Raw genomic sequence first — 57,671 nt, forward strand, 5'->3', positions numbered from 1 at the left:
TTCAAATATTTACGCTAGAGAAAATTTTCGTTCTCATTCATGGTTATCTGATATTTCTAAAGGTGTTATATGTGGACTAGGCATAGATGGTTATATTTGGGCATTAAAAACAATATCTAATAGAAAAATACAGATATAAAACAACGAATAAGTTTTATATTTTTTTAAAAAAATGAGATAAAAAAATATTTTGCACTCTCTTATTAAGAAATTAATTCTTAATAAAAATAGAAAGTGCAGCAAAAAAAATCATCTAAAAAAATGTTTAACAATCATTAATTCATACCATATTTTTTTAATTTTTTCCGTAACGTGCTACGATTAATTCCCATCATTAAAGCTGCACGTGTTTGATTTCCTCGAGTATATTGCATAACCATATCTAGCAAGGGTTGTTCTAATTCTGCTAATGCTAATTCATATAAATTATTTACATATTTACCATTTAAATTCAATAAATAATATTTTAAAGATTTTTTAACTGATTCGCGCAAAGGTTTTTTGACAATTTGATTTTGAGAGTTTGTAGTAGATACAACTAAAAATTCTTTTTTTATAGGTTCTTCTAACATAATATTGTCAACTCTTGATTTTTTAAATTGTATATATTTTTATAAAATTAAAAATAAACAAAAACTACATATCGAATAAATTAAAAAGAATGTCTTCGTAAATTTTTAATAAAAATAAATGATATGTTTTATTAAAAATAAATACAATAAGTAAAAAACAACTTTTTACATTTTTATAAATGTAAAAGAAGATTTTTTATATCTTGAGGAAGAGGTATAGTCCAAGACATTAAATTGCGACTAATAGGATGATAAAAAGAAATACGACTCGCATGTAACGCTTGACGAGAAAGTTTATATGTTTGATTCAGATTCTTATTGTTTTGATGGTTTATAAGACGATTAATACCACTATATATAGGATCTCCAACTAATGGATATCCAATGTGTAACATATGAACACGAATTTGATGTGTTCGTCCTGTCTCTAATTGTATTAATATATGTGTATGAAATTTAAAATGATTAATTATTTTATAGTGTGTTACTGATTTTTTTCCTAAATGATGAGTCATCATACAAGTTCTTTTTTTATGATGACGCATTATAGGTATATTTATCGTTCCACCTGAAATCATTTTTCCTCTAACAACTCCTTGATATTCCCTACAAATTTCTCGTTTTTTTAATTTTTTTAATAAATAATTATAAGAAAAAATAGTTTTTGCAATTACCATTAATCCAGTAGTATCCTTGTCTAAACGATGAACTATACCTGCTCGAGGTAAATATTTAGCGTTTTTATAATGATATAATAAAGCATTTAAAATAGTACCTTTATTATTACCTGGACCTGGATGAACAACTAAACCATCAGGCTTGTTAATAACTAATATTTCATTATCTTCATATATAATATTTAAATTTATTTTTTCAGGAAGATTAAATTGAACATCTTCTAAAAAAAAATAAATAGTAATTGTTTCCCCACCTAATATTTTTTTATCAGGTTGATTAACCACCTTATTATTAATAAATACTTGATTAATGAGAATTAATTGTTTTAAATAAGAACGAGAGTACTCTTTAAACAATTTAGATAACACTTGATCTAATCTTTTCCCAGACAAGGAAGAACAAGATACAACTGCACTTAATTCTATTTTTTTCAAAAATATTATCCTTGCTCTAATTAAATATTTTTATGTATTAAAATACGTAATCTTTAACATTTATAAAAAATAATATTCTATAATACTACTAAATATAAATATTTTTAATAAAAACATTATTAATTTAAATTGAATAGACTTTTATGAAAAAAAACTACAAAATGATATTTATTTTTATAATTATATGTGTAAATTTAACAGTACATTGTAAATCTTCAAATGATTATCTTTTTATAACAACAGATATACTTTATAAATACTCGAAAAAAAAACTAAAAGAAAAAAAATTTGATGAAGCGATAAATATATTAGAAAAAATTAAAAATGATAGTATTGTTAATTTTAATAATGATAAAATTCAAATAAACCTAATTTATGCTTATTATAAAAATTTCAATTTTAATATGGCACAAAAAACTGTACAAGAATTTATATATTTTCATCCCAACCATCCAAATATAGATTATGTTTTATATATGCAATCTTTAATTAGTTTAGCTATGGATAAAAATACATTTTTTAAAATTTTACCTATAGAGTATTATAAAAGTGACCCTATTCATGCAATCAATGCATTTTTTCAATTACAAAATCTAATTTATCATTATCCTAAAAGTCTATATATCATAAATGCTAAAAAAAATATAATATCAATAAAAAAGCGTTTATCAGAACATGATTTTAAAATTTTAAAATTTTATTTTTCACACAAAAAATACATATCTGTTATAAATAGAGGAACAGAAATAATTCAAAAATATCCAGAAACACAAGCTGCCCGCAAAACACTTATATATATGGAAAAATCTTTTTTTGCTCTAAATATTTTAGATACTGCTAAAAAAATATCAAAAATAATATCCTTAAACTCTCTTTAAAAAGCTAATTAACGTTTTTTAAAACATTTAATTATAATTCAATATTTATTTTTAAAGCAAAAAAGAATAATTATGAATAAAAAAACTAATGAAATACGTCAAGATTTTCTAAATTTTTTTGAAAAAAAAGGACACGTTATTCTTCCGAGTAGTTCTTTAATACCACATAATGATTCTACTTTACTATTTACTAATGCAGGTATGAATCAATTTAAAGAAGTTTTTTTAGGTCAAAAAAAAATCAACTATCCTCGTGTAGCTACAGTTCAACGTTGTTTAAGAACGGGTGGAAAACATAATGATTTAGAAAATGTAGGATATACTTCTAAACATCATACGTTTTTCGAAATGTTAGGTAATTTTAGTTTCGGTGATTACTTCAAAAAAGAAGCAATAAAATATGCTTGGGAATTATTAACATCAAAAAAATGGTTTAATATACCCAAAAATAAATTATGGATTTCAGTATATCAAGATGATAATGAAACATATGAAATATGGAAAAATATAATTCAAATACCTTCTGAACGTATTATAAAAATAGGTGATAAAGATAATTCTAAATATAATTCTGATAACTTTTGGCAAATGGGAGATACCGGACCATGTGGACCATCTACTGAAATATTTTATGACTATGGTAACAAAGTTATAGAAAATCAATTAGAATTTTTAGAAAATAAAAATAATCGTTTTATTGAAATTTGGAATATTGTTTTTATAGAATTTAATCGAATTTCAAAAACAAAAATCATTACTTTACCAAAAAAATGTATAGATACAGGAATGGGGCTCGAAAGAATATCTGCTGTTTTGCAAAACGTTCATTCTAATTATGATATTGATATATTTAAAGAATTAATTAAAGATATAACTATATTTAGTCCTATAAAAGATTTACATCATGTTTCTTTAAAAATTATAGCTGACCATATTAGATCATGTGCATATATTATTTCAGATGATATTATTCCATCAAATGAAAATAGAGGTTATGTTTTAAGAAGAATTATTAGAAGAGCATTAAGACATGGACATAAAATTGGAATCAAAGAAAATTTTTTTTATAAACTTGTTTCTAGTTTAATTAAAGTTATGGGTGTAGCTTCTAATATATTAAAACAAAAAAAAGAAAAAATAGAAAAAACATTAAAAACAGAAGAAATACAATTTTCTTATACTCTTGATAAAGGTTTAAAAATATTAGATCATGAAATAAAAAAAATTAAAAAAAATGTACTCTCCGGTGAAACTATCTTTTATCTTTATGATACATTTGGATTTCCAATTGATTTAATAGCTGATGTATGTCGTGAAAAAAACATAAAAATAGATTATATAGGCTATAAAATATTAAAAGAAAAACAAAAAACACAGTCTAATAGCAAAAAAAAATTTTATAAAGATTACAATGACGGTATTATCTTAAATGATACCTGTTTATTTCAAGGCTATAAAGAGTACAAGGTGAAATCTTTAGTAAAACATATTTTTGTGAACAATCAATCAGTTCAAGAAATTCGAATTAATGAAACTGGAATAATTTTTCTTGATACAACAACATTTTATGGAGAGTCAGGTGGACAAGTAGGTGATATAGGTGAATTATATCATAAAAATTCATGTTTTATAGTAGAAACTACAAAAAAATACGGAAATACAATAGGACATATCGGAAAAATCGTTTCAGGAAAAATTGAAATCAATGATTATGTATACAGTCAAATCAACAAAGATTATAGACATTCTATTCAACGAAATCATTCTGCCACACATTTATTACATGCGACATTACGAAAAATTTTTGGCGAAAATGTATATCAAAAAGGTTCTTTAGTCACTGATACATATTTAAGATTTGATTTTTCTTATTCTAAATCTATAAAACTATCTCAAATACAAAAAATTGAACATATTATTAATATGAAAATTCGTGATAATATTCCAATTGAAATTAAAACGTTAAATTTGGAAGAAGCGAAGAAACAGAAAGCAATGTGTTTATTTGAAAATGAATATAATTCTATCGTTCGTGTTGTATTCATAAATGATTTTTCTATAGAACTTTGTGGAGGAACTCATACGAAAAGAACTGGAGATATTGGATTTTTTAAAATTATTTCTCAATCAAGTATATCATCAGGAATCAAAAGAATCGAAGCTAAAACTGGACAAAAAGCAATAGATTATTTACATGAAAAAGATAATAATATACAAGATATATCTCTTATACTAAATTGTAATCGTTATTACATCAAAGAAAAAATACAACAAATAATAAAAAAAACAAAAATATTAGAAGAGAAAATAATTAATTTTCAAAAGAAAGAAAATACAAATCATATAAAAAAATTAATTAAAAATGCTAATGATATAAAAGGAATAAAATTTGTATCAAATGTTTTTTATAATTATGAGCATAAACTATTAAGAATAATAGTTGATCAATTAAAAAAAGAACTAAAAAAAACAATTATAATTTTAACAAATATTATAAAAAATCGTTTTACCATTGTTATCGGAGTTACAAAAAATTTAACTAATGATATAACAGCAATAAGTATTATGAACATAATTATGAAAGAAATAAATGGAAACGGTGGAGGAAAAAAAGAAATTGCTGAAGGAGGAGGTATCGACGTAAAAAAACTACTTATTGTTTTAAACAATATTCAATTATGGATTAATACTCAATTAAAAAATAAAAAAAACAACGATTATTTATAATATACGTTATACAATAAATTCGTTTAAGACTAAAGAATTTTTTAAATACATCATTTATGGATTCAAATATATTTATAAAAAAATATAATACATTACAAGATATTTTTTGGTCTACGTTTAACCCTATATTATTCATAAAACCAGGGATTGGAAAGGCCGAACTCTTTTAAAATCTTTTAAGGAGCAAAAAACAATGCTGATTCTAACTCGTCGAGTTGGCGAAACATTAATAATTGGAGATGAAATTACTGTAACAGTACTAGGAGTTAAAGGTAACCAAGTTCGCATTGGTGTAAATGCCCCTAAAGAAGTATCGGTACATCGTGAAGAAATATATCAACGTATTCAAACTGAAAAAAAACAACAAAAAAGTTGTTAATTAACATCTTATCTTGCTACTTTTAAAGTAAAACGTAGTATTTTTGTATTTTTTATCAATATTAAATTAATAAAATATGTTTGACTTATATTTAAAAAAAAGTACAATGATAATTGTAAAAATTAAAGTTAGGTGAGATGGCCGAGAGGTTGAAGGCGCTCCCCTGCTAAGGGAGTATGTAAAAAAATTTTGCATCGAGGGTTCGAATCCCTCTCTCACCGCCACTATTTAATTTATAAAATTATATTTTGCATCCGTAGCTCAGTTGGATAGAGTACTCGGCTACGAACCGAGCGGTCGGAGGTTCGAATCCTTCCGGATGCAAAAATAAAAAAAATCAAAAAATATCTTTCTTAAAAAGAAGTTAATAAATATTAATTTAAATTTTCAAAAAAAAGTAAATATTAAAATCAGGAGTAAAAATTGATACAAGATATCTCAGAAAAAATTTCCTGGTTAAAAAAACATCCATTAATATTAAAAGGTATTTTCCGAGGAATTGAACGTGAAACTTTAAGAATTCAAAAAAATGGAAAATTTTCTAAATCTTTGCATCCAAATGTTATCGGATCACCTTTAACTCATAAATGGATCACTACTGATTTTGCAGAAAATTTATTAGAATTTGTCACTCCAGCCAGTAATAATGTAGACTACCTATTATCCTTCTTAAAAGATCTTCATTCCTTTGTAGCATTAAAAATAAAAAATGAAAGAATGTGGCCATTCAGTATACCATACTGTTATGACGATAAAACAAATATTAAAATCGCTCAATATGGGACTTCTAATGTTGGAAGAAAAAAAACTACTTACCGAATAGGTCTTAAAACTCGTTATGGTGATCTCGTAAATACCATTTCAGGTGTACATTATAATTTTTCATTGCCTGTATCTTTTTGGGAAATCTGTAAAGAAAAAAATAATATAGAATCAATTTCATCAGGATACTTAAACTTAATAAGAAATTATTATAGATTCGGTTGGATTATTCCCTACTTATTTGGAACATCTCCAGCAATATCATCATATTTTTTAAAAAATGCAAAAAAAAAATACCAATTCAAAAAAAATAAAGAAAATATATTTTATTTACCATGGTCTACTTCTCTAAGACTTAGTGATATTGGATATACTAGTACAAAGATTACAGATTTAAATATTATGTTTAATGATTTAAGTTCGTATTTAGAATCATTAAAAAATACCTTAATAACACCATCAAAAAAATTTGCAAAAATAGGTGTAAAAGATATAAATGGAAATTTTCAACAATTAAATACTAATATTTTACAAATGGAAAATGAACTTTATACACAAATCAGACCTAAAAGAAAAACTCACAATGGCGAATTACTTATAGAGGCTCTACAAAATAAAGGTATTGAATACGTAGAAATACGATCCTTAGATATTAATCCATTTTCATCAATAGGTATAAACAAAAATCAAATATTATTATTAGATTTATTTCTAATTTGGTGTGCTTTAATGGATTCACCTAATATGGACAGAGAAGATTTTTTATTAACAACTAAAAATTGGGAAAAAATTATTTTTGAAGGAAGAAAACCTAATCAAAAAATTTATATTAACCAAAAAAATGAAACTAAAACACTAGTTGAAATAGGTGAAACTATATTTAAAGATTTAAATAAAATTGCATGCATACTTGATAGCAGTCAAAATAATGTATTATATCAAACAGTATGTAAAAAAATAATTTTATTTTTTAAAAATCCAGAATTAACTTATTCTGCTCAATTTTTAAAAAATTTTATCAAAAAAGGTGTTAAAAAGACCGGATTAGCTTTATCTAATAAATATCATGAACAATTTATACATAGATCTCATAAAAATTTTCATAAAAATTTTTTAGAACAAGAAGTAATACGTTCTCATCAAAAACAAAAAAATATAGAAAAAGAAGATATATTATCCTTCGAAGATTATATACAAACATAAAACTTCCCATGCTTAATAAACATGGGCAATATTACAAAATTAATATACTTTTATTCATATAATGAATTCTTTTTTATTTTGAAATAACAAATATATTTTTAAAATTTCGTACAAAAAATATTAAATAATACTATCTAGATAACTCATTTATTTTATCAATCTTTTCCCATGGAAACTCTTCTCTTCCAAAATGACCATAAACTGCTGTTTTAAGATAAATAGGTTGTAGAAGATTGAGCATTTTAATTAATCCATATGGACGTAAATCAAAAATATCACGAATCAAAGAAATTAAAGATTTATTGCTTATTTTACCGGTTCCAAAAGTATCTATCATAATAGAAATTGGCTCTGATATTCCAATAGCATATGACAATTGAATTTCACAACGATCAGCTAAACCAGACGCTACAATGTTTTTAGCTACATATCTAGCAGCATATGCTGCAGATCGATCTACTTTAGAAGGATCTTTTCCAGAAAAAGCACCTCCTCCGTGTCTAGACATACCACCGTAAGTGTCAACAATAATTTTTCGACCAGTTAAACCACAATCTGCTACTGGGCCTCCAATAACAAATCTACCTGTAGGATTAATAAAAAATTTAGTATTTTTTGTTAACCATTTTTTTGGTAGTACTGGTTTTATGATTTCTTCCATAATTGAATCTTTTAAAACATGTTGAGACACATTTTCTAAATGTTGTGTAGAAAAAACTACAGTATCTATTCCTACTATATTTCCATTGTTGTATTTAAATGTGACTTGACTTTTAGCATCAGGTTTAAGCCAAGGTAAGATCTTATTTTTTCTCAATTCAGATTGTTTTTTCATTAAAAGATGAGCATAAGTAATAGGAGCCGGCATTAACACTTCAGTCTCGTTAGTCGCATAACCAAATATAATTCCTTGATCTCCAGCTCCTTGTTCTAAGGGATTAATACGGTCAACACCTTGATTTATATCTAATGATTGTTTTCCAATTGTACTCAATATAGCACAAGAATCAGCGTTAAATCCTGTATCAGAATCAATATAACCTATATTTTTAATAGTATTACGAGTAATTTCCTCAACGTCAACCCATGCAGTTGTGGTAATTTCTCCTCCAATTAAAACCATTCCTGTTTTAACATATGTTTCACAGGCAACACGTGCTTTTTTATCTTGTTTAAGTATTTCATCAAGTAAAGCATCAGAAATCTGATCAGCAATTTTATCTGGATGGCCTTCTGAAACTGATTCAGATGTAAAAAGATATTCATTCATTTTTAGTTACCTTTTTATTTTTGTTTTTTAAACTTAAAATATATAAAAATATAGCATTATAATATTTATTATATATTTAATTTTTTATGATAAAAAATATTATTTTTTAATATTTTATTAAAGATAAAATCTCTTAATGTTTATTACTAAAAAAAAATATATTATATACTGAGATCAATTAAAAAATAATAAATATGTTTTTTCTTATTAATAAAATGTATTATATAAATTAATTTTTAAAAACTAACAAATATAAAAATGATAAAAAAAATAGTAGTTATAATCAGTATGTTTTTTTTTTATTTTCGATTAAAAAAAATAATTTTAAAAAAACCACAAAAAATTTTTATCAAACAAAAATTATAGCAATTAGAATTCATCAAAATGCACCAGGCTCATTTTACTGTGGATGTAAAATTATTTGGAAACAAAAAAAAGGTATTCCTATTTTAGGATCTTGTGGATATAAAATCCGTAAAAATAAAAATCGAGCAACAAGAATTGAATGGGAACATGTAGTACCAGCATGGCAATTTGGACATCAAAAAAAATGTTGGAAAAAAGGAGGTCGTAAAAAATGTACACAAGATCAAACATATAAAAATATTGAATCAGATCTTTATAATTTACAACCAGCAATCGGAGAAATAAATGCAGATCGTTCTAATTTTATGTATGACGAACTAAAAAAACAAACCCCCAAATATTATGGAAAATGTAAAATGAAAATAGATTTTAAAAGAAAACTTGTAGAACCACCTAAGAGATCTAGGGGAAGTATAGCTAGAACTTATTTTTATATGAGCGAACGATATAAAATTATTTTATCTCAAAAACAAAAAAAAATATTTAAAAAATGGGATAAAATTTTTCCTGTAACAAAATGGGAATGTACAAGAGAACGACTAATATTTCAAGTACAAGGTTATCATAATAATTATGTTTATAAAAAATGTCTTCTTAAAAAATAATAATATAAAAAATTATAAGAAAAACATTCCTCGTATTTATATGAAAGAAAAATTAAAAATTAATGAAACTTATTTCTTATCAAAAGATAATATGCATTACATTCAAAGTGTTTTAAGAATGAAAATGCAAGATATAATAGAAATATTTAATGATACTAATTATATTTTTTTTGGTAAAATAATATTTTTGTCTGTTCAAATCATTAAAATTAAAATTTTTAGAAATGAACTTAGAAACATCGAATCTCCAATCAACATTCATTTAGGACAAATAATTTCTAAAAATGAAAAAATAGATTTCATTATACAAAAATCAATTGAAATGGGTGTTAATATAATTACACCTTTATTTTCTGAATATTGTAATGTCCAAAAAAAATTTTTTAATGTATCTCATAAAATACAACGTTGGAATAAGATAATCATATCTGCATGTCAACAATGTAATCGTAATATTATTCCTAAAATTCAAAATCCTAAAGATATTTTAGCATGGTGTCAAGATGCTCAAGAAAATGATATGAAAATTGTTTTTCATCCAGAATCTCATTTAACAATTAATCAATTAAATAAATTCACAAAAAATATTAGAATAATCATTGGCCCCGAAGGTGGTTTATCAAAGCATGAAATTAAAAAAATTATTGAATATGGATTTACTTCAATAAAATTAGGACCTAGAATATTAAGAACAGAAACAGCTGCTATTGCAGCAATTACTGCATTACAAATAAAGTTTGGTGATTTTATAATATAAAATACTTACTTTAAAAAAAAATTATTAAGTTATCAACTTATAAAATAAGTTTTAAAAAACCCATATTTTATTAGGTGTTAAAACAAGAGGTAAAGAAACATCCCAGTGTTGTTTAGGTATGTTAGATACTAATTGAAAATTATAAGATAAACCTACTGGAAAAAAATTTTTTTTGTACCAATTTTTTAAAAAAACATCATAAAATCCTCCACCCATGCCTAGTCTTACACCTTTTTTATCAAAAGCTACTAAGGGCACTATTATTGTATCTAAATTATAAATTGAAATAATATCTTGAATATTAAAAATAGGTTCTAATATATTATATTTATTGTAATATAAAATAGAATTAGAAGTAAGACGAACAAATAACATTTTCTTGTTTTTAAAAGAAAATATTACAGGAACAAAAACGTTTTTTTTATTTAACCATAATTTTAAAATTAAAGGGTATGTGTTTATTTCACCTTCGAATGGTAAAAATAAAGCAATATTTCTGCTATTATAAATAAATTTGCAATTATATGCAATTTTAGAAATTTTAACTGATGCATCATATTGTTCTGTAATACTTAATGATTTACGGGCAATTTTTATATATGTACGAATACTGTCTCTATGTTTAAAAATTTTTGATAACATAATTAAATTATTTTGTTTTGTTTAATAGTTCTAATACCTTTTTTTGTGCCAATTAAAACAATATCTGCACGTCTTGAAGCAAATAAACCTACTGTTACAACACCCGGTAATGAATTAATTTTTTTTTCCATTAAAATAGGATCTTTGATACATAAATTATATGCATCTATAATAATATTACCATTATCTGTAATAATATTTTTTCGATGTTTGGGTTCTCCTCCAATTTTTATTATTTCTTTTGAAACATAAGAAAGTGCCATAGGAATAATCTCAATAGGTAAAGGAAATTTTCCAAGAGCATCTACTATTTTTGATTTATCAACAATACAAATAAATTGTTTTGCCATTGCAGCAATAATTTTTTCTCTAGTTAAAGCTGCACCTCCTCCCTTAATCATTTGCATTTGATGATTTATTTCATCAGCACTATCAATATAAATAGTAAGTGAACTAAAATTTTTTAAATTAAAAACTTGTATTCCTTGTTTTTTTAATAAAAATGTAGAAGTATTAGAGCTAGACACTGCACCATGTATTATGCTTTTAATTGTACTTAATGCTTGAATAAAATAAAAAATAGTTGTTCCGGTTCCAACTCCAATAATAGCACCAGGACGAATATAATCTAATGCAGCCCATGCTGCTTTTTTTTTTAATTTATCTAAATTCATGATATTAAAAACTTATTTTTAAAAAAAATTATAAAATAATAGATTATTCGTTTAATTTAATTAGAAATTAATAATTTTATAGAAATTAATAATTTTAAATTATAAATTGATATTTTTTAAAAAATATTGTTTATTTAAAAGAATGAGAAAAAGATAGTGTTTTAGAATGGCTGGGGTACCTGGATTCGAACCAGGGATGCCGGTATCAAAAACCGGTGCCTTAACCTCTTGGCTATACCCCAATTTAGTGTATATATACGGGAGGCGAGATTTGAACTCGCACACCTTTCGGCGCCAGAACCTAAATCTGGTGCGTCTACCAATTTCGCCACTCCCGCTAAAAAACATTGGCTACGACGGGATTTGAACCCATGACCCCAGCGTTATGAGTGCTGTGCTCTAACCGACTGAGCTACGTAGCCTATTAAATATTTAGTTATATAACAATTATTATACTTTATAATATATTAATTGAATAATCAACAAAAATATTTTTATCAATCTATTTAAAATAGATAAAAACATAATGAGAAAAAAATGAATAATAAAACAAAAAAATACACAAATAATTTTATCAGTCAAATTATTAATAAAGATGTTAATGACAATGAAAATTTATCACTTAAAACTCGATTTCCTCCTGAACCAAATGGATATCTTCACATTGGTCATGCAAAATCAATATGTTTAAATTTTGAACTAGCTCAATTATATAATGGAAAATGTAATCTTCGTTTCGATGATACAAATCCATTAAAAGAAAACATAAAATATATCAGTGCAATTAAAAATGATATTAATTGGTTGGGGTATAAATGGCATAATATTCATTATTCTTCTGAATATTTTCCAAAATTATATAAATATGCAAAGGAACTGATTAAAAAAGGTCTTGCATATGTAGATCAATTAACAAAAGAACAAATACGTGAGTATAGAGGCACTTTAAAACAACCAGGAATAAATAGTCCATATAGAAATAGAACTATTCAAGAAAACATAAAATTATTCAAAAAAATGAAAAGAGGAGATTTTTCTGAAGGAGAAGCATCTTTACGTGCAAAAATTGATATGAAATCTGCTTTTATTGTTATGCGTGATCCAGTTATATATAGAATTATTTTTTCTGAACACCATCAAACTAAGAAAAAATGGTGTATATATCCTATGTATGATTTTGCTCATTGTATTTCTGATGCTATTGAAGGAATTACTCATTCATTATGCACATTAGAATTTCAAGACAATAAATCTCTATATAACTGGATTTTAAAAAATACTAGTGTGAAAAAATATCCTCAGCAATATGAGTTTTCTCGATTAAATTTAGAATTTTGTATCTTATCTAAAAGAAAATTATCAATTTTAATCGATAAAAAGCTAATAACAGGATGGAATGATCCTCGTATACCAACATTATCTGGTTTAAGAAGAAAAGGATATACACCATCTTCTATTAAAAATTTTTGTGAAAAAATCGGTATAACTAAACAAGATAATTTAATAGAATTTTCTATGCTAGAACACTGTATTAGAAAAGAATTAAATAAAACATCTATTCGCACAATGGCTATATTAGAACCAATTAAAATATTTTTATATAATTTAGATAAAAATCATGAAGAAAAGTTTACAGTTCCTAATCATCCAAATAATCCAGAATTAGGAACTCATGAAATTATTTTTACTAATATTATTTATATTGATCGTTTAGATTTTAAAGAAAAATATAACAAAAAATACAAAAAATTAAAACTTGGTGGAGAAATACGTCTAAGATATGCTTATGTAATAAAAGCGGAAAAAATAGAAAAAGATGAAAATAATAATATTGTTAAAATAATATGTTACTGTGATCTAAATACTTTAGGTAAAAAAACAAAAAACAATAAAAATCCTTCAGTAATACACTGGATTTCAGTAAAAAATTCATTTCCAGCAGAATTTAGACTTTATGATCACTTATTCAATATAAAAAATCCAGAAAAAGAAAAAAACTTTCTTTCCTATATCAATCCAAAATCATTAATAATAAAAAACGGTTTTATTGAAAAAAATATTGAAAAAAATATTGAAAAAAATATTGAAAAAAATATAGGGGAAAATTTCTTTCAATTTGAAAGAATTGGTTATTTTTGTATAGATAATATAGATTCTAAAAAAGATAAATTAGTGTTTAATCGCACTGTTAGTTTACGTGATTTATGGAATTTAAAAAAATAAATTAAAATAATAAAAAAATATCATTAAAAAAATCTATAAGTATATAATAAAGTTTATTTTAAAATAAAAAACACAATAGTATTTTTTTATATGATCAATACAAAGATAAATTAGTTAGTAACAAAAATTAATTTATTTTTAATATTTTAATAATATATTAATTATAATCAATATTAACAAAAAATTTTTTATTTTAATAAAAATATTTTATAATTTAATTTTATAAAAAAATATTTTAAATTAAAAAATTATAATTTTTAATTAAAAACTCAATTATATCAACTAATATTTTACATTTAGAATGACTAAAAATTATATCTTTATCACTGGTGGAGTAGTGTCTTCCTTAGGGAAGGGTATTGCAGCTGCTTCTTTAGGGGCAATATTAAAAGCACGAAAGTTGCAAGTAACAATAATAAAATTAGATCCATATATTAATGTAGATCCTGGGACAATGAGTCCTATTCAACATGGAGAAGTTTTTGTTACAGAAGATGGTTCTGAAACAGATTTAGATTTAGGTCATTATGAACGTTTTATTCATACTAAAATGACATATTTAAATAATTTTACTACAGGAAGTATTTATTCTGAAGTTTTACAAAAAGAAAGAAGAGGTGATTATTTAGGTGCTACTATACAAGTAATACCTCATATTACTAATGCTATCAAAGAAAGAATTATTTTATGTTCAAAAAATAGTAATATTATTATTGTAGAAATAGGTGGAACTGTAGGAGATATTGAATCACTTCCCTTTTTAGAAGCAATTCGTCAAATGGCAGTAGATATAGGTCGTAAAAACGTGATATATATACATTTAACACTATTACCATACATTGCTACAGCAGGTGAAATTAAAACAAAACCCACTCAACATTCAGTCAAAGAACTACTTTCAATAGGAATACAGCCAGATATTTTAATTTGTCGATCTGAACAAACAGTAGCACTTAATGAAAGAAAAAAAATCGCATTATTTTGCAATGTACCAGTTAATGCTGTAATCTCTTTAAAAGATGTTGATTCTATATATAAAATACCTCAATTATTAAAAAATCAAAAATTAGATAATTATATTTGTAGATATTTTAAATTGAAAGCTCCTGAAGCTGATTTAAAAGAGTGGGAACAAGTAATTTATGAAGAAGAAAATTCCAATGAAAAAATTATTATTGGTATCATTGGAAAATATATAAAGTTACCTGATGCATATAAATCAGTAATAGAAGCTCTTAAACATGCAGGTTTAAAAAATAAAATAAAAGTTGATATACAATTAATTGATTCTCAGAATATAGAAAATAATAATATTAAATTATTAAAAAATCTTAATGGTATTTTAATACCTGGAGGTTTTGGTGATCGAGGTATTAAGGGGAAATTATTATCTATAAAATATGCAAGAGAGAACAATATTCCGTATTTTGGAATTTGTTTAGGAATGCAAATAGCAATCATAGAATTCGCACAAAATGTTGTAGGTATTAAAGAGGCAAATTCAACAGAATTTGACCCTCAGTGTAAATATCCTATTATCGATTTAATAAAAGATTGTAATTTAAATACACATAAAAAATCTTCTAATAAAAAAAATAATATTAATTTGGGTGGTACTATGAGATTAGGTAGTCAACCATGTAAACTAACTAGGGATAGTTTATCAAAAAAATTATATCAACAAGATATCATTATAGAAAGACATAGACATAGATATGAAGTAAATAGTCTTTTACTAAAAAAAATAGAAATAGCTGGATTAAAAGTAACAGGACGTTCTAAAAATAATAACGTAGTTGAAATTATAGAAATATCTAATCATCCATGGTTTTTAGGATGTCAATTTCATCCTGAATTTACTTCAACACCACGTGATGGACATCCATTGTTTATAGGTTTTATAAAATCAGCAATAAAACATAAAAATATAACATATAAAGTAATTTAATTATAAAAATTTTTTAAATATATTAAGGTAAAAAATGTCTAAAATTATAAAAATCATAGCTCGTGAAATAATAGATTCTCGAGGTAACCCTACTATTGAATCTGAAGTACATTTAGAAGGAGGTTTTGTTGGTTTGGCTTCTTCTCCTTCTGGAGCTTCTACAGGTTCTTTAGAAGCTTTAGAATTAAGAGATGAAAATAAAAGTAGATTTTCTGGAATGGGCGTAAAAAAAGCAGTCTCATTAATTAATGAAAAAATATCAACTGCTTTAAAAAGTAAAAACGCCAAAGATCAAAATTATATTGATAACATTATGATTGATTTAGACGGTACAATTAACAAATCAAAATTAGGTGCAAATGCTATTTTATCTGTCTCTTTAGCTACTGCAAAAGCTGCCGCTCTATCAAAAGGAATGCCTTTATATCAACACATAGCAGAAATTAATAATACCCCAGGAATTTTTTCTATGCCACTTCCGATGATTAATATTATTAACGGTGGAAAACATGCTAACAATAATATTGATATTCAAGAATTTATGATTCAACCCATTAGTGCAAAAACAATGAAAGAAGCTATACGTATGGGATGTGAAATTTTTCATTCATTAGGATCATTGTTAAAAGAAAAAGGAATGAGTACTACAGTAGGAGATGAAGGAGGGTATGCCCCTAATTTAAAATCAAATCAAGAAGCGTTAAATCTTATTCAAGATGCGATACAAAGAACTAAATACAAATTAGGAAAAGACATAAGATTAGCAATAGATTGTGCAGCATCTGAGCTATATAATAAAAATAATAAAACATACGAATTAAAAGGAGAAAAAAAGAGCTTTTCTTCAAAAGAATTTACTCATTATCTAGAAAAATTATCTAATAAATATCCTATTTCTTCCATTGAAGATGGACAAGACGAATCTGATTGGCCAGGATTTTTATATCAAACAAATATATTAGGAAATAAACTACAATTAGTAGGAGATGATTTATTTGTAACTAATACAAAAATTTTAAGAAAAGGAATTGAAAATGGCATCGCTAATTCTATTCTAATCAAATTAAACCAAATTGGAACATTAACAGAAACTCTTGAAACTATAAATATGGCAAAAAAATCAAACTATAGTGTTATAATATCTCATCGTTCAGGTGAAACAGAGGATGCATCTATAGCTGATTTATCTGTAGGAACATCATCTGGCCAAATTAAAACTGGTTCTATGAGTCGATCTGATAGAACAGCGAAATATAATCAATTAATTAGAATAGAAGAAGTTTTAGGTAAAAAAAATGCGCCGTTTCGTGGACTAAGGGAAATTAAATCAGCATTTTAATTTAGAAAATGAAAACTATTTCTAAAAAGAATCAGGTATTTTTTATAAAATATGCCTGTTTCTTATTTTTATTTAAACGTCAATTAATGAGAAAATTATGCATTATCCAATTAATGAAATGTTTCAAACAATACAAGGAGAAGGCTATCATACTGGAATTCCATCAATTTTTATTCGATTACATGGTTGTCCAATTCATTGTAAATGGTGTGATACAAAATATACTTGGAACTGTCTCAAAAGTAATGAAATTACTATCGAAAAGTTGCTAGAAAAAAACATTTCAAATAATACATGGAGTTACATTGATGTAAAAAAAATAATTTTAAACATAAAAAAACAAAAATGGAAATCTAAACATATTGTAATTACTGGTGGAGAACCATGTATATATAATTTATCTTCTCTTACAGAAGAACTAGAAAAAAAAGGATTCACATGTCAAATAGAAACAAGTGGAACTCAACTAATTAATTGTTCTTTTAATACTTGGGTTACTGTGTCTCCTAAAAAACACAAAAATACATTATATACTTCAATATTACGTGCAAATGAAATTAAATATCCAGTATTTAAAAAAGAAGATTTATCATATTTAGATGCAATTTTATCAATTTTAAACAACCGAAAAAAATGTCATATTTTTTTACAACCAATTAGTCAAAATCAAGAGTCATTAAAAATTTGTATCGAAAGATGCACAATTAAAAATTGGCGTCTTTCTATACAAATTCATAAATATCTTTTAATAAGGTAGTTTTCTATAATTATTTTTTAATTGCCTTTATAAACACAACCAGATGTACAAGTTTCTTTAATTGTTACAGAAGTTAATGAGGGTAATGTAGATTTTAAATTATTCCAAATCCATTGTGCTAAAATCTCACTAGTAGGATTTTCTAAACCAGGTATTTGATTTAGAAAATTATGATCTAACTGATCATAAATAGGTTTGAATTTTAATTTAATATCAGAATAATCTATTATCCATCCAGTTTCTTTTTTAACTTTATCTTGTACTTCTAAACGAACTAAAAAAGAGTGACCATGTAATCGGCCACATTTATGATTTTTTGGAACATATGGCAAATAATGTGCAGCTTCAAAATAAAAATCTTTAAATATTGTTGTTGTCATATATTTATAAGAACATGTATATTAATTAATAAATTTAAATAATTAAACGTTAGTAAATTATTTTTTTCTATTAATTTTAGGTAAAATATTTAACGGATTTACTGATTCTCCTTTATAACGTATTTCGAAATAAAGACGAACTAAATTACTTTCAGATAAACCCATTGTCGAAATTTTCTGTTTTGCATGTACTTTATCTCGTTGCTTTACTAAAATTAAGTCATTAAAAGCATAAATACTAAGATAATCCTTACTATGTCTAATAATAATTAGCCGACCATATTTTTCAAATAAATCAGTCACGCACACTACTTCACCATCAGCTGACGCAAAAACTGGTTGTCCTCTAAAGCCAAAAATTTCTATTTGTTTATTTTTTGATTTCATATCGTAAAAATATTTAATATTTTTACTGTGTACAGGCCAAAACCATTTTTTAGACATAATAGAAGATTTATTTTTTGAAAAAAAATTACTTTTTTTAGAATTTATATTATCAAAAAAACATATTTTTATTGATTTTTTATTATAATTTTTTAAAATATATGAAATATTGAAAGAGTTTTCAAAAATAAATTTACAAGAAGTAAAATTTTTTTTATTAATTTTTTTGATAGAACAACTATAATTTTTTTTATTAATAAAAAAGTCACCTATCCATATTTTTTGGCCTACAAAAATTTTATAAGGTTTTTTAATAACATTAAATTTAGATAATTCATGATAGCTATGACCAGATTTTTTTGCAATTGAATAAAGAGTATCTTTATATTTAACAACATAAAACATTTTAAATTTATTTTTTTGAAAAAATCCAATAAAATTATTATTAGAAATAACAAATTCTTTTTTTTTTAAAAAAAAACTTTTGACTTTTAAAAATGAAAAACATTCATTTTTTTTTAAAAAAACAAAATTTTTTATGTTTTTACCTGATGATCTAAAATTTAAATCATCTTTTTGATAAAAAGAAATATTTTCATATTTTTTACACACAGGACATGCAAAAAGAAAATTATTAAAAATAATTAACATAAACATTAAAAAAAATAATTGATATAAAATTTTCTTTAATCGCATTATTTTTCCGTTAAACTTATAAAAATAAATTTATTTAATTAGTATTTTTGATATTTTTTAAAACATTCTTCATAAATTTTTTACAAGCATTACAATAGCTTGACAAGCAATTGCTTCTTTTCTTCCAATTGATCCTGTTTTTTTAGCGCTCGTAGCTTTAATGCTAATATTATTTATTTTAGTATTAAGATCTAATGCTAAATTTGATCTCATAAAAGATATATAAGATGACATTTTTGGAGATTCTGTAATGATAGTAATATCAATGTTAGATAAATTATAATTTATTATTTCAATTTTTTTCCAAATATCTTTTAATAGTATTCTACTATCAATATTTTTATATATTATATTACTGCTTGGGAAAAACGTACCAATATCCCCCATAGCAACAGCACCTAGTAATGCATCTATTACAGCATGTATTAGTAAATCACCATTAGAATGAGCAATTAAACCTTGTGAATAAGGAATTAAAACACCACCAATAATTAAAGGTTTTTTACTCCCAAAAGCATGAAGATCAAAACCATATCCAATTCTCATGAATATATCTCTTTTTTTATTAAATTATTGTCATAATTTTTTAAATAAAACTCAGCAAGAATTAAATCATCTGGCCAAGTAATTTTAATATTTCTACAATTTCCTATAATCAATAATGGACTATATCCATAATATTCTAGTGCTGATGCTTCGTCTGTAATACTAATTTTATCTTTAATGATTTTGTTTAAACAATCTTTTAATATATTTATTTGAAATAACTGAGGGGTTAAAGCATGCCATAGATTTTTTCTATCTACAGTACTTAGAATTTTTTTTCTTTTTTTATCGCTATATTTAATAGTATCAGAAACAGGTCGTACTAAAATAGCTCCTATAGGATTTTTTTTAATAATAGATATTAGCCTATCTAAATCTTGATAACTTAAACAAGGACGAACTGCATCATGTACTATTACCCAATTTGCATTTGTCTCAACATTTAATCCTGATAAGACTGAATTTATTCTATCTTTTCCACCTATTACAGAAATAATACGAAAATTAGATGATATAGGTAATTTATGAAAATAATTATCTTTTTTATGTAAACTTACAATAATGCGAACTATATTAGGATGTAACAACAATGTTTTTAAAGTATGTTCAAGAACAGTGCAGTGTTTAATTTTTATATATTGTTTTGGTAGATCTAACTGCATTCTACTTCCAGTTCCTGCAGCTGGTACTATAGCAATAATTTTTAATTTTAATAAATTCACTAAGATAGTTCCAGATCTAAAAAAAAATGATGTTTAAAAATTTTAATTTCTAACAGGTCTAAAAAACTTTAAAACAAAATATTCAATTTGTTTAATTATTTTTAATACGATTATTAAATTTATTAATTTCTAATATAATTTGATTGTTAAGAATATCAAGATTAATATTTTCTTTTTTTTCCATAATAACTTTTTTATATACTATTATGTAATCAAAAATACCATTTTTCCCCCACCAAAGAGAATATTGTAACCAAATTAATAAAAGCAAGAAAAACATTTTTAATGTTTTCATATTGTACTCTAAAAAATTAACTATTGTTAAAAAAATAAATTTAATTTCAATTTATTTAATTAATTATGAACAAAAGGGTATAACTTTATTAGAGTATAGTGCTTTAATTAACTTTTTTGAATTTTTTTCTAAAGATTCGGTTCCATCTAAAAGAACATCAGGTGCGTCTGGTATCTCATATATCGATTGAACTCCAGTAAAATTAGATATTTTTCCCATACGAGCTTTTTTATATAAATTTTTAGGATCTCTATTTTCACATACACTAAGTGGAGTGTTGACAAATACTTCTAAAAAATTTTTTTTTCCTAGCATTTTACAAATCATTTTTCTCTGATATTTATATGGAGAAATTACCGAGACTAAAACTATTATACCAGCATCTAACATTAATTTAACAACTTCGCCAAGACGTCTAATATTTTCTTCCCTATCAGCAACACTAAAACTTAAATTAGTACATAAACCAGATCTAATATTATCTCCATCTAATAAGTAGGTCTTGATACCATTTTTAAATAATATTTCCTCTAAAAAATTAGCAATACTTGATTTTCCTGAACCTGATAATCCTGTAAACCATACTGCAACTGATTTATGACCATATTTTCGTTGACGTTTTATACGTGTAATAGAATATTTTTGCCAAATAATATTATTTTGAAAATCATCATTCATATTAATTAGAAACCTTTTTTTTTACTAGTTTAGGTATATTCCAATGTGGAAAATGTTGAGAAATAAAAGCATGAAAACTTGATTCAAAATCATTTTTATTATCAGGTAATATCGTTTCTTTTTTTTCTAAATTATTTTTAATCATTCCAGCACCTACAGTAATATTTGTTATTAGATCAATAAAAATTATATTACCTGTAGTTCGATTATCATTGTAGTCATCAAAAATCACAGGCTCACTGAATGTTACTTTAATTTGACCAATGCTATTTAAAGAAAGAGAATTACTTTTTCTTTTTATTAACGTATTGATGTCTATTTTAAATAAAATTTCTTTTATATAAACCCGCGTTTTTTTACCTGATAATTTGACATTATATGATTGTCCTACTAATAATTCATTATCTGTCATCCAGACAATATCAATAATAGCTTCTTGATTAGGTTTTAAATTAGAATCAACATTGACAAAAAAATCTCCTCGATTAATATCTATTTCATTTTCTAAAACCACTGTAATCGGTTGACCAATTTCTGCATATTTCAAATCTTGATCAAAAGTGACAATACGAGAAATACGAGAAATTATATTATCAGGTAATATTTTAATAAACTGTCCTACACGAAGAACACCAGATACTAACATACCTGAATATCCGCGAAAATCTGAATTAGGACGATTGACATATTGTACTGGAAATCTTATATCTTCGGCATGATGATCAGTTTTGATTTTTATTGTTTCTAAAATTTTTAATAATGTTAAACCATTATACCAGGGCATAAAACTATTCTGAAAAACAATATTTTCACCAACTAAAGCAGAAATAGGAATAAAAAAAATATTTAAATTATTAGAAAGTTTTTTAGAAAACTTTAAAAAATCTTTTTTTATGTTTTCAAAAACATCTTTTTTATAGTTAACTAAATCCATTTTATTAATGGCAACAATTAAATATTTTATTCCAAGTAAAGTGGAAATAAAACTATGTCGATAAGTCTGTTTTGATAATCCTTTTCTAGCATCAACTAATAAAATCGATAAATCACATGTAGAAGCACCTGTAACCATATTACATGTATATTGTTCATGACCAGGAGTATCTGCAATAATAAACTTTCTTTTATCAGTGGAAAAATAACGGTAAGCCACATCGATTGTAATACCCTGTTCACGTTCAGATTGAAGTCCATCTACTACTAATGCAAGATCTATTTTATTCCCTTGAGTACCATGACGTTTGCTATCACGTTTTAAAGAAGACAATTGATCATCATAAATTTGTTTAGTATCATGTAATAAACGACCAATTAATGTGCTTTTTCCATCGTCTACGCTACCACATGTTAAAAATTTTAATAAAGTTTTTTTTTGATGTAAATTCAACCATTTTTTAAAATTATTTTTTATATTAATATTCATTTTTAAAATATACCTTTTTTTAAAAATATCCCTGTCTTTTTTTAAGCTCCATTGAACTTTTTTGATCATGGTCAATAGCTCGACCTGTGCGTTCACTAGTTTTAACTATTAACGTTTCCATGATTACTTCTTCAAGATTTTTTGCTTCTGATTCAATTGCACTAGTTAGAGGCCAACAACCTAAAGTGCGAAATCTAACCATTTTTTCTTTGATAATTTCATTTGGATAAATTTTAATACGTTTGTCATCAATCATTATTAATGCTCCGTCTCTTTCTACAACTGGACGCATAGAGGCAAAATAAAGAGGGACAATTTCTATTTTTTCTAAAAAAATGTATTGCCAAATATCTAATTCAGTCCAATTTGAAAGAGGAAAAACACGAATATTTTCTCCTTTATTAATTTGACCATTATAATTCCACCATAACTCAGGACGCTGTTTTTTTGGATCCCATTGATTAAATGAATCACGAAAAGAATAAATACGTTCTTTAGATCGTGATTTTTCCTCATCTCTTCTAGCCCCTCCAAAAGCAGCATCAAAATTATATTTATTTATAGCTTCTTTTAATCCTTCTGTTTTCATAACATCAGTATACTTGCTACCTCCATGTTTAAAAGGATTTAAATCTATTAGATTAGCCTTTGAATTTGAATGTACTATTAATTCTATTTTAGAGCTATTTACAATATAATCTCTAAATTTATACATTTCTTTAAATTTCCATCCAGTATCTATATGTAATAGAGGAAATGGTAAGTTTCCAGGATAAAAAGATTTTTTTGCAAGATGAAGCATTACTGAAGAATCTTTTCCAATAGAATAAAGCATTACAGGGTTTTCAAATTCTGAAATTACTTCTCGCATTATATAAATACTTTCTGATTCTAATTGACGTAAATGAGTAGTGTTTGCTTTAAACATTACTTTTCCTTAAATAAATTTTACTATAGAAGATTTATTATAAATATCATTAAATATATTTGAAGTATGAAACCATTTTAATTTTTTATGCAAAAGAACAACTTCACCAATAATTAATAGAGATGGAGTTATAGAAAAATTAATCATTTTTTTTATTTCATCTAAACGTCCTATAATAACTTTTTGATTAACAGTTGTTCCTTTTCCAACAATAGCTATAGGTGTTGATTTCAAACGACCATGCATAATAAGTTTTTGAGAAATTTCTACAGCGTGTAAAGTTGCCATGTAAACTACTAAAGTATAAGAAGGATCACATAAAATAGAAAAATTATTTAACAAACCATTTTTGCATTTATGACCTGTGATAAAAATAACTCCTTGTGCATATTTACGATGTGTTAATGGGATTCCAGTATATGCTGCTATACCAATTGCAGAAGTAATACCTGGAATAACTTGAAAATCAATACCTGCATTTTTTGCAGCTTCTATTTCTTCACCACCTCTTCCAAAAATAAAGGGATCCCCACCTTTTAAACGCACTACTTTTTTACCTTGTCGCGCTAAAAATATCAATAATTTAATAATTTTATCTTGAGTAATACTTTTTAAACCTGCACGTTTCCCAACATAAATACGTTTTGCATCACGACGAATCAAATCTAAAATATCTTGAGATACTAAACAATCATATAATACTACATCTGCTTGTTGCAGTATTTGCAAACCTCTTAAAGTTAATAAACCACTATCTCCAGGTCCTGCTCCTACTAAAATAATTTCACCTCTTAAAAAACTATCTTGATTCATTGTTTTTTTTAAAATTTCAGTTGCTTTTTCTTTATTTCCATTTAAAACATGCTCAACAAAAAGACTTTTAAATAACTTCTCCCAAAATCTACGTCTTTCTAGTAAATTATTAAAATGTTTTTTAATTACATTTCTCCATTTTCCAGAAATTTTTGCAACATCACCTAATTTCATTGGTAATATAGATTCAATTTTTTCGCGTAAAAAACGCAATAAAACAGGAGCTGTTCCTCCAGAAGAAAGAGCTATAATAATAGGAGAGCGATCAATAATAGAAGGAAAAATAAAAGAACATTTTGACTTATCATCAACTACATTTACTAATAAATGACGATCATTACATGATTTAAATACATATTCATTTAATTTTAAATTATTTGTAGCTGCAATTACTAAAAAAATTTTATTTAAATAAATAGAATTAAATTCTCTAGATATCCATTTTATTTTTTTTTGTTTTAAGAGACATTTTACTTCTGAACATAATTCTCTTGCAATAACATTAACTTTAGCTTTCGCACGAAGCAACAATCTAATTTTATTAAAAGCGACTTCTCCAGCACCAACAATTAATACGTTCTTAGATTTTAAATCTAAAAAAAGAGGAAGATAATTCACATTTGCCTTTTTTAAAATAAATAAAAATGTAAAATATTGTAATAAGATTACAAATGTTATTTGTAAACAGTATAAAAAATATTTTCTATAATTTGAAAGATGATATTTAAAATAAATTAAATCTTACTAAAAACAAAAATATATAAAATATTAAGTAATATGAAATAAAAACATGCTTAGTAAAACTACTATTATATAGCATTTCTTTAGAATATTAAATTTAATCTTCATGTAAACCACATTCTCGTTTTAATCCAAAAAATCGTGTTTCTTCTTCTAACATTCCAGGCATATGTTTAATAGTTGTATGTACATCTCCAATAGATAAGTATCCCTCTTTTGATAAAGGATGAATATCTAAATTATTTTTTTTTAAATATTTATGTACTTTATTATTTGACCAATCTAATATAGGAAGTACTTTAAAAACTCCCTTTTGAATTGAAAGATAAGGTAATAAATTTCGACTTTTTGATTGATCATGACGTAATCCAGAAAACCATGTTTGCACTGATAACTTATGTAAGGCAAAATTCATCGGTTTTACTTTATTCATATTATTATAAAAATCAATACCTTGTATTCCTTTTTTCCATAATTTTCCATATCTTGCTTCTTGCCATGCTGGAGATATTTTTGATCGAAAAATATGTAAATTTAAATTATATTTTTTAGTGATAAAATCAATGAAATTATATGTCTCAGGAAACAAATAACCTGTATCAATTAGTACTACAGGAATATTAGGTTTTTGTTTAATTATCATATGTAATAAAACCATTGATTGAATACCAAAACTAGATGAAATAATGTGTGTACAAGGTAGATTTTTTAATGACCAAGATACTCTTTCTTCAGCAGAATAATTTGATATTAATAAATTAAATTCAGACAAAATTTTGTTTTTTTTTTCAGAATTTAATATATGTATATTTTGGATATCAAATTTAGACATTTTACTTACTCCGTATTAGTCCCAAAAATCATAAATAGGATTAACAATTTTCTTAACAATTCCTTTTCTAACAATAAAATCTCCAAAATCTTCTTCTTTTTTTCGTTGAATAGACCAGGTTTTAATCAAATATTCTAAATGCACTAGTATTTCTTTTGTAGTAATATTTTCCTTGTAAATTTTTGGAATACGACTGCCTATTCTATTACCTCCTATATATAAATTATATCGACCAATAGATTTTCCAATTAAACCAATTTCAGATAATAAAGATCTACCACAACCATTTGGGCACCCAGAAATACGAAAAATTATTGTTTCTTTTTCTACACTATATGTTAACATGATATTTTCTAACTTAGTAATAAAAAAAGAAAGAACACGCTCAGCTTCAGCCATTGCTAAAGGACAAGTAGGAAACGAAACACATGCCATAGAATTCAAACGCAAGTTGCTAACTTTCTTTATCAATCCGTATGATAAAGCTATTTTTTCTATTTTATCCTTATTTTTTTCAGGTATTTCAGAAATAATTATATTTTGATTAGATGTTAATCTAAAATTACCATTGTGTATTTTTGCTATTTGTGATAATCCAGATTTTAATAATTCATTATCTTTATCATATATACGTCCATTAGGAATAAATAATGTTAAACTCCAATTATGATTAATATCTTTAATCCATCCAAATCTATCTCCTCTACTTATAAAATGATAAGGTCGAATTGGTTCAAAAATTATATTTGCTCTTTTTTCAACTTCTTTTTTAAATTTTTCTAAACTGAAATTGTTAATGGTATATCTAGTTTTTGCATTAGAACGATCAGTACGATTACCCCAATCTCTTTGTGTTGTTACTATAGCTTTAGCAACAAATAAAATTTTTTCTATAGATATATAACCTATTTCTTTAGCAAGAAATGGCCATGTAAGTTTATTTCCATGAGTAAAAGATAATCCCCCACCTATTAAAACATTAAAACCAATTATCTTTTTGTTTTTTATAATAGAAATAAAATTCATATCATTAGCATATAAATCTACATCGTTATATGGTGGAATAACTACTGTAGTTTTAAATTTTCTGGGTAAATAAGTTTCTCCTAAAATAGGTTCTTTATCTGTTGTAGAAATTTTTTTTTGATTTAACCAGATTTCTGCATATGCTTTAGTATGTGGCAATAAAAATTCTGAAATTTTTTTTGCCCATTCATAAGCTTCTTTATGAATTAAAGATTCCATCGGATTAGATGTACAAAGTACATTTCTATTTACATCATTTGCTGTACCTAATGAATCTAATTCTATATCATGCAACATTTTATGAACATCTTTCAATTTTTTCTTTAAAATTCCGTGAAATTGAAAAGTTTGACGATTTGTCAATCTAATTGTACCGTATAATGTATATTTACTAGCAAAATAATCAATTTTTAACCATTTTCTTGCTTTGATAACTCCACCTGGTAGTCTACAGCGTAACATCATTGCATAACGTGGTTCTAATTTTTGTTCATGACGTTCTAAACGCAAATCACGATCGTCTTGTTGATACATTCCATGAAATCTAATAAGTGAAAAATTATCTCCAGTAAAACCATTAGTAATTTCGTTTTTTAAATCATCAACTATTGTACCTCTAAGATAATTACTATCTTTTTTAATACGTTCTGCATCAGTATTTTTTTTTTCTAAAACTTTTTTATTATCATTTTTTTTCATTAATATACATCTCTTTTATAACGTTGGTTTAAACGTAAATTATTTAGAAATTCATTAGAGTCTTCAGCGCTCATATTACCGTTTTGAGAAATTATATCTAATAATGCTTTTTCAACATCTTTAGCCATTTTTGAAGCATTTCCACAAATATATATTTGTGCTCCATTTTCAATCCAAGACCATATTTCCTTTCCGTTTTCTCTAATTTTATCTTGTATATATATTTTACGTTCTTGATCTCGCGACCAAGCTAAGCTCATTTTAGTAAGTAAACCTTTTTTTATATATTCTTGCCATTCTATTTGATATAAAAAGTCTTCTGTAAAATTAGGATTTCCAAAAAATATCCAATTTTTTCCTTTAGATCCATCGTTATCTCTTTGTTGCATAAAAGCACGAAAAGGAGCAATACCTGTACCTGAAGCAATCATTATAATTGGTATATTTTTATCTATAGGCAAACGAAAATTATTATTATTTTCAATAAAAAATTTCACTTTATCATCTGATTTTAAAGACTGTGAAAGATAACCAGAAGCACCTCCTAAATAAACACATCCAGAAATTATTTTTTTTACAACACCTACTGTAATATGAATTTCATCATTCATTTCAGCTTGTGATGAAGAAATAGAATATAATCGAGGTGTTAAAGGGCGTAAAAAACTAATGAGTTCTTGAGAAGATATTTTTGATGAATTATCCCATATCATACTAACCAAGGGGGTTTCAAAAACATATTTATTTAATTTTTTTTCATCAGAAATAATGTTTTTCAAAAATTTACTTTTTGATAAATGAGCGTAGCTTTTTACGATATTTTTTGTATTAACAGTTAATTCAAAACTATTTTTCAATGCATCAAAAATTGTAGTAATATTATTTTTGATATTAACCTGATCAGATATATCGATAGAAAGTGATTTTAATGTTTTTTTTATCAAATCAGTATCATTTTCATACCAAATACCAAGTGCGTCGCCTGGAGTGTAATTAATATTTAAATCATGTATATCAATTTCAATATGATTAATGTCTCTACTAGAATATCGACCCGTTATTTTTTGATTTGTTAATATAATACCTGTAGCAGGATTTTTTTTATTATAAGAAACATTAGAAATAATAGATTTATTTTTTTCATTTGAATATGAAAAAGAAGATTTTAAGATACTAATATTTTTATTTATAGATACTAATAATTTTTGAGACCATTTTTCATAATCATCTTCATATTCAATATCAGCATCAAATCTATCCAGTAACGATTTTGCTTCTAATTCTTTAAATCTATTATCAAAGTCTTTTGCTGCTTGACAAAATAAATTATAGGACGTATCTCCTAATCCAAAAATACTATAATATAAATTATCTAATTTTGGGGCTTTTTTAGACATTAAAAACTTATAAAAAGATACTGCTTCTTCTGGAACTTCACCTTCTCCCTGAGTTGAAATAATCAAAATTAATATTTTTTCATCTTTTATTTTTTTAAATTTAAAATTTATCGCATCAATAAAACGGTTTTTTATATTGTTTTTGTTCAAGTATTCATGAAGACGTTGAGATAAAGACTTTGCATTACCAGTTTGAGAAGCTGAAACAATAGTAATTATTTGATCGTCATTATATTCATTGTTTTCAATGGTCAGTAAATCAGATTTTTTATTTGCAATTTTCCAAAAATAACCTGATAACCAAGCACATTGAATATCGGTACAAGTACTTTCTAATTGTTTTAAATTATTTAATTGTTCTGAATTCAGCGGAAGTAAAACATCAAAAGTTTTTTGATTTTTCATTGTACTAAAAATCCAAATTCCATTATGTTAAATAGGTAATGTTATTAATAAAATACAATTTACAGAAAAAATTAATTTTTATCTACTTATTGAATAGTAAATAATAATATTTAAGTAAATTAATCTTATATTTTTTAAAAATAATGTTTAATACAAAAAAATTATATATTTTCTAATTCTTTTAGTTTTTCTTTTGCATGTTTTATAACAATATCAGGTAATCCTGATAATGATGCTACTGATATACCATAACTTTTTTTTGAAATACCATTTTTGATTTGATATAAAAAAGCTATATGACAATTACTTTCAACAGCAGTAAAATGAAAATTTTTTATAAATTTTTGACTTAATGCTAATTTTGTCAATTCAAAAAAATGAGTAGATAATAATGTCATAGACTTATTTTGACTAATCAAATATTTAGAACACGACCAAGCTAAAGCTAATCCTTCATTAGTCGAAGTTCCTCTTCCTAATTCATCTATTAATACTAAACTATTAGGTGTCGAATTGTGAAGAATATTAGATATTTCTGTCATTTCCATCATAAACGTCGAATACCCATTACTTAAGTCATCTGCTGCACCAATTCTTGTAAAAATTTTATCAATTGAACCAATTAAAGCATATTTAGCTGGAACAAAGCTACCTGTCCAAGCCATTATTACGATCAGAGCAATTTGACGCATATAAGTGCTTTTTCCACCCATATTAGGTCCTGTAATAACAAGCATTTTTTGTTTTTTTGATAAAACAACAGAATTTTTTATAAATGGTGTTTTTAAAAAACATTCAACAACTGGATGACGACTTTCTAATAAAGAAATACCATATTTTTTAGTCATAATAGGACATGTGTAATTTAAAGATATAGAACGTTCTGCTAAATTTACTAATACATCTAATTCTGATAGTGCTAGCGCACTTTTTTGTAAATCCATTAAAAATGGTTCTATCAAATCAAAAATTTCTATATATAATTTTTTTTCTAAAAATAAAGATTGCACTTCTGCATTAACCACTTTTTTTTCATATTCTTTTAATAATGGAATACTATAACGTTCGGTATTTTTTAATGTTTGTATTCTATTATAATGTTTTGGTACCAAATGAATATGACGTTTATGCACTTGAACATAGTATCCAATAATATTGTTATATTTAATTTTTAATGATTCAATCATGAATTGATTTTTTTGTTCTTGCTCAAAATTTTTAATATACGCTTTTGAATTGTTTTTTATAGCTCGTAATATATCAAGTTGAACGTTATAAGACTCAGCTATCACATCTCCATCTCGAATAGATTTAGAAGGATTAACATTGATTGCTTTATCTAATAAAACTAAAATTTCTTCAAAAACACCAATGGAAACATCTATACTTTTAATATGTTTTAATTTTATTTTTTTTAATATGAAATGTAAACTAGGTAAGATTTTTAATGTAGAACGCATACGAATAAAATCATGAGGCAAAGCAGTGCGTAAAGCTAATCGAGAATAAATTCTTTCTAAATCATTAACTTGTTGAAGAATAGGTTGTAATTCTTTATAAAAAAAACGTAAAATTTTAACACTTTCATGACGATTTTTAACTAAATTAAAATTTTTTGATGGAGAATTTAACCAACGATGTAACATTCTGCTACCCATAGAAGTCATAGTTTTATTTAATATTGAAAATAAAGTATTTTTTGTTTCTCCTAAAACATTTTGAGTAATTTCTAAATTTTTACGTGTACTAACATTCATAAAAATGTTATTTTCCACATAATTGTTTTTTAATTGTCGAATATGAGGTAATGTACTCATATGCATCAATTTAACATACTGAAGTAAACAACCAGCAGGACGTATTATAAAATTATCTTTTTCTATACCAAATCCATTTAAACTATGAGTTTTAAACTGTAAATTTAATAATTTATATGAAGTTTCTAAATCAAATTCTAATAATGGACGTTTACGAATACAACTCCTATTAGTAATTAAAAAAAGATCTGAAAAATTTTCTGGATAGAGTATTTCTTTAGGATTTGTACGTTCAATTTCTGAAAGTAAAGAAATACTATCTAAATGTTGAGAAACACCAAAAAAACCTAAAGAAATATCTAAAATAGCATATGCAAATAAATTTTTTTCTTTCCAAATACAAGATATGAAGTTATCTTCATTATCTTCAAGAAACACTTCATCTGTGACAGTGCCTGGAGTTATCACACGAACTACCTTACGATCAATTAACTTGTTTTTAGATAAATTATCTTTAAATTGATCACAAATTACAACAGATTCACCTAATTTCACAAGTTTTGATAAATAATGATTTGCTGTATGACAGGGAATTCCAGCCATTGGTATAATTTTTTTATTTGAATAACCTTTTTTTGTTAAAGTAATTTTTAATAATTCAGAAATACGCTTTGCATCTTCATAAAATAACTCATAAAAATCACCCATTTGATAAAAAAGCAACATGTTAGGATATTCTGACTTTAAAGATAAATACTGTTTTATCATTGGAGTATGATTGTTAAAATTAACTTTAATACTTGTTTTTTTTTTCATAGTAAATAATTCATATTTTATATAAAATATTTTTAAAAATATTTATAGAACTAAAATAGGCATAAAATAAAATTTTATAGTTATGCATTATGTTTATTTAAGAAATATTTTATAATTTCATAAATGTATAATATAAAAATAATAAATAATTAAAATTGGGTGATAAAATGAAAAAAATATTAATTTTTTTATGTAGTATATTTCTATCTTTTAATGTTTTATCGTTTGAATTTACTAATAAAAAAGAATATAACACAAAAAAAAAAGTATACATAACGTTCCTAAAATAATAGAGTTTTTTTCATTTTTTTGTCCATATTGTTATGAATTTGAAAAAACACATAATATAAGAAAATTGATTAAAAAAAATATTAACAAAAACGTTAAAATTCATACATATCATGTTGATTTAATGGGAGAAAAATTAAGTTATATTTTAACAAAATCTTGGATAATAGCTGAACAGATGGGAATTGAAGAAAAAATTATGCTTCCCATTTTTAATGGTATTCAAGACACTCATGAAATCAAAAATATTAGTAGTATAAAAAAATTATTTAAAACAAAAGCAGGAATTAATGAAAATACATTTAATAATTTTTGGAATAGCTTGACAATTGAAATGTTAATTCAAAAACAAAACAAAAACATCAAAAAATGTGAATTAAAACATGTTCCAACAATGCTTATCAATGGAAAATACATAATTGATTATTCCAATATAGAAGAAATTTTTAAAGATAATTTTTCTCAAAAGTACATTAGATTAATTCAATTTTTAATTAAAAAAAAATAGATATTCTTCTATAGAAGATAAAAAATTTTTTTATGATATACAATAATATATATATATAAAAGTTAAAAAATCTTTATATACATTTAATGTAATATCATTTTCACCATAAAAAATACTTTTTTTCTTATTTTAAAAAAATATGAGAAAAATATTAAATTATTAAAATAAAGAGAAAATATGTATCAAACAAAAATACCTATTATTATAATAGATGGAAGCTTATATTTATATACTTCTTATTATGGATTTCGTGATTTTAAAAATGCTATAGGAGAGCCATATGGTGCTATATATGGTATATTAAAAATGATAGATAATATTTTAAAAAAATTTTTTTTTGTTAAACAATTAATTATTATATTCGACTCTTTTAAAACAACATTTAGAAAAAAAATGTTTCAAGACTATAAAAGTCATAGACCTCCTATGCCACATTCACTCTATGTTCAAATTCAACCTCTTTTTAAAATACTAAAAAAAATCGGAATAAAAACATTAAGTATTCCAGGAATAGAAGCAGATGATATTATTGGAAGCTTGTCATCTAAATTAGAAAAAGAAGGAGAAAAGATATTAATTGTAAGTCATGATAAAGACATGTTACAACTTGTAACAAAAAACATTAATATTTTAAATAAAAAAAAAAATATATTATTACACCAAAAATAATAAAAAACGAATATGGTATCAAACCTAAAGAATATATTGATTTTTTAGCTTTAATCGGAGATACTTCAGATAACATTCCAGGTGTTCCTAAAATAGGAATAAAAACTGCATTATTCTTATTAAATAAATTTTCTAATATTAAAAATATTTATGGAAATATCGAGAAAATACCGTTTTTACCATTTCGAAATTCTAAAAATATTGCAATTCAATTAAAAAATCACAAAGAAACAGCTTTTCTTTCATATCAACTAGCAAAAATAAAACTAGACATTCCTATTGATATAACATCAAAAGATATGTTTTTAAAACAACATTGTACTAAAAATTTATTTGATTTCTTTAAAAGTTTTTTTAAAAATCAAGGTGTTTCATAATTTTATTAAAAATTTTTTAAAGTAATATACTTTTCATACCACTGATTTAAGTTTAATTTTAATTCTTTAATACCTATTTTTTTTGAAGAGGAAAATAATTGAACTTGAAATGAATCTTTTAATAAATTCAGTTTTTTACATACTTTGTAAAATTGAATTTTTTGTTGATTTATTTTTAATTTATCGCATTTGCTCAATAACAACAAAATAGATATTTTATTATGTATTGCAACATTAATTATTTTTTCATCAAGTAATTTAAGGGGATGTCTAATATCCATCAACAATACTAAACATTTTAATTGTCTTCGTGTTTCTAAATAATTATATATGATTTTTTTTAATTTATTTTTAATTAATGAAGGCACTTGAGCATAACCATATCCAGGAAGATCAACTATTCTAAAACCCGAAACTACTTCAAAAAAATTGATTAATTGAGTTCTTCCAGGAATTTTACTAAAACGAGCTAATTTTTTTTGGTTAGTCAATGCATTTATGGCGCTAGATTTTCCTGAATTTGAATAACCAATAAATGCAATTTCGACACCGTCTTGAAATTCTATATCAGTAATTTTAGAAAAACTTTTTAAAAATTTTGTTTTATGATAATTCAATATATTCAAAATTTAAATCCTAATTATTAATTCAAAAAAATATTTTTATAAAATATTAATTACCTTAATGTACGAATACCATTTCTTTAAACAATTAATCTTTTCCCATAATTCTATCTATAGAATATCTTTTTTATTTACATAAAAATAATTTTTTAAAGAGGAAAAAATGCATAAAAATATAAGAAATATCGCTATTATAGCACATGTTGATCATGGAAAAACTACATTACTTGATAAACTATTACAACAATCAGGAACTTTTCAAGAACATGAAGAAAAAACTGAACGTATTATGGATTCTAATGCTTTAGAAAAAGAAAGAGGTATTACAATTTTATCTAAAAATACATCTATTCAATGGAAAAATTATAAAATTAATATAGTAGATACTCCTGGTCATTCTGATTTTGGTGGTGAAGTCGAACGTGTAATGTCAATGGTAGATTCAGTTCTTTTAGTAGTAGATGCATTAGATGGACCAATGCCTCAAACACGTTTTGTCACCAAGAAAGCATTTAAATACGGTTTAAATCCTATTGTTGTAATTAATAAAGTAGATAGAATAAATTCTCGTCCAGACTGGGTAGTCGATCAAGTTTTTGATCTTTTCGTTAATCTTGATGCTAATGATCAACAACTTGACTTTCCTATTGTTTATACTTCTGCAATTTTAGGAACTTCAGGCATAGATTATCTAAAAATGGAGGATAGTATGATTGCACTATATGAATCTATTATTAAGTATGCTCCAGCTCCAAACGTTGATCCTAATCAAAAGTTCCAAATGCAAATTTCACAGCTTGATTATAATAATTATCTAGGAGTTATAGGAGTTGGACGTATTAAACAAGGCTCTATAAAACCAAATGATCAAGTAATAATCATTGATAGTTTTGGTAAAATTCGCAATGGAAAAGTTAATAAAGTTTTAAATTATTTGGGTTTGAAAAGAATTGATATAAGTCAAGGAGAAGCGGGAGATATAATTGCACTTACAGGTCTTAATAAATTAAATATTTCTGATACAGTTTGCCATCCAGAAAATTTAAAACCATTGCCTGCATTAAGTATAGATGAGCCAACAGTAAACATGTTTTTTTCAGTAAATACATCACCTTTTTCAGGAAAAGAAGGGAAATACATTACATCTCGTCAAATTTTAGAACGATTAAAAAAAGAAACTATGCATAATGTTGCATTACAAATAAAAGAAACAAAAGATGCAAATATTTTTTCTGTTTCTGGACGCGGAGAATTACATTTATCTATATTAATTGAAAATATGCGTCGTGAAGGATTTGAATTAGAAGTATCTCGTCCTAAAATAATTTTTCGTGAAATTAATGAAATTAAAAAAGAACCATTCGAAAATGTCATTTTAGATATAGAAGAAAAAAATCAAGGAAATGTTATGCAATTTATAGGAGAAAGAAAAGGTGAATTAAAAAATATGACAATAGATAAAAATAGAAGAGTACGTTTAGAATATATATTATCTAGTAGAGCACTAATTGGCTTTCGTACTGAATTTATGAGTATTACTTCTGGAACGGGTCTTTGTTATTCATCTTTTAGTCACTATGATAATTGTCAAAATAGTAATATTGGACAAAGAAAAAATGGAGTTTTAATAGCTAATAGTACTGGTGTAGCTGTTGGTTTTGCTTTATTTAATTTACAAGAAAGAGGAAAATTATTTATCGGACATGGTGCTAAAGTATATGAAGGACAGGTAATAGGACTTCATAATCGTTCTAATGACTTAACAGTGAATTGTTTAACAGGAAAAAAATTAACTAATATGAGAGCTTCTGGAACTGATGAAGCAATAATTTTAACAACTGCTACTAATTTTACACTTGAAGAAGCACTAGGATTTATAAATGATGATGAACTTGTAGAAGTAACACCAAATAGTATACGATTACGTAAACGTTATTTAAAAGAAAATGAAAGAAAAAAATTTTATCGTAATAAAAATATTTAATTTAAGTTGAAATTTATTATAAATACAATCTATTATTAATTATATAATTCTATTGTTCCAATAGAATTATATAAAATATTTTTTAAAAAAACTATTGTTTAAAGAATCAACGTTTTAATAATTTAGCAATTAATTCATTATATTTGTTTTTTTGATGAAACAAACATAAACGTTCAGCAGTAATAATAGTTGTTAAATCATTTATTGCTTTTTTAAAATCATCATTAATTATTAAATAATCATATTCTAAATAATGTTGCATTTCATCTACCGCTTTTTCCATGCGTTTAGCGATAACTGTATCGCTATCTTGACCTCTATTTCTTAATCTTTTATACAATATATCTTTAGATGGTGGTAATAAAAAAATACTTTTTGATTCAGGCATTTTATATCGAATTTGTTTAGCTCCCTGCCAATCAATATCAAGAAAAACATCAATCCCAGAAAGTAACATTTTTTCAATAAATTTACGAGAAGTGCCATAATAATGACTAAAAACTTTTGCGTATTCTAAAAAAGATTCTTGTTCAATCATAATCTGGAATTCTTTTTTAGAAATAAAATAATAATGTTCTCCATGCAGTTCACCAGGTCGTATAATACGAGTAGTATGAGAAATAGATACTTGAATATCACGTGAAAATTGCGACTTTAATAATCCTTGTATTAAACTTGATTTTCCTGTACCACTTGGTGCTGAAATAATAAAAAGGATACCTAGAGACATGATTTTTAAAAAAATTAATTTTAAATAAAAAATAAAAGTAAATATTTTATATTATATATATATAAAATATCGTTCTTATAAAGAACATATTTAAAGAACATATTTAAAGAAATATTTTTTTATACATAACTATATAGTTTTCATGAAAAAAACATTCTCAAATCCACGTATTCTAAACGAATCATTTATATTTACAGGTTTATAAAGCACTACTTGTATTAACATTTCTTGAGAATTAACATGAACTATAGCTAATAAAACACCTATCTTATACCATTTTTTTTCTAATTTAATTTCAATAAAAGAATTGATTTCAGGAAAAATTTTTCCCATTCCAATTAAATAACATAAATAATATTTATTTAAATTTTTAAAAAATATTCGTGCTATTGTTTCTTGTCCATAATAACATCCTTTTTTAAAACTAATAGCTTCAAGCTTGTCTAAATTAATAGCTTGAGGTGTAAATTTTTTAGAACATTTTTCATCAATAATTGGAAAACCGGCTTCAATGTCTAATGCAGTCCATTGTCTACTATCATTTAAAAATATTTTCTTATTAATACTTTTTTTAAAAAACAAAAAATCTGATAAAGGTAAAACTAATAAAAACCGTTCTGATGGTTTTGAAAACCATAATATAGTTTTTTTGCATTCATGAACTACTGGTGAATTTTGATCTGGTATTGTTTCAAAAAAATCTAATAAAAATAATCTAGCATTTAAACCTGCAATTCCTATTAGATAAATATGATCTAATTTATAAATCCTTATTTTTGAAAAAATAGAATATTTTTTTAATTCTTTTATTTGAGTTTTAGAAATACTTGTTCTTTGAATATAACCGTAACCTTTATCATAGTGAAATAAACGCATAGTAGTCCATACTTTTCCATTAAAATTACAGTGGGCACAAAGTGTATGATTTGTTTTTTTTAATAAGTTTATATCAATTGTTAATTGATTTTGAAGATATCTTTGAGCATCAGAACCTTCTGCATAAACAAAAGACCACTCATTTAATAATATCATAGTTAATGATAATTTATTTGATGGATAAATTATCTCTTTTGGTGATATAAATACTGACATTTTTCTATTCCCTTAAAATATAATTAAAATTAATTCTATAAATTTAAAATAAATGAATTTATTTAAAATAATCTATCATATAATAAAAATTACGTAACGTTTTATATGATCAAAAATCATTCATTAAAACTATTTAAAAAAATTTATTAAAAAAATATAAAAACATTGGAAGAAATATGATTACTAATCAAATTGATAATTTAAATAAACGTATACAAGATCTTAAGAGGTATCTTTGAATATAATAAAAAAAAATCACGTGTTTTAGAAATTGATTTAGAATTATTATCACCTGAGATATGGAAAAAACACAAATCTATAAAAAAACTTAATAAAGAAAAATATTCTTTAAATACAATAATTGACGATATTAATCAAGTAGAAATACATATAAAAGAAGCAATTATTTTTTCAGAACTGGCTATAGAAACAACAGATAGCAAGTTATTTGAAGATGTTTTTTTAAAAATCAAAAAAATTGAGAAAAAAATCAAAAAAATTGAGTTTTATCGTATGTTTTCAAGTAAACATGATAATTGTAATTGTTATGTTGATATACAATCTGGTTCAGGAGGAACAGATGCGCAAGATTGGGCGAAAATATTATTAAGAATGTATTTAAAATGGGCTGATAAAAAAGGATTTCAAACAGAAATTATTCATGAATCTATTGGAGAAATAGTTGGAATTAAATCTGCTACTATTAAAGTACATGGAGAATATGCTTTTGGATGGTTAAGAACAGAAACAGGAATACATCGCTTAATTAGAAAAAGTCCTTTCGATTCAGGCAAAAGACGTCATACTTCTTTTAGTTCAGTTTTTGTATATCCAGATATAGATGATCAAATTTATATAAATATCAATTCATCTGAACTAAGAGTAGATGTTTATAGAGCATCTGGGGCTGGTGGACAACATGTAAATCGAACAGAATCAGCTGTAAGAATTACTCATCTACCAACAAATCTCGTTACTCAATGTCAAAGTAGTCGTTCTCAACATAAAAACAAAGAACAAGCAATACAACAAATGAAATCTAAATTATATGAAATGCAAAAAAGAGAAAAACAAAAAAAGAAAAAAGAACTAGAAAAAAACAAATCTAATATAACTTGGGGAAACCAAATACGCTCATATATATTAGATAATTCAAAAATTAAAGATCTTCGTACTGGTATTGAAAAAAATCATATTCAATCTGTATTAGATGGAGATTTAGACGATTTTATTGAACAAAGTTTAATAATAGGATTATAAGGAAAAATAATGTCAGAAACAGAAAATAGTATTTCTAATAATGAAACATTTATCAGAAAACAAAAATTTATAAATATGAAAAAAGAAGGATTTTCTTTTCCAAATAACTTCAAAAGAAATACTACTTCAAAAAAAATCCATCAAAAATATAACAAAAAAGATACTAATAAACTTAAAGAGTTAAAAATTAACGTTTCTATTGCTGGTCGTATGATACAAAGACGTATTATGGGAAAAGCCTCTTTTTTTACATTACAAGACATGGAAGGTCAAATACAAATATATGTAAAAGAAAAAGAAATATCATCTGAAAATTATAAAAACAATTTTAAAAAATGGGATATTGGCGATATTTTAGCAGTGATTGGAACATTATTCAAAACCAAAACTGGAGAATTGTCAATTTATTGCAGTAATATAAAAATACTTAATAAATCATTAAAATCACTACCTGATAAGTTTCATGGATTATCTAACCAAGAAACTCGTTATCGAAAAAGATACTTAGACTTAATTAGTAATAATCAATTGTATAATGTTTTTAAAAATCGTTCTAAAATTATCATGGCAATTAGAAGTTTTATGAAAGAACATGATTTTTTAGAGGTAGAAACTCCAATGTTACAAAATATTCCCGGAGGAGCAAATGCTCGTCCTTTTATTACTTACCATAATGAAATTAATACAAAAATGTATTTAAGGATAGCACCAGAATTATATTTAAAAAAATTAATTATTGGAGGTTTTGAACGTATTTTTGAACTTAATAGAAATTTTCGCAATGAAGGAATATCTAGTCGACATAATCCAGAGTTTACTATGATGGAAGCATATATTGCATATTCTGATTATGAAGATATGATGAAATTTACAGAAAATCTTGTTAAAAGTATTACAAAATTAGTTTTTAAAGATACTAAAATTAAATATCATAATTATTATTTTGATTTTAATAAACCATTTTACAAAATCACCATGAAAAATGCCATTCTTAAATTTAATCCACAAATTACACTATCTGATTTAGAAAATCTAGATAAGATAAAAAAAATTGCTAAATTAATAGGTATAAAAATAGAAAAAACATGGGAAATAGGAAAAATAGAAAATGAAATATTTGAAAAAACTGTAGAAAAAAAATTAATCCAACCTACTTTTATAACTCAATATCCAGTAGAAGTTTCTCCGTTAGCAAGACGTAATAATATTAATGCAAATGTAACAGATAGATTTGAACTTTTTATAGCTGGATATGAAATAGGAAATGGATTTTCAGAATTAAACGATGTAGAAGATCAAAAAATTAGATTTTTAAATCAAATCAAAAAAGAAAAACAAGAAAATAATAAAGATATATTTTACGATCAAGATTATATAGAAGCTTTAAAATACGGTTTGCCCCCAACATCTGGATTAGGTATTGGAATTGATCGTCTAATAATGATACTAACTAATCAAATTAGTATTCGTGATGTAATTCTATTTCCAACACTTCGTCGATCTAGTAAATAATTTTGATAAATTAAAATACAATTTTAAAAAAATAAGAAAATAAATATTTTGATAAACATTCAATAGGAAACAAAATGCCAGAACTTCTAAATAACATGAAAAGTAATTTTAATATAAAAAAAATTAAACTATTAATAAACCAGTATCAGTCTCCATTTTGGGTTTACGATTCTAATATTATTTACAAAAAAATCAAATTGTTAAAAAAATTTGATGTTATTAGATTTGCTCAAAAAGCTTGTTCAAATATTAATATATTGCGCTTAATGAGAAATAAGAATATAAAAGTAGACGCAGTTTCATTAGGTGAAATCGAACGAGCTTTATTATCAGGTTTTAAAAAAAATACAAATGAAATAATTTTTACTGCGGATATCTTAGATAAAGAAACTTTATCTAAGGTAATAGATTATAACATACCAGTTAATGCTGGTTCTTTAGATATGTTAAAACAACTAGGAACAGCATCTCCAGGTCATAATGTTTGGTTACGTATAAATCCAAGGTTTGGATACGGACATAGCAAAAAAACAAATACAGGAGGAGAAAATAGTAAACATGGAATTTGGGAACCTTCCTTAGCAATACCAATTATAAAAAAATACAAATTAAATTTAATAGGTTTGCATATGCATATTGGTTCTGGAGTTGATTATGTACATTTAAAAAAAGTTTGCAAATCTATGGTAGAAAAAGTTATTGAATTAAATCAAAAAATATCATCTATTTCTGCTGGTGGAGGATTGCCAATACCATATAAATTTAATGAAAAACCTATTAATATAAAAAAATACTTCACATTATGGGATACAGCTAGAAAAGAAATATCAAAATTTTTAGGGAAAAAAATCGAATTAGAAATCGAACCTGGAAGATTTTTAGTTGCAGAATCAGGAATTTTAATATCAAAAGTATGGTCTGTAAAAAAAATGGGTAATAAAAATTTTGTTTTAGTAGATGTAGGATTTAATGATTTGATGAGACCAACTATGTACGGTAGTTATCATCATATATCAGTTATTTCTGGAGATAATAGAAACATTGATGAAAAAAACACAATAAACACTGTCATAGCAGGACCTTTATGTGAATCAGGTGATATTTTTACACAAAAAGAAGGAGGTACCGTGCAAACTAGAAAATTACCAATAATAAAAGTTGGAGATTATTTAATTTTTCATGATACAGGTGCTTATGGTGCTTCAATGTCATCGAATTATAATACAAGACCTCTAATTCCAGAAATATTATTAGAAAATAATGATTCCTTTATTATTCGAAGACGTCAAAAAATAGAAGAAATATTAAATTTAGAAATGTAATATTTTTTTAAAAATTATTTTTAATAAAACAAGAGGTTTTTAACAAAAAATGTACATTATGTTTCCTAATTTCAATCCTATTATCTTTAATATTGGTCCTATATCTGCTCGTTGGTATGGTCTTATGTATTTTTTTAGTCTAGTTTTTGCTGTATGGTATGGAAAAAAAAAAGTATTAAAAAACAAAATATATAATATAAAAAAAACAGAAACATTTATATATTCTATTTTTTTAGGTTCTTGTATCGGAGGTAGAATAGGCTACATTATTTTTTATAACTTTCCATATTATTCTAATAATATACTACATATATTTTATATATGGGAAGGTGGTATGTCATTTCATGGAGGATTAATAGGTGGCATCATTACCATATTATATCTTTCTTTTAAATACAAAAAAAAAATACTAGAAATATCTGATTTTATAGTTCCTTTAGTGCCATTTGGTTTAGGTGCTGGAAGATTAGGGAATTTTATTAATAGTGAGCTATGGGGTCGCATATCGCCAAATTTTTCATATGCAGTGATTTTTCCTAATTCTCAATATCAAGATTTAGAAATAATTAAAAAACGTCCAGAATTAAAAATTCTATTAGAAAAATATGGCGGATTACCACGTCATCCTTCACAGTTATATGAATTTTTTTTAGAAGGAGTAGTTTTATTTTTCATAATTTATTTTTTTACAAAAAAAAATAGATCTACAGGTAGCGTTAGTGGTTTATTTTTAATTACCTATGGTGTATTTAGAAGTATTTTAGAATTTTTTCGAGAACCAGATCCTCAAATTGGATTATTTAAAAATATGATCACTATGGGACAAATATTATCAATTCCAATGATTATTTTAGGAATTATTATAATATTTAAAACTTTTTATAAAAAATCGGATTTTTGAAAAAAATGAAACAATATCTTAAATTAGTAAAAAAAATAATTAAGAATGGTAATCAAAAAAAAGATCGAACAGGTACAGGAACATTATCTATTTTTGGTTATAATATGAAATTTAATTTAAAAAAAGGTTTTCCTTTAATTACAACAAAAAAATGTCATATTTCATCTATTATTCATGAACTTCTATGGTTTCTAAAAGGTGATACCAATATTAAATACTTAAATGATAACAAAATATCAATTTGGGATCATTGGGCAGATGATTTTGGAGACGTTGGTCCAATTTATGGAAAACAATGGAGAAGTTGGAATACATTAGAAAACAAAAAAATTGATCAAATAAAAAATATATTAATAAAATTAAAAACGGATCCTGATTCTCGTAGAATTTTAGTCTCTAGTTGGAATGTTGGTGAAATAGATCAAATGAAATTACCTCCTTGTCATGTACTTTTTCAATTTTATGTTTTCAAAAAAACATTAAGCTGCCAACTTTATCAACGTTCCTGTGACGTATTTCTTGGTCTACCTTTTAACATAGCTAGTTATGCACTACTCATACACATGATAGCACAACAATGTAATTTAAAAGTAGGTGAATTTTTGTGGACAGGAGGGGATGTACATTTATATAACAATCATATTGAACAAGCAAAAAAACAAATAACAAGAACTCCTTTAAAACTTCCAAAATTAATGATTATTAAAAAACCAACATCATTATTTCAGTACTCCTTCAAAGACTTTAAAATTATTGGATATAATCCTTATTCTTCTATCAAGGCGAAAATATCTATATAAATATAAAAATTTTTATATAAAAACTTAGGCTGATTATTTACACATATGAAATATATATACATAAAAACTTGGGGCTGTCAAATGAATGAATACGATTCATCTATGATAGTCAAATCACTTGAAAAAAATAATGAATATTTAATTACTGAAAATGTAGAAAAAGCTAGTATCTTAATATTAAACACTTGTTCTATAAGAGAAAAAGCTCAAGAAAAAGTTTTCCATCAGCTAGGTAGATGGAGAAAATTAAAAAAAAATAATCCCGAAATTATTATTGCTGTAGGAGGTTGTGTTGCAACTCAAGAAGGTAAAGAAATTTTTAAAAGAGCTAATTACGTAGATATTGTATTTGGAACTCAAACATTACATAGATTACCAAAAATGATTTCTGAAGTAAAAAAAAACCGTAAATATTTTATAGATATTAGTTTTCCTAAACTAGAAAAATTTAATTATTCTTTACAACCTAAAAAAACTGGATGTACTGCATTTATTTCTATTATGGAAGGATGTAATAAATATTGTTCATTTTGTGTAGTACCATATACTAGAGGTAATGAAATTAGTCGACCATGTGATGATATTTTATTTGAAATATCAATTTTAGCAAAAAAAGGTGTAAGAGAAATTAATTTATTAGGACAAAATGTTAATGCATATCAAGGACCTACTTTTAATGGACAAATTTGCTATTTTTCTGAATTAATAAGATTAGTAGCTGAAATAGAAGGAATTGATAGAATTCGTTTTACCACAAGTAATCCTCTTGAATTTACTGATGATATTATTGAAGTATATCGCGATACACCAAAATTAGTAAGTTTTCTTCATCTTCCAGTACAAAGTGGTTCTAATAAAATACTTAGTCTAATGAAACGATCATATACAATAGAAGACTATCAATTTATTATTGAAAAATTAATCTCTGCTAGACCTGATATTCAAATAAGTTCGGATTTTATCGTAGGTTTTCCAGGAGAATCGGAAATAGATTTTCAAAAAACCATTATGTTTATAAAAAAAATCAATTTTGATATGAGTTTTAGTTTTATATATTCTAATAGACCTGGTACACCTGCATCTGAAATAAAAGACAATATTAATTTAAAAGAAAAGAAAAAACGTTTATATATTTTACAAAATATTATCAACATACAAACTATGATGTGGAGTAGAAAAATGTTTGGGAGCACACAATCAGTTCTAGTAGAAGGAATATCTAATATGAATGTTATGGAATTATATGGTCGAACAGAAAATAATAGAATTGTAACTTTCACCGGAAAATCTAGTATGATTGGACAATTTGTTAATTTAAAAATCACAAAAATACATACGCATTCGTTAAAAGGTGAATTAATTTAAAATAATTAAATAAAAAAATATGAATAATATTATTATAAATCTTCAAGTATGTTGTAAAAAAAATCAATTGATACCAAAAAAATTACATTTTAAACAATGGTTAAAAAAAGTATTTTATAAAAAAAAAACATTAATATCGTAACAATACGTATTGTAGATAAATCAGAAATGAAATATTTAAATTTTACCTATAGAGGTAAAAATAAATCAACAAACATCTTATCATTTCCTTGTAATAAATTTATAAAAATCAACCATAAATTATTAGGAGACTTAGTTTTATGTAAGCAAGTAATAGAATACGAATCTTTAAAATATAAAAAAAAATTAGAATCACACTGGGCTCATATAACAATACATGGAGCTTTGCATTTATTAGGATATGATCATCAAAATAAAAAAGAAGCATACATTATGGAAAAATTAGAAAATAAAATTATGTTATCTTTAAATTATAAAAAACCATATGTTGTTTAAAAATTATCAACCTTTATGTAAAAAATATTTCAACTCAGGCTTTTCTACCATAGAATAGTAAAATAAATTTTAAAAATAGACAATGTAAAATTATGAGTGATAATGATTCACAAAACTACGATAAAATTAATAGAAAAGGGTTTTTTTCTATTTTATTAAATCAAATTTTTCACGATGAACCTAAAAACCGAGAAGAACTATTAGTATTAATTCGTGATGCAGAACAAAACGAACTTATAGATGAAGATACTTGTCATATGTTAGAAGGAGTAATGCATATTGCTAAAAAGAGAATTAAAGAAATCATGATTCCAAGAACACAAATGATAACGTTGAAATTAAACTATAATTTAAATAAATGTCTTGACATTATTATTGAATCTGCACATTCACGATTTCCAGTAATGAATAGTGATAAAAATTATGTTGAAGGTTTTTTAATTGCAAAAGATTTATTACCTTTTATGAGGAGTGAAAACAGTATTTTTTGCATAAAAAATATATTAAGGCCAGCAGTTGTAGTTCCAGAAAGTAAATACGTAGATGGAATGTTAAGAGAATTTCGTTCAAAGAGAAATCACATGGCAATTGTGATAGATGAATTTGGTGCAGTTTCAGGTTTAGTAACAATAGAAGACATATTAGAATTAATTGTTGGAGAAATTGAAGATGAATATGATGAGGAAAAACTCAATATCAGAAAATTACAAAAATGTACATTCTCTATTAGAGCTCTAACAGAAATAAAAGAATTCAATGAAACTTTTAATACTAATTTTCAAGATGAAGAAGTAGATACTATAGGTGGATTGGTAATGAAAGAATTTGGTCATCTACCAAGTCGAGGAGAAAATTTAAACATTGATGGTTATGATTTTAAAGTTTCTATAGCAGACAGTAGAAAAATTATACAACTGCATGTTACTGTACCTGAAAACAAAATACCTGTTTTATTAGAAAAATAATAATATAATTTTTTTACAAATTCACTTTTAAGCATTTTGTTATAGAGATGAGATAATGGAAAAAGAATATTTACCAAAAAAAATAGAATCTTACGTACAAGAACACTGGAAAAAAAACAAAACTTTTCAAGTCGTTGAAGATATTAAAAAAGAAAAATATTATTGTCTTCCTATGCTTCCTTATCCTTCAGGAAAATTGCATATGGGTCATGTGAGAAATTACACTATTAGTGATGTTATCGCTAGATATCAAAGAATGCTGGGGAAAAATGTCTTACAACCAATGGGTTGGGATGCGTTCGGATTACCTGCTGAAGAAGCTGCTATAAAAAATAATACTATCCCATTGTCTTGGACAAATAAAAATATAAAATATATGAAAAAACAGCTTAAATCACTAGGTTTTAGTTATGATTGGAGCAGAGAAATTACAACATGTGATCCAGAATATTATCGATGGGAACAGTGGTTTTTTACTAAATTATATGAAAAAAAATTAGTTTATAAAAAAAATAGTCTTGTCAATTGGTGTTCTTATGATAACACTGTTTTAGCTAACGAACAAGTTGTTAATAATCGTTGTTGGCGCTGTCAAGGAAAAATAATAATTAAAAAAGTTCCTCAATGGTTTTTAAAAATAAGAAATTATGCCGAATCTTTATATCAAGATTTAAATCAATTAGTTAATTGGCCTGAAAATGTAAAAAATATGCAACGTAACTGGATAGGAAGAACAAAAGGATTTGAAATTACTTTAAACATTTTTAACACTAATCAAAAACTAAAAACATTTACTAATAGATTAGATCTAATAATGGGAGTCACATACATTTCAATATCTTTTTGTCATAAATTATCTATAAATTTATCTGAAACAAACAAAAAAATCCAACAATTCATAAAAAAATATCAATATATTTCACATGAAAAAATAGAAAAAATAAAATACGCAGGAATAAATACGAACCTATTTGCTATTCATCCTTTTACAAAAGAAAAAATACCCATTTGGATCACAGATTTTATTATGAAAGAATATGGAATAAATTCCATGTTATCTATTCCAGCACATAACGAAAATCATTGGAATTTTGCAATCAAACATAATTTGACAATAAAATATGTTATTTTAAATTCTAACAATCAAATAAATCATTTATATAATTCATTTATAGATAAAAAAGGAACGTTGATTAATTCACAAGAATTTAATGGTTTGAATTTTAAAACTGGTACAGAAAAAATAAAAAACATACTCATTCAAAAAAAAATATTAGTAAATAAAATTAATTATAAATTACAAGATTGGTGTATATCAAGACAAAGATATTGGGGAACTCCTATACCAATGGCGCAATTAAAAAATGGGAAATTGGTACCAATACCTAAAAATGAACTACCTGTTATTTTGCCGAAAATTAAAGAAAGTACTAGTCTAGCAAGAAATCCTATCAACCCTAATTCTGCATGGGCTAAAATTTCTATTAATAATCAAGATGCTATTAGAGAAACAGATACTTTTGATACATTCATGGAATCGTCTTGGTATTATGTACGATACACATGCCCAAATTTTAAAGAAGGGATGATTGATTTAATAGCATCAAAATATTGGTTACCTATTGATCAATATATTGGGGGGATTGAACATGCAATTATGCATTTGATATATTTTAGATTTTACCATAAATTACTCCGTGATTTCAAACTAGTTAATTTCGATGAACCTGTTAAAAATCTATTATGTCAAGGTATGGTACTTTCTGAAGCTTTTTACGAAATTGGAAATAATTTAGAACGAAATTGGATCCAATCATCATCAGTTTTAACAAAACGTGATTCAAAAGGAAAAATTATTAAATCATATAATCAAAAGGGGAAAAAAGTAATTTATGCAGGTATGATTAAAATGTCCAAATCTAAAAATAATGGAATTGAACCTGAATTGATAGTGAAACGGTATGGAGCTGATACAATCCGTTTATTTATAATGTTTGCTGCTCCTGTAGAATCTTCTTTGGAATGGAAGGAATCTGGTGTACAAGGAATACATCGTTTTCTAAAAAAACTTTGGACACTAATTTTTAATTATGTTCAAGTGCAAAACACACATTCTCAAATTAATTATTCTCTATTAAACAAACAACAAAATCAATTAAGATATCAATTACATAAAACTATTTCTAAAGTATCAGACGATATAGGTCGTCGAAAAACATTTAATACGGCTATTTCTTCAATAATGGAATTAGTAAATCATTTGATAAGAGCTCCAATAAAAGAGGAAGAAGATAAATCTATTATGCGAGAATGTTTGATTTGCGTAATAAAAATGCTATATCCATTCACACCTCATTTTTGTTTTATTACTTGGAGACACTTGCATGAAAAGACATGTATTGACGATGAAAAATGGCCAGTCTATAATAAAAAAATACTTATAAAAAAAAATAATATCATTATTGTTCAAATTAATGGAAAAAAAAGATGTACAATAGAAGTAGATAATAATTTAACTCAAGAAGAAGTACATTTATATGCAAAAAAACAAAATATTATTAAAAAATATTTACAAAATATTACTATAAAAAAAACAATATACATTCAAAATAAAATAATAAATTTTGTAGTATAAGAATAATTTCTTTAAAAATAAAATTACATTTTAATATGAATATTATTAATCCAGAAAAACTTAAACAAAATTTAATCAAAAAATTAAATTCTTGTTATGTATTTTTAGGAGAAGATTTTTGTTTATTAGAAAAGAATCAGAATTTAATTCTAAATTTTGCTAATCAGAAAGGATTCACAGAAATCATTATCATTGATGTAGAAAAAAATGAAGATTGGAAAAAAATTTTTAATTTTTATAAAAAAAGAAATTTATTTTTTAAAAAAACCACTTTAGTTGTTAACTTGATTATTAAAAAATTAAATATACAATTAATTAAAAACATTAATGAAATCCATCAGTTGTTTCATTTAGATATTTTAATAATATTAAAATTCAATCATCTATCTTGTTTTTTTGAAAAAAGTAAATCATTCGATGTATTAAAAAATCATGTAGATATAATCTCTTGCTTTACTCCATACAATGCAAATTTCATTAATTGGATAAAATACGAAATTAGTGAAAAAAACATAAAAATAGAAGAAAAAGCATTTTTTTTGTTATGTAAATATTATGAAGGTAATACTTTATTTATATATAAAACTTTAGATACATTATCAACAACATGGCCAAATACTTATATTAAAGTAGAAAAAATTAAAAAAATTATCATAAATTTTTTAAATTTTCTTCCAATACATTGGATTAATGCGATATTTCAAAATCATAAAATAAAAGCAATCTATATTTTAGATATATTTTGTAAAAAACAGTATAATCCTCTTATTTTAATACGTTCTTTGCAAAAAGATTTATTAATACTAATTTATATAAAACGTGAAAAACAAATTAATATCGATATGTTTTTGAAAAAAAATAATGTTGGGAATATAAGGTATAAATTTTTTAAAAACGCTCTTAAAAAAATTAATAATAAAAAATTTTTAAAAGCAATTAGAATTCTTTTAAAAATAGAAATAAGTATTAAAAAACAATACAATAGTTCCGTTTGGATTCAATTATTTCAATTAACTTTAACATTATGTTAGATAAAAGAATTTTGTCTTAATAAATTAATAAAATAAAAAAAATGAAAAAATTATATGCAATATTTGGAGGAAATTTTGATCCTATTCATTACGGTCACATTTATTCTTCTGAAAAGTTATTAAAAGAAATATCTATTAAAAAAATAATATTTTTACCAAACAATAACCCCCCACATAGAAAAAAAACAAAAACATCTATTGTCGATAGAATTAAAATGATTAAACTTGCTATCAATAAAAATTCTTTATTTCAAATCAGTTATTTAGAAACAAAAAAAAAACAAATTTTTTATACTATAGATACATTAAAAAAAATTAGAATACAAATAGGTTTGTTACAATCTTTATGTTTTATAATAGGAGAAGATAATCTTCAAAATTTACATCTTTGGAAAAACTGGAAAGAAATATTATCATATTCACATCTATTAATTTGCCCTAGAATTCATATAAAAAAAAATAATTATGAATTAGAAAATTGGATTAATTCTCATGTGACTAAAGACTTTAATTTACTTCATCAGAAATCGTATGGACTAATTTTCTTTTCAAAGATAGATACCATGAATATTTCCTCTAGCAAAATTAGAAAAAATTATTTTAATGGTAAAAGTTGTTATAAACTGTTACCAGATCTTGTAAATCAATATATTTTATCAAAAAATCTATATATGCATAAATAATAGTTATATTTTTTATGGTTCAATAATATTACGTTAATTTAAAAAAATACTTTTTTAGTTAAAAATAATGAAAAAAAAACATAATCTTATATTAAATTTAATTGGACTAAGATGTCCAGAACCAATTATGATTATTAGAAAAACTCTTCGTAGTATGAAAAAAAACGAAAAAATATTAGTTTTATCAGATGATCCTTCTACAAAAAGAGATATTCCTAATTTCTGTTATTTTATGGAACATCAATTATTAGAAAATAAAATTAAAACTAAACCTTATTATTATCTCTTAAAAAAGGGATTATAGAAAATAAATATTTAACATATACACTTAAATTTTAATATATCTAAATATATTAAAATATAGTGTATACATGAAACAATTAATTTTGTATTAAAAATATAAGATACTTACATATCAATTAATAAATTTAACATTCTTCTTAAAGGTTCTGCAGCACCCCATAAAAGTTGATCTCCTACGCTAAAAGCAGATATATATTTTTTACCCATATTTAATGTCCTTAAACGACCTACTGGTATATTTAAAGTACCAGTTACAGATGATGGAGTTAACTTTAATAACGTATCTTCAATATTATTCGGGATAATATTAACCCAATGATTATGATTTTTAATCATATCTTCAATAATATCTAAAGATATTACTTTTTTTAATTTAATAACAAATGATTGACTATGACATCGAAGTGAACCTATTCGTACACATAAACCATCAACAATAACTTGATTTTTAAATCCTAAAATTTTATTAGTTTCAAATTCACCTTTCCATTCTTCACGAGTTTGACCATTACTCATTTTTTTATCAATCCATGGTATTAAACTACCAGCTAATGGTACCGAAAAGTTTTTTATGGGAAAATTAGAACTACGAGATATTTGAGTTACTTTATTTTCTATATCTAAAACAGAAGAATTATTTAATAAATCTTTATGAGCAATATTATATAGCATTCCCATTTGTTGTAATAACTCTATTACATGACGGGCACCGGCACCAGATGCTGCTTGATAAGTAGAAACAGAAATCCATTCAATGAGTTCTTTTTCAAATAATCCTCCTAAAGCCATTAACATCAAACTAACTGTACAATTTCCTCCTACAAAAGTTTTAATACCCTTATTGATAGAATTATATATAAGTTTAGAATTAACTGGATCTAATATAATTATAGCGTTATGTTTTATTCGTAAAGTAGAAGATGCATCTATCCAATAACCTTTCCAACCAGTTTTTTGTAATTTTGGATAAACTTTTTCAGTATAAACACTGCCTTGACATGTGATAATAATATCCATCTCTTTTAATAATTCAATATCATAGGCATCTTTTAAATGTTTATCTAATATATTTTTTATTAAAGGAGCATCCTGACCAGATTGAGACGTTGAAAAAAAAATAGCACGAATTTTTGAAAAATCATTTTCTTCTTTCATTCGTTTCACTAAAACTGATCCAACCATACCTCTCCAACCTATGAATCCAACAGATTTTATCATTATAAAATATACGGATTATTTACATTAACAGCAGTTTTATATTAAATCTGATAAATCATTTAGTTAAAGTAAAAATTTTCCGCCTCCAGAAAGTAATAAATAAAGAAAAAATATATGCTTCTATTAATATAGAAATATAAAATTATATTTTTATTTTGAATATACTATAAAATTATAATTTTATATTAGAAATAAAACTTATATATAATTAATTTTTAATTATATTTTATATAAAAACATTGTAACTGAAAAAGGACATAAAAAATTAAAATGAATGAAATAATCTCTACAACTATATTGCTAATTCTAATTATGGATCCTTTAGGAAACCTTCCAATATTCATGACTGTATTAAAGCATCTAGAAGAGAAAAGAAGAAAAGTTATAGTCATAAGAGAGATGATTATAGCGTTAATTGTTATGCTACTATTCTTATTTGTTGGGGAAAAAATACTTATTATTTTAAATTTAAAAACTGAAACAGTTTCTATATCTGGAGGTATTATTCTTTTTTTAATTGCTATTAAAATGATTTTTCCATCTGAAGAAGATAATAATAATATTTCTTCAAATGAAGAACCTTTTTTAGTTCCTTTAGCTATTCCACTAGTTGCAGGTCCATCTTTATTGGCAACATTAATGTTATTATCACATCAATATTTGAATCATATGTCTTATTTGGTTGGATCACTTTTAATAGCGTGGTGTTTTACAGTTATAATATTATTATTATCTGGTTTGTTTTTAAAATTATTTGGCTCTAAAGGTGTTAGCGCCTTAGAAAGACTTATGGGTTTAGTTTTAATTATGCTTTCTACTCAAATGTTTCTTGATGGAATTGAAGCTTGGTTTAAAAATTAACATTAAATTTAAAATAAAAATACAAAATATATTATTGTTTAATTTTTTTAATAAATTTTAAATTAAAATAATTTTTATTTTTTTAATAACCTGTTATTGAAAAAATAGCAGGTTAAAATCAAAATATAAGAAAATTATTATAAAAAAAGGTACTATTATGAATGTCATAAAAATGACTGAATTAAATATAACAGGTAAAACACTACTAATCAGAAGTGATTTAAACGTTCCTATAAAAAATGGAATCATTCAATCTGAAGCTAGAATACTAGCGGCTCTTCCTACTATAGAAATGGCAATAAAAAAGAATGCAAAAATAATTATTATGTCTCATTTAGGAAGACCAAAAGAGGGATACTATGAACAAAAATATTCTTTATTACCTATATTTGAGTATTTGAAAAAAAAATTAAACTATACAAAAATATATTTTTCTAAAAATTATCTTCATGGGATTAAACTTAATCCAAGAGAAATTGTAATTTTAGAAAATGTTCGTTTTAATGTGGGAGAATTAGATAATGATAATGAACTATCTAAAAAATATGCTAATCTTTGCGATATATTTGTAATGGATGCTTTTGGAAGCGCTCATAGAATGCAGTCATCTACTTGTGGTATTGGAAAATTTGTAAAAATTGCATGTGCTGGACCCCTTTTAGTGAAAGAAATTAATTTTTTAAAAAAATCATTAGAACAACCAAACCGTCCTATGGTAGCTATAGTAGGAGGTGCAAAGGTATCAACTAAATTCAACGTATTACATAAATTATCTAAAATTGCAGATACTATAATAGTTGGAGGCGGTATAGCAAATACTTTCTTAGCAATTGATTATAAAATTGGAAAATCGTTATATGAACCAGACTTTGTATTAGATGCTAAAAAATTACGTGATAAATATAATATTATTGTACCTATTGATTCTCGTGTAGGAAAAAAATTTTGTAAAACTGAAAAATCCACAATAAAATTACCTCATAATATTAAAAAAAATGAAGAAATCATGGATTTTGGAGACGAAACTATTAAAAAAATTATCCAAATTCTTGAAATGTCTAAAACAATTATTTGGAACGGTCCTGTTGGAGTTTTTGAATTTCCAAATTTTTGTAAAGGAACAGAAGCAATTGCAAAAACAATTGCAAAAAGTGATGCATTTTCTATTGCTGGAGGCGGTGATACATTATCTGTTATCGATATGTTTAACATAAAAAATAACATTTCCTATATTTCAACTGGAGGCGGTGCTTTTTTAGAATTTATAGAAGGAAAAAAATTACCTGCAATAAATATGCTAGAAGAAAATTACAAAAAATACCAATCAATTAATTAATATCACTTAATTAAACATCATGTAATAGGACAAAAATTGAACATTTTAAATATAATTAAACCTGGTGTTGTAACAGGTGATGAAGCTCAAATAATATTTGAATTAGCTAAAAAGAAAAAATTTGCAATACCTGCTGTAAATTGTATAGGAACAGATTCTATAAATACTGTATTAGAAACAGCTGCTAGAGTTAGATCACCAGTTATTATTCAATTTTCTCATGGCGGAGCTTCTTTTATTGCAGGTTATAAAAAAAGATTTCCAATTGATCAGGAACAAGCAATTCAAGGATCTATATCTGGAGCTAAACATGTACATTTAATAGCAAAATATTACAAAATTCCAGTGATACTTCACACAGATCATTGTTCAAAAGAAATGTTATCATGGATTGATGGACTATTAAAAGTAGGTGAAAATTATTATCAAAAAAATAATAAACCTTTTTTTACATCTCATATGATTGATTTATCTAAAGAAAATTTAAAAGAAAATATATCTATTTGTAGTAAATATTTAAAAAAAATGAAGAAAATAAATATGATGTTAGAAATAGAATTAGGGTGTACAGGAGGAGAAGAAGATGGTGTAAATAATACAAAAATTAACAAAAACTTGCTTTATACAAAAGCAGAGGACGTTAATTATGCTTATGAAAAATTACATAAAATTAGTAAAAATTTTAGTATTGCTGCTTCGTTTGGTAATGTACATGGTGTATATCAACCTGGAAATGTTGATCTTAGACCTATTATTTTAAAACACTCACAAGAATATGTAAGTACTAAACATAATTTAAAAAAAAATCCATTAAATCTAGTTTTTCATGGAGGTTCAGGATCAAATTTAAAAGAAATAAAAGAATCTATTAAATACGGAGTAGTTAAAATGAATATTGATACTGATATGCAATGGGCTACATGGAATGGTGTACTAAATTTTTATAAAAAAAATAAAGAATTTTTACAAAATCAATTAGGAAATAATAATGATCAGCATAAACCTAATAAAAAATACTATGATCCAAGATCATGGATAAGAAAATCTCAAGAATCAATGTCAATCAGATTAGAACAGTCATTTAAAGAATTAAATGCTTTTAATATCTTATAAAATGTTTTTATAAAAAATTTTAATTTTATTCCGGGGAATAAGTAAAAATATTCTCCGAAATATTATTTTATTGAAAAATGTTTATATAATGAATTTTTATTTAATTTTTTAAATTAAAATTAAAAAATTATTTTAATATTTTAAAAAAACTACTAAAAAAATACACAGAGATAATAATGGATGAGTTAAACGTAGTAAATGATATTAATCATGCGGGAAATTGGTTAATGCGTAATCAAGAATTACTTCTTGAATATACAGTAAATCTAACATCTGCAATTATTATTTTGATTGCTGGAATGTTTATAGCAAAGATAATATCAAATGGGGTGAATCAAGTATTAATCACTCGTAATATTGATGTAACTATAGCTGGTTTTCTTTCAGCATTAATGCGATATATTATTATTACTTTTACACTTATTGCTGCATTAGGTCGAATTGGAGTACAAACAACATCAGTAATTGCTATATTAGGAGCAGCTGGTATGGCAATAGGCTTAGCATTGCAGGGTTCATTGTCTAATTTTGCAGCTGGTGTTTTATTGGTAACACTAAGACCATTAAAGACAGGAGAATATGTTGATCTAGGAAGTGTTGCAGGAACCGTTTTAAATATTCATATTTTTTATACGACACTGCGTACATTAGATGGAAAAATTGTAGTTGTACCAAATAATAAAATTATCTCTGGTAATATTATCAACTATTCTAGAGAACCAGCTCGTCGTAATGAATTTATCATAAGCGTATCATATAATGCTGATATTGATCTAGTTATAAAAGTTTTAAGAACTGTAATAGAAAATGAAGATAGAGTAATCAAAGATCGGGATATAATTATCGGACTTAGTGAATTAGCACCC

Annotated in this window: 50 protein-coding genes, 5 tRNA genes and 2 pseudogenes (2 of these 57 running past the window's edge); 32 read left to right on the forward strand and 25 right to left on the reverse strand. The window is 24.5% G+C overall.

Going from position 1 to position 57,671, the window contains the following annotated elements; genetic code table 11:
• Nucleotides 1–139, forward strand: partial view of a type II 3-dehydroquinate dehydratase gene (aroQ, locus tag D9V66_RS02035; protein ID WP_158365786.1) — the 3' portion only. Its footprint begins 311 nt before the window's first position; 139 of the gene's 450 nt are visible here — the last part of the coding sequence; its start codon lies off the left edge, out of view; it ends in the stop codon at nt 137–139.
• A gap of 136 nt (nt 140–275) precedes the next feature.
• Here the strand turns inward: aroQ and fis are convergent, their stop codons facing one another.
• Entirely contained in the window at nt 276–572 is a 297-nt protein-coding gene (gene fis / locus D9V66_RS02040; RefSeq protein WP_158365787.1) for a DNA-binding transcriptional regulator Fis, read from the reverse strand.
• 173 nt (nt 573–745) lie between these two features.
• On the reverse strand, nt 746–1,684 hold the full coding sequence (rluD, locus tag D9V66_RS02045; protein WP_158365788.1) for a 23S rRNA pseudouridine(1911/1915/1917) synthase RluD: 939 nt from the start codon (nt 1,682–1,684) through the stop codon (nt 746–748).
• A gap of 143 nt (nt 1,685–1,827) precedes the next feature.
• Between rluD and D9V66_RS02050 the strand changes: the two genes are divergently transcribed.
• From D9V66_RS02050 to gshA, 6 genes are all read left to right on the forward strand, one after another.
• Nucleotides 1,828–2,562 (forward strand): outer membrane protein assembly factor BamD, encoded by a 735-nt coding sequence (locus tag D9V66_RS02050; RefSeq protein ID WP_158365789.1) that lies wholly within the window; start codon nt 1,828–1,830, stop codon nt 2,560–2,562.
• A gap of 72 nt (nt 2,563–2,634) precedes the next feature.
• Nucleotides 2,635–5,289, forward strand: a complete 2,655-nt coding sequence (alaS, locus tag D9V66_RS02055) for an alanine--tRNA ligase (RefSeq protein WP_158365790.1) — start codon at nt 2,635–2,637, stop codon at nt 5,287–5,289.
• Nucleotides 5,290–5,482: 193 nt separating this feature from the next.
• Complete coding sequence (gene csrA / locus D9V66_RS02060) at nt 5,483–5,668, forward strand: carbon storage regulator CsrA (protein WP_158365791.1); 186 nt, start codon at nt 5,483–5,485, stop codon at nt 5,666–5,668.
• Between the two features lie 131 nt (nt 5,669–5,799).
• A tRNA-Ser gene (locus D9V66_RS02065) sits at nt 5,800–5,892 on the forward strand.
• A 26-nt stretch (nt 5,893–5,918) separates the two neighbouring features.
• Nucleotides 5,919–5,992: transfer RNA gene (locus tag D9V66_RS02070), tRNA-Arg, on the forward strand.
• 99 nt (nt 5,993–6,091) lie between these two features.
• On the forward strand, nt 6,092–7,633 hold the full coding sequence (gene gshA, locus D9V66_RS02075; protein ID WP_158365792.1) for a glutamate--cysteine ligase: 1,542 nt from the start codon (nt 6,092–6,094) through the stop codon (nt 7,631–7,633).
• 130 nt (nt 7,634–7,763) lie between these two features.
• Here gshA and metK read toward each other — a convergent pair whose 3' ends face one another.
• Nucleotides 7,764–8,903, reverse strand: coding sequence for a methionine adenosyltransferase (gene metK, locus D9V66_RS02080; protein ID WP_158365793.1), 1,140 nt, complete (start codon nt 8,901–8,903; stop codon nt 7,764–7,766).
• A 308-nt stretch (nt 8,904–9,211) separates the two neighbouring features.
• Between metK and D9V66_RS03170 the strand changes: the two genes are divergently transcribed.
• Entirely contained in the window at nt 9,212–9,874 is a 663-nt protein-coding gene (locus D9V66_RS03170; protein ID WP_187308384.1) for an endonuclease, read from the forward strand.
• Nucleotides 9,843–10,631 carry a 16S rRNA (uracil(1498)-N(3))-methyltransferase gene (locus tag D9V66_RS03175; RefSeq protein ID WP_187308374.1) on the forward strand — a complete coding sequence of 263 codons (789 nt, stop codon included), beginning with the start codon at nt 9,843–9,845 and terminating at the stop codon, nt 10,629–10,631. The genes D9V66_RS03170 and D9V66_RS03175 overlap by 32 nt, the downstream gene beginning before the upstream one ends.
• A 51-nt stretch (nt 10,632–10,682) precedes the next feature.
• On the opposite strand, the gene D9V66_RS02090 is transcribed toward D9V66_RS03175, so the two are convergent.
• The 5 genes from D9V66_RS02090 to D9V66_RS02110 form a co-directional block, all read right to left on the reverse strand.
• Nucleotides 10,683–11,273, reverse strand: coding sequence for a 5-formyltetrahydrofolate cyclo-ligase (locus tag D9V66_RS02090; RefSeq protein ID WP_158365794.1), 591 nt, complete (start codon nt 11,271–11,273; stop codon nt 10,683–10,685).
• Nucleotides 11,274–11,275: 2 nt separating this feature from the next.
• Nucleotides 11,276–11,947, reverse strand: coding sequence for a ribose-5-phosphate isomerase RpiA (gene rpiA / locus D9V66_RS02095; protein WP_158365795.1), 672 nt, complete (start codon nt 11,945–11,947; stop codon nt 11,276–11,278).
• 167 nt (nt 11,948–12,114) lie between these two features.
• Nucleotides 12,115–12,189 (reverse strand) — tRNA-Gln (locus tag D9V66_RS02100).
• Nucleotides 12,190–12,203: 14 nt separating this feature from the next.
• A tRNA-Leu gene (locus D9V66_RS02105) sits at nt 12,204–12,285 on the reverse strand.
• 10 nt (nt 12,286–12,295) lie between these two features.
• A tRNA-Met gene (locus D9V66_RS02110) sits at nt 12,296–12,369 on the reverse strand.
• Nucleotides 12,370–12,484: 115 nt separating this feature from the next.
• Here D9V66_RS02110 and glnS point away from each other — a divergent pair.
• The 4 genes from glnS to queE all read left to right on the forward strand — a co-directional run bounded on the left by glnS (nt 12,485) and on the right by queE (nt 18,214).
• On the forward strand, nt 12,485–14,170 hold the full coding sequence (gene glnS / locus D9V66_RS02115) for a glutamine--tRNA ligase (RefSeq protein ID WP_158365796.1): 1,686 nt from the start codon (nt 12,485–12,487) through the stop codon (nt 14,168–14,170).
• Nucleotides 14,171–14,471: 301 nt separating this feature from the next.
• Complete coding sequence (locus D9V66_RS02120) at nt 14,472–16,118, forward strand: CTP synthase (protein WP_158365797.1); 1,647 nt, start codon at nt 14,472–14,474, stop codon at nt 16,116–16,118.
• Nucleotides 16,119–16,152: 34 nt separating this feature from the next.
• Entirely contained in the window at nt 16,153–17,457 is a 1,305-nt protein-coding gene (gene eno, locus D9V66_RS02125; RefSeq protein ID WP_158365798.1) for a phosphopyruvate hydratase, read from the forward strand.
• 97 nt (nt 17,458–17,554) lie between these two features.
• Nucleotides 17,555–18,214, forward strand: coding sequence for a 7-carboxy-7-deazaguanine synthase QueE (queE, locus tag D9V66_RS02130; protein WP_158365799.1), 660 nt, complete (start codon nt 17,555–17,557; stop codon nt 18,212–18,214).
• A gap of 17 nt (nt 18,215–18,231) precedes the next feature.
• Here queE and queD read toward each other — a convergent pair whose 3' ends face one another.
• The 13 genes from queD to mutS all read right to left on the reverse strand — a co-directional run bounded on the left by queD (nt 18,232) and on the right by mutS (nt 32,752).
• The gene (gene queD, locus D9V66_RS02135; protein WP_158365800.1) at nt 18,232–18,594 is read right to left on the reverse strand and encodes a 6-carboxytetrahydropterin synthase QueD; all 363 of its coding nucleotides are present in this window, start codon (nt 18,592–18,594) and stop codon (nt 18,232–18,234) included.
• 57 nt (nt 18,595–18,651) lie between these two features.
• Complete coding sequence (locus tag D9V66_RS02140) at nt 18,652–19,674, reverse strand: peptidoglycan DD-metalloendopeptidase family protein (RefSeq protein WP_158365801.1); 1,023 nt, start codon at nt 19,672–19,674, stop codon at nt 18,652–18,654.
• A gap of 69 nt (nt 19,675–19,743) precedes the next feature.
• On the reverse strand, nt 19,744–20,220 hold the full coding sequence (ispF, locus tag D9V66_RS02145; RefSeq protein WP_158365802.1) for a 2-C-methyl-D-erythritol 2,4-cyclodiphosphate synthase: 477 nt from the start codon (nt 20,218–20,220) through the stop codon (nt 19,744–19,746).
• On the reverse strand, nt 20,217–20,948 hold the full coding sequence (gene ispD, locus D9V66_RS02150; protein ID WP_158365803.1) for a 2-C-methyl-D-erythritol 4-phosphate cytidylyltransferase: 732 nt from the start codon (nt 20,946–20,948) through the stop codon (nt 20,217–20,219). The genes ispF and ispD overlap by 4 nt, the downstream gene beginning before the upstream one ends.
• An 85-nt stretch (nt 20,949–21,033) precedes the next feature.
• Nucleotides 21,034–21,237, reverse strand: coding sequence for a cell division protein FtsB (locus D9V66_RS02155; protein WP_158365804.1), 204 nt, complete (start codon nt 21,235–21,237; stop codon nt 21,034–21,036).
• 63 nt (nt 21,238–21,300) lie between these two features.
• Entirely contained in the window at nt 21,301–21,915 is a 615-nt protein-coding gene (gene cysC / locus D9V66_RS02160; protein ID WP_158365805.1) for an adenylyl-sulfate kinase, read from the reverse strand.
• Nucleotide 21,916: 1 nt separating this feature from the next.
• Nucleotides 21,917–23,338: a sulfate adenylyltransferase subunit CysN gene (gene cysN / locus D9V66_RS02165; protein ID WP_158365806.1), complete on the reverse strand. Its 1,422-nt coding sequence runs from the start codon at nt 23,336–23,338 to the stop codon at nt 21,917–21,919.
• 19 nt (nt 23,339–23,357) lie between these two features.
• Nucleotides 23,358–24,266 (reverse strand): sulfate adenylyltransferase subunit CysD, encoded by a 909-nt coding sequence (gene cysD / locus D9V66_RS02170; RefSeq protein WP_158365807.1) that lies wholly within the window; start codon nt 24,264–24,266, stop codon nt 23,358–23,360.
• A 9-nt stretch (nt 24,267–24,275) separates the two neighbouring features.
• Nucleotides 24,276–25,697: a siroheme synthase CysG gene (gene cysG / locus D9V66_RS02175; RefSeq protein WP_158365808.1), complete on the reverse strand. Its 1,422-nt coding sequence runs from the start codon at nt 25,695–25,697 to the stop codon at nt 24,276–24,278.
• 220 nt (nt 25,698–25,917) lie between these two features.
• A complete protein-coding gene (locus tag D9V66_RS02180) occupies nt 25,918–26,652 on the reverse strand; it encodes a phosphoadenylyl-sulfate reductase (RefSeq protein ID WP_158365809.1) in 735 nt (244 codons plus the stop codon).
• A 15-nt stretch (nt 26,653–26,667) separates the two neighbouring features.
• Nucleotides 26,668–28,377, reverse strand: a complete 1,710-nt coding sequence (cysI, locus tag D9V66_RS02185; protein ID WP_158365810.1) for an assimilatory sulfite reductase (NADPH) hemoprotein subunit — start codon at nt 28,375–28,377, stop codon at nt 26,668–26,670.
• Nucleotides 28,377–30,179 carry an assimilatory sulfite reductase (NADPH) flavoprotein subunit gene (locus D9V66_RS02190; protein WP_158365811.1) on the reverse strand — a complete coding sequence of 601 codons (1,803 nt, stop codon included), beginning with the start codon at nt 30,177–30,179 and terminating at the stop codon, nt 28,377–28,379. The genes cysI and D9V66_RS02190 overlap by 1 nt, the downstream gene beginning before the upstream one ends.
• A gap of 161 nt (nt 30,180–30,340) precedes the next feature.
• On the reverse strand, nt 30,341–32,752 hold the full coding sequence (gene mutS / locus D9V66_RS02195) for a DNA mismatch repair protein MutS (RefSeq protein WP_158365812.1): 2,412 nt from the start codon (nt 32,750–32,752) through the stop codon (nt 30,341–30,343).
• Between the two features lie 167 nt (nt 32,753–32,919).
• On the opposite strand from mutS, the pseudogene D9V66_RS02200 reads away from it, so the two are divergent.
• Together D9V66_RS02200 and D9V66_RS03280 are read left to right on the forward strand one after the other, a co-directional pair.
• A pseudogene (locus D9V66_RS02200) lies at nt 32,920–33,548 on the forward strand (DsbA family protein).
• Nucleotides 33,549–33,725: 177 nt separating this feature from the next.
• Nucleotides 33,726–34,594 (forward strand): annotated as a pseudogene (locus D9V66_RS03280) (5'-3' exonuclease).
• Nucleotides 34,595–34,599: 5 nt separating this feature from the next.
• Here the strand turns inward: D9V66_RS03280 and yihA are convergent.
• Entirely contained in the window at nt 34,600–35,220 is a 621-nt protein-coding gene (gene yihA, locus D9V66_RS02210; protein WP_158365813.1) for a ribosome biogenesis GTP-binding protein YihA/YsxC, read from the reverse strand.
• 160 nt (nt 35,221–35,380) lie between these two features.
• On the opposite strand from yihA, the gene typA reads away from it, so the two are divergent.
• Nucleotides 35,381–37,201 carry a translational GTPase TypA gene (typA, locus tag D9V66_RS02215; protein WP_158365814.1) on the forward strand — a complete coding sequence of 607 codons (1,821 nt, stop codon included), beginning with the start codon at nt 35,381–35,383 and terminating at the stop codon, nt 37,199–37,201.
• Between the two features lie 106 nt (nt 37,202–37,307).
• On the opposite strand, the gene gmk is transcribed toward typA, so the two are convergent.
• Together gmk and ygfZ are read right to left on the reverse strand one after the other, a co-directional pair.
• The gene (gmk, locus tag D9V66_RS02220) at nt 37,308–37,931 is read right to left on the reverse strand and encodes a guanylate kinase (RefSeq protein ID WP_158365815.1); all 624 of its coding nucleotides are present in this window, start codon (nt 37,929–37,931) and stop codon (nt 37,308–37,310) included.
• A 129-nt stretch (nt 37,932–38,060) separates the two neighbouring features.
• The gene (ygfZ, locus tag D9V66_RS02225) at nt 38,061–39,023 is read right to left on the reverse strand and encodes a tRNA-modifying protein YgfZ (RefSeq protein WP_158365816.1); all 963 of its coding nucleotides are present in this window, start codon (nt 39,021–39,023) and stop codon (nt 38,061–38,063) included.
• A gap of 176 nt (nt 39,024–39,199) precedes the next feature.
• Between ygfZ and prfB the strand changes: the two genes are divergently transcribed.
• From prfB to tusA, 12 genes are all read left to right on the forward strand, one after another.
• Nucleotides 39,200–40,283 (forward strand): peptide chain release factor 2 gene (gene prfB, locus D9V66_RS02230; RefSeq protein WP_222837002.1). Its coding sequence is split into 2 segments (ribosomal slippage): nt 39,200–39,259 and nt 39,261–40,283, totalling 1,083 coding nucleotides; the frame shifts between segments, so codons are not numbered across the junction.
• A 9-nt stretch (nt 40,284–40,292) separates the two neighbouring features.
• A complete protein-coding gene (gene lysS, locus D9V66_RS02235; RefSeq protein ID WP_158365818.1) occupies nt 40,293–41,795 on the forward strand; it encodes a lysine--tRNA ligase in 1,503 nt (500 codons plus the stop codon).
• A gap of 74 nt (nt 41,796–41,869) precedes the next feature.
• Nucleotides 41,870–43,117 carry a diaminopimelate decarboxylase gene (gene lysA / locus D9V66_RS02240; protein ID WP_158365819.1) on the forward strand — a complete coding sequence of 416 codons (1,248 nt, stop codon included), beginning with the start codon at nt 41,870–41,872 and terminating at the stop codon, nt 43,115–43,117.
• Between the two features lie 49 nt (nt 43,118–43,166).
• The gene (lgt, locus tag D9V66_RS02245) at nt 43,167–44,018 is read left to right on the forward strand and encodes a prolipoprotein diacylglyceryl transferase (RefSeq protein WP_158365820.1); all 852 of its coding nucleotides are present in this window, start codon (nt 43,167–43,169) and stop codon (nt 44,016–44,018) included.
• Between the two features lie 5 nt (nt 44,019–44,023).
• Nucleotides 44,024–44,818, forward strand: a complete 795-nt coding sequence (gene thyA / locus D9V66_RS02250; protein WP_158365821.1) for a thymidylate synthase — start codon at nt 44,024–44,026, stop codon at nt 44,816–44,818.
• Nucleotides 44,819–44,863: 45 nt separating this feature from the next.
• On the forward strand, nt 44,864–46,183 hold the full coding sequence (gene miaB / locus D9V66_RS02255; protein WP_158365822.1) for a tRNA (N6-isopentenyl adenosine(37)-C2)-methylthiotransferase MiaB: 1,320 nt from the start codon (nt 44,864–44,866) through the stop codon (nt 46,181–46,183).
• A gap of 168 nt (nt 46,184–46,351) precedes the next feature.
• Entirely contained in the window at nt 46,352–46,660 is a 309-nt protein-coding gene (gene ybeY / locus D9V66_RS02260) for an rRNA maturation RNase YbeY (protein WP_261979317.1), read from the forward strand.
• 92 nt (nt 46,661–46,752) lie between these two features.
• Nucleotides 46,753–47,625 (forward strand): CNNM family magnesium/cobalt transport protein CorC, encoded by an 873-nt coding sequence (gene corC / locus D9V66_RS02265; RefSeq protein WP_158365824.1) that lies wholly within the window; start codon nt 46,753–46,755, stop codon nt 47,623–47,625.
• Nucleotides 47,626–47,680: 55 nt separating this feature from the next.
• Nucleotides 47,681–50,260 (forward strand): leucine--tRNA ligase, encoded by a 2,580-nt coding sequence (gene leuS, locus D9V66_RS02270; RefSeq protein ID WP_158365825.1) that lies wholly within the window; start codon nt 47,681–47,683, stop codon nt 50,258–50,260.
• Nucleotides 50,261–50,295: 35 nt separating this feature from the next.
• The gene (holA, locus tag D9V66_RS02275) at nt 50,296–51,291 is read left to right on the forward strand and encodes a DNA polymerase III subunit delta (RefSeq protein ID WP_158365826.1); all 996 of its coding nucleotides are present in this window, start codon (nt 50,296–50,298) and stop codon (nt 51,289–51,291) included.
• 41 nt (nt 51,292–51,332) lie between these two features.
• Nucleotides 51,333–51,974: a nicotinate-nucleotide adenylyltransferase gene (gene nadD / locus D9V66_RS02280; protein ID WP_158365827.1), complete on the forward strand. Its 642-nt coding sequence runs from the start codon at nt 51,333–51,335 to the stop codon at nt 51,972–51,974.
• A 67-nt stretch (nt 51,975–52,041) separates the two neighbouring features.
• Nucleotides 52,042–52,278 (forward strand): sulfurtransferase TusA, encoded by a 237-nt coding sequence (gene tusA, locus D9V66_RS02285; protein WP_158365828.1) that lies wholly within the window; start codon nt 52,042–52,044, stop codon nt 52,276–52,278.
• Nucleotides 52,279–52,382: 104 nt separating this feature from the next.
• Here tusA and asd read toward each other — a convergent pair whose 3' ends face one another.
• On the reverse strand, nt 52,383–53,492 hold the full coding sequence (asd, locus tag D9V66_RS02290; RefSeq protein WP_187308386.1) for an aspartate-semialdehyde dehydrogenase: 1,110 nt from the start codon (nt 53,490–53,492) through the stop codon (nt 52,383–52,385).
• Between the two features lie 273 nt (nt 53,493–53,765).
• Between asd and D9V66_RS02295 the strand changes: the two genes are divergently transcribed.
• The 4 genes from D9V66_RS02295 to mscS all read left to right on the forward strand — a co-directional run.
• The gene (locus tag D9V66_RS02295; protein ID WP_158365830.1) at nt 53,766–54,356 is read left to right on the forward strand and encodes a YhgN family NAAT transporter; all 591 of its coding nucleotides are present in this window, start codon (nt 53,766–53,768) and stop codon (nt 54,354–54,356) included.
• 157 nt (nt 54,357–54,513) lie between these two features.
• Nucleotides 54,514–55,692 carry a phosphoglycerate kinase gene (locus tag D9V66_RS02300; RefSeq protein ID WP_158365831.1) on the forward strand — a complete coding sequence of 393 codons (1,179 nt, stop codon included), beginning with the start codon at nt 54,514–54,516 and terminating at the stop codon, nt 55,690–55,692.
• A 36-nt stretch (nt 55,693–55,728) separates the two neighbouring features.
• Nucleotides 55,729–56,805 carry a class II fructose-bisphosphate aldolase gene (gene fbaA / locus D9V66_RS02305; RefSeq protein WP_158365832.1) on the forward strand — a complete coding sequence of 359 codons (1,077 nt, stop codon included), beginning with the start codon at nt 55,729–55,731 and terminating at the stop codon, nt 56,803–56,805.
• Between the two features lie 176 nt (nt 56,806–56,981).
• Nucleotides 56,982–57,671, forward strand: partial view of a small-conductance mechanosensitive channel MscS gene (mscS, locus tag D9V66_RS02310; protein WP_158365833.1) — the 5' portion only. The gene runs 156 nt beyond the window's last position; the window shows 690 of its 846 coding nt (coding positions 1–690); its start codon is at nt 56,982–56,984; its stop codon lies beyond the right edge, outside the window.

Origin of the sequence: Buchnera aphidicola (Brevicoryne brassicae), assembly GCF_005082825.1 — a bacterium.
GTDB lineage: Bacteria > Pseudomonadota > Gammaproteobacteria > Enterobacterales > Enterobacteriaceae > Buchnera > Buchnera aphidicola_AK.

Coding starts and splice junctions, on each gene's coding strand:
- fis (WP_158365787.1), bottom strand. CDS start 572: ATGTTAGAAGAACCTATAAAAAAAGAATTTTTAGTTGTATCTACTACA.
- D9V66_RS02050 (WP_158365789.1), top strand. CDS start 1,828: ATGAAAAAAAACTACAAAATGATATTTATTTTTATAATTATATGTGTA.
- alaS (WP_158365790.1), top strand. CDS start 2,635: ATGAATAAAAAAACTAATGAAATACGTCAAGATTTTCTAAATTTTTTT.
- csrA (WP_158365791.1), top strand. CDS start 5,483: ATGCTGATTCTAACTCGTCGAGTTGGCGAAACATTAATAATTGGAGAT.
- metK (WP_158365793.1), bottom strand. CDS start 8,903: ATGAATGAATATCTTTTTACATCTGAATCAGTTTCAGAAGGCCATCCA.
- D9V66_RS03175 (WP_187308374.1), top strand. CDS start 9,843: ATGTTTATAAAAAATGTCTTCTTAAAAAATAATAATATAAAAAATTAT.
- D9V66_RS02090 (WP_158365794.1), bottom strand. CDS start 11,273: ATGTTATCAAAAATTTTTAAACATAGAGACAGTATTCGTACATATATA.
- rpiA (WP_158365795.1), bottom strand. CDS start 11,947: ATGAATTTAGATAAATTAAAAAAAAAAGCAGCATGGGCTGCATTAGAT.
- glnS (WP_158365796.1), top strand. CDS start 12,485: ATGAATAATAAAACAAAAAAATACACAAATAATTTTATCAGTCAAATT.
- D9V66_RS02120 (WP_158365797.1), top strand. CDS start 14,472: ATGACTAAAAATTATATCTTTATCACTGGTGGAGTAGTGTCTTCCTTA.
- eno (WP_158365798.1), top strand. CDS start 16,153: ATGTCTAAAATTATAAAAATCATAGCTCGTGAAATAATAGATTCTCGA.
- queE (WP_158365799.1), top strand. CDS start 17,555: ATGCATTATCCAATTAATGAAATGTTTCAAACAATACAAGGAGAAGGC.
- queD (WP_158365800.1), bottom strand. CDS start 18,594: ATGACAACAACAATATTTAAAGATTTTTATTTTGAAGCTGCACATTAT.
- D9V66_RS02140 (WP_158365801.1), bottom strand. CDS start 19,674: ATGCGATTAAAGAAAATTTTATATCAATTATTTTTTTTAATGTTTATG.
- ispF (WP_158365802.1), bottom strand. CDS start 20,220: ATGAGAATTGGATATGGTTTTGATCTTCATGCTTTTGGGAGTAAAAAA.
- D9V66_RS02155 (WP_158365804.1), bottom strand. CDS start 21,237: ATGAAAACATTAAAAATGTTTTTCTTGCTTTTATTAATTTGGTTACAA.
- cysC (WP_158365805.1), bottom strand. CDS start 21,915: ATGAATGATGATTTTCAAAATAATATTATTTGGCAAAAATATTCTATT.
- cysN (WP_158365806.1), bottom strand. CDS start 23,338: ATGAATATTAATATAAAAAATAATTTTAAAAAATGGTTGAATTTACAT.
- cysD (WP_158365807.1), bottom strand. CDS start 24,266: ATGTTTAAAGCAAACACTACTCATTTACGTCAATTAGAATCAGAAAGT.
- D9V66_RS02180 (WP_158365809.1), bottom strand. CDS start 26,652: ATGTCTAAATTTGATATCCAAAATATACATATATTAAATTCTGAAAAA.
- cysI (WP_158365810.1), bottom strand. CDS start 28,377: ATGAAAAAAAATGATAATAAAAAAGTTTTAGAAAAAAAAAATACTGAT.
- D9V66_RS02190 (WP_158365811.1), bottom strand. CDS start 30,179: ATGAAAAATCAAAAAACTTTTGATGTTTTACTTCCGCTGAATTCAGAA.
- mutS (WP_158365812.1), bottom strand. CDS start 32,752: ATGAAAAAAAAAACAAGTATTAAAGTTAATTTTAACAATCATACTCCA.
- typA (WP_158365814.1), top strand. CDS start 35,381: ATGCATAAAAATATAAGAAATATCGCTATTATAGCACATGTTGATCAT.
- gmk (WP_158365815.1), bottom strand. CDS start 37,931: ATGTCTCTAGGTATCCTTTTTATTATTTCAGCACCAAGTGGTACAGGA.
- ygfZ (WP_158365816.1), bottom strand. CDS start 39,023: ATGTCAGTATTTATATCACCAAAAGAGATAATTTATCCATCAAATAAA.
- lysS (WP_158365818.1), top strand. CDS start 40,293: ATGTCAGAAACAGAAAATAGTATTTCTAATAATGAAACATTTATCAGA.
- lysA (WP_158365819.1), top strand. CDS start 41,870: ATGCCAGAACTTCTAAATAACATGAAAAGTAATTTTAATATAAAAAAA.
- lgt (WP_158365820.1), top strand. CDS start 43,167: ATGTACATTATGTTTCCTAATTTCAATCCTATTATCTTTAATATTGGT.
- thyA (WP_158365821.1), top strand. CDS start 44,024: ATGAAACAATATCTTAAATTAGTAAAAAAAATAATTAAGAATGGTAAT.
- miaB (WP_158365822.1), top strand. CDS start 44,864: ATGAAATATATATACATAAAAACTTGGGGCTGTCAAATGAATGAATAC.
- ybeY (WP_261979317.1), top strand. CDS start 46,352: ATGAAATATTTAAATTTTACCTATAGAGGTAAAAATAAATCAACAAAC.
- corC (WP_158365824.1), top strand. CDS start 46,753: ATGAGTGATAATGATTCACAAAACTACGATAAAATTAATAGAAAAGGG.
- leuS (WP_158365825.1), top strand. CDS start 47,681: ATGGAAAAAGAATATTTACCAAAAAAAATAGAATCTTACGTACAAGAA.
- holA (WP_158365826.1), top strand. CDS start 50,296: ATGAATATTATTAATCCAGAAAAACTTAAACAAAATTTAATCAAAAAA.
- nadD (WP_158365827.1), top strand. CDS start 51,333: ATGAAAAAATTATATGCAATATTTGGAGGAAATTTTGATCCTATTCAT.
- tusA (WP_158365828.1), top strand. CDS start 52,042: ATGAAAAAAAAACATAATCTTATATTAAATTTAATTGGACTAAGATGT.
- D9V66_RS02295 (WP_158365830.1), top strand. CDS start 53,766: ATGAATGAAATAATCTCTACAACTATATTGCTAATTCTAATTATGGAT.
- D9V66_RS02300 (WP_158365831.1), top strand. CDS start 54,514: ATGAATGTCATAAAAATGACTGAATTAAATATAACAGGTAAAACACTA.